Consider the following 57,671-nt stretch of genomic DNA (forward strand, 5'->3'; position numbering starts at 1 on the left):
CGCGGAGCTGTACGAGCGGCCGCTCGTACTCGTCCGCCCGGACGGCCACGTCGGCTGGCGGGGCCGTCAAGCGCCCGAGGATCCCGTCGCCGTGCTCGACATGCTGCGCGGGGCAACGGTTGCGCTTCCGGAGGCGAAAGCGCCCGGTGAGGCGCGGGCGGTATCAGCGGGAGTCGGGAGCCACCTCATCTGAGATACCGCTCTCAGCGCTCCCGCCCCTTGGCCCCCGAACTCGCGGCCAGGACGGAATCCATCAGAAGCCGGATCATCTCGTGCGCCGGCCTGTTCCGGTCGTTGGGCACATTCGCCCCTTCGAACACGGCGACCGCGGCATCGCGGACGAGCGCGGCATCGACGCCGGGGGCGTGATCGAGGCCGCGCTCGGCCATGAGCTCGTCGACCAGTCCCACGATCCAGTTCAGGAAGGTGTCGTGGGCCTCGCGGACTGCCTCCGAATGAGGAAGCCGGTCGTGCATGGCCTGGTGCAGAGGCCGGGAATAGCGCATGTCGGACAGCCCGCGCACCAGGCGGCTCAGCGGGTCGGCACCGGCCTGCTCCTCGTTGAGGATGCGGATCTCGCGACTGAGCATGCGGTTCATGACGGCGGCGAAGATGTGGTCCTTGGAATCGAAGTACCAATAGACGTTGCCCCGGGCCACGCCGGCGGCGGCACTGATGTCCGCCATCGTGGTCTTGGCGTAGCCCTTCGAGAGAAAGAGCTCGGTGGCCGCGGCTAGCAGATCACCCGTGCGCTCCTCCCGGGGGATCTGTTGGCGGTTCCGCGGCATCCCGACTCCTCCCATGAGTTCACCACATCTCACGTGAGTGTAGACACCCGGCAGGCCCCGCCCTGCTCAGGAGGAAGGAGTGCTGTGACCACCGGCTTCCGGCGAGGAGTCCTAGGAGATCTCCTGCCGGGGAAGAAGCGGCGCGTTCAGCGCGAGGAGCGTGCGCCTCGACCTCAGTGTGACGTCCGGTACCCGGATCCAAGACGGTGCGACGTCTCGAACCCGGGTGCAGGGCCGGTCGATGGCCTGCCTCCTGGAGAGGCGGACGGCGCACCGGGCTCGGTCCGGAACGTCCGTCGGCGCCCGTGAGTCGACTCAGTCCGACGTCTCGCCGCTCTCCGCCAGGATCCTGTTCCGGACGCCGGCGAGGGCCCCCGCCATGGCCCCCTGCGGCCTGCCGAAGGTCGAGGCGGAGAACCGGGCGGGGCCGGTCTTGGCGGTGAAGGAGTGCGCGTAGGCGAACTCCCGCAGTCCCTCCTCCCCCTGCTTGCGCCCGTAACCGCTGTCGCCGCGGCCGCCGAAAGGCACCGCAGGATTCATGGAGAACACCAGTGCGTCGTTGATACTGGTCATTCCCACGCGAAGGCGTCGGGCAATGGCTTCGCCGTGGTCGCGGCTGAAGACGGCGCTGCCCAGTCCGTAGCGGCCGGCGTTGATGTGGGCGACGGCCTCATCGGCGTCGGCGACCTCGATGACCGCCAGCGTCGGCCCGAACGTCTCCTCCGTCGCCGCGAGGGCGTCGGGGGCCACTCCGACCAGGATGGTGGGCGCGACATAGCGGTCACCCACCGCGTCGGGGCCGCCGACGGTGGCTGTCGCGCCGCGCTCCAGAGCATCCTGGATGTGTTCCCGGATGATCGAGGTCTGGCTCGGCAGCGGGACCGGCCCGATCTCCGCATCCTCGTCGCTGCCGACGCGTACCTGCCCGGCAAGCTCGCTGATCTTCTGGACGAATGCCTCGTGCACCGACTCGACGACGTAGGCCACTTCGAGACTGATGCAACCGTGCCCGGTGTTCTGCATGGCGCCCCACACGATGTGAGCGGCTGCTTCGTCCAGGTCGGCGTCCTCGGCGACGATGACGCCGTCCTTGCCGCCGAGTTCCAGCAGAACGGGGGTCAAGGTCTGAGCACATTGGCCGGCCACCATCCTGCCCGTGGCGACGCTGCCCGTGAACGCGAGCTTGTCGAGGCCGGCGTCGATGAGTGCCTGCCCCGTGGCCCCGTAGCCGTTCAGGTTCTGCAGAACCGTCGGCAGGTCCGGAACGGCACGCTGCCAGGTTCGGATCAGCCATTCAGCGACGCCGGGCGTGATCTGGCTGGGCTTGAGGACGACGGCGTTCCCGGCCGCGAGGGCGTCGGCGAGGATGGCCGCAGGGGTGAGCAGGGGAAAGTTCCACGGCCCTATGACGCCGACCACGCCGTAGGGCTGGTACTCGACCCACGCACGCTGGTTGGGCGTGGTGGGGCTGGCCGGAACGTCCCGGCGCCCCAGGACGCGCGCGGCGTTGTCAGCGGCGTACTGCAGGTGCTCGAGAGTCCCGAGCACCTCCACGCGGGCGTCGTCGAGGGGCTTGCCGTTCTCGGCGTGAATGAGTGCGGCGCCCTCCTCACCGCTCGAAGCTATCTGCCGCCGCCACGCGCGCAGCCGCTCCGCGCGGCCCTCGAAGCCGAGGTCCCACCAGGCCCCGGTGACCGAGCGGGCGGCGGAGACGGCCGCGGCCGCCTCTTCCTTGCCGGCCACGGGGTAGCGCGCGAACTCGGTTCCGGTGGCCTGGTCGATGGTGACGATCTCGGTCGCGTCGTATCCGGTGACGCCGTCACGTGTGATCGTCGGAATGTTGTCGGTCATAGGTCTTCCCCTGACTTTCTTACGCCCGCCGGCATGAGCCGCGCCCGTGGGTGAGGGCAGATGGCGGACGTGGTCTTCGGCACGAGCGGCCGTTGGACTGCAGTCGTCGCGGGCGGACACGAAGGACTGCGCGGACGAGATCATGGAGAACGCGTGCCGTGCCGAATATTCGGCAGTGGGGCACTGGTTGCCGCATATCCGGAAGCTCCCTCGGCGGACGGACGTGGCGCACCGTCGGAAGGCGGCCGGGGCCGCGGCCGGGGCGGGAACGGCGCCGAGGAGGCGTCCGCGGCTACGCCTGCGGGCCGCGGTAGCGAGCCGCCGGGGTGGGCTGGTTCCCGCCGGTGACCAGAGCGGATTCCGCGGCCAGCAAGGCGTCGAGGGCTGCGGCTTGGTCCTCCAAACCAAGGGCGCACACGGTCTCCCCCAGGCGCAGTCCGGCAAGGCTGGCCGAGGCGACGTCCTGCGGGGTCATCGCCCAGGGGATGTCGCGGCCCACGCCTTCGTTCCACTCCGTGGCCACGACGCCGGGCAGCAGCACTTGCGTACGGATGGGCGTGTCGGCGAGTTCACCTGCGAGGGTCCGGGTGAAGGCGACGGTGGCGGCCTTCGCCGCCGCATAGAGAGTGCGTCGGGGTGCGCGAGGATCCTCGAGGCCCCCGCTGAAGGCCAGCAGCGACGCCACCGTGACGATCGTGCCTTCCGCGGCGGCGAGCATTCCGGGAAGCGCGGCACGGGCCAGCTGCACGGGGGCCACGGCGTTGAGAGTGAGCAGTCGGTCGACGTCGGCGGGGTCGACATCGACGAGCGGGGCGTAGCCGCCGGCACCGGCATTGCTGACCAGCAGGCGCACGTCCCCTGCGGCGAGGCGACCGGCGACAGCGGCGATGCCCTCGTGGGTGCCGAGATCAGCGGGCAGCACCTCCACAGCCGCACCCCGGGCACGGAGCTCCCCTGCGTAGCCGCCGAGCCGGTCCGCGCGGCGCGCCACCAGGACGAGGTCGTGGTCCTCCGCCAGCAGACGGGCGTATTCGGCGCCGATGCCGGAGGAAGCGCCGGTGATGAGAGCGATCGTGCGAGTCATACCCCGAGCATGACTCAAGCATTAGCGGTGTGTCAAACGCTTGATGCTCATGAAGTGTCGTACCCTTGGCAGGTGACACGTAATGACGAGGAGCCTGTCGGGTCCGGCGCGCTCGACCGGGTGACCTGGGCACTGCGCCGCGCGGAACTGGCGGTGCAGACACTCAAGGAACAGCGGCTACGCCCGCTGGGCATGGCAGCCGCGCACTACACCCTGCTGATGTCGGTGCACAGCGAACCAGGGCTGGCCGGCGCCGAGTTGGCCCGGCGCCTCAACGTGACCCCCCAGGCCGTCGCCTCGCTGGTGGCACGCCTGGAGGGCCGCGGGCAGCTGGAGAGGCGGGAGCACCCGCGCCACCGGCACGTGCAGGAACTGCACCTCACCGACGCCGGACGGGAAGCACTGCGCGCGGCCGACCAGGTGATCGCCGACATCGAGCACCACATCACCGAGGGCCTCGGACCGGAAGAAAGCGCGCAATTGCGAACGCTGCTCGACCAGGTGAGCAAGGCGGTGCGCAACGCCTGAGCCGGTCGGCTGACAGGCGCCGCCTACGAGGCCGTACGTCCCGAACACTCATGGACTGGGTCTACGGTCCCACGGCGCTGCCCTCGACCAGGAGCCTCACATGTATCCGTCCATTGCCTTGGATTCCGTGGAGATGTGAGCGACCTGACCACACGGCTCGTGCGTCGGCGGCGCAGAACGATCGCGAGGTCGGCCACCCCTGGACAGGGAAGAATTCATCCCGGGAAAATTCCTCCCCCCCCTTCAGAAATCGGCTTGGTGAGGATCCGCCAGTTCTTGAGATGTCACCGGCCCCGGAGAGTGATAGGGAGGGGACATTTTCCTCCCCCTCACAGCGCGCACTTCCGGTGCAAGGCTTGGTCGCGCACCGAGCAAGACATTCGAGGAGCCGCATCACCATGTGCCGTCCGGCTGTCCGCAGTCGCCATCGCACCAGTGGACACAGTTGGTCGCCCCCCCCCGCAAGGAGTACAGCATGTCCGACTCCCCACACCTCGCCCTCATCCGCTGCCTGTACGAATCCGGGATGGCGCCAGAGGTCACCGCGGAGGTCATGGCGCCGAACCTCGTCTGGGACATCACCCCCGGCTTCCCGAACAGCGGCGTGTACCACGGCTGGGACAGCGCGGGGAAGGACTTCTTCGGAAAGATGATGCCGAACTACGAGTCCTTCGGCGCGGTGCCCGAGGAGTTCTACGCGGACGACGAGGGCCACGTCTTCGTGTACGGGCATTACCACGCCGAGACCAAAACCGGGAACAAGGCCGACGTCCGCTTCATCCACCTGTGGACCGTCCGCGACGGCAAGGCCGTGAGCATGCGGCAGGCCGCCGACAGTCACGTCCTCCAGGAAGCCCTCGCGGGCTGAGACCACCACCAGGAGACCTCCGTGACGAAGATCCTCTTCGTGATCACAGCCGCCGACCACTGGACACTGGCCGACGGCACCCGCCAGCCCACTGGCTTCTGGGCCGAGGAAGCCCTCGGCCCCTACCAGATCTTCAAGGAGGCCGGATATCAGATCGCCGCCGCCACACCCGGCGGTGTACCGCCGACAGTCGACGTTCTCAGCCTCAGCCCCGACTTCAACAACGGCGAGGAAGGCGCGGAGCGCATGCGGACCGCGCTGCGCGAGGCGACCGAACTGGCACACCCGATGCGCATCGAGGACGTCACCATCGACGACTACGAAGCCGTCTTCTACCCCGGTGGCTGGGGCCCGATGGAGGACCTGCCCGGCGACGCCGCATCCGGCAAGCTGCTCACCGACTGGATCACCTCGGGCAAGCCGGTGTCCCTGGTGTGTCACGGCCCCGCCGCGCTGCTGGCCACCATCGGTCCGGACGGCACCTCCCCGTACGCCGGCTACCGGCTGACCGGCCTCTCCAACGCCGAGGAGCAGCAGAACGGACTGGCGGACCGCGCGAAGTGGCTGCTCCAGGACCGCCTCGTCAGCGAGCTCGGAGCGGACTACCGTGAGGCCGACCCGTTCACCCCGCACGTCGAAGTGGACCGCACCCTGTACACCGGCCAGAACCCGGTCTCGGCGGTTCCGCTGGCTCAGGAGCTGGTCAAGGCACTGCGCTGACGGGCTGACGCAACAGCTGTCCTCTTTATCGGCAGTCGAGTACGCACCGTGGTGCGTACCCGGCATCCGAGTTCTGTGGAAAGCGTGATTCTCATCCGCAGGCCAAGCGGAAGTGGGCGATGATTTTTTTCTCGCCTCTCACAGCGGCTGGATTCTGTGCGAGGCTGAGTACGTGACCCGCGATCCTCATTTGAACGAGCTGGGTGAGTTCCTCAAAGCGCGTCGTGCCGAGCTCAGCCCTTCCGACGTGGGACTCCGTGGCGGAGAGAGACGGCGTGTGCGCGGTCTGCGTCGTGAGGAGGTGGCTCTTCTCGCTGCGATCAGCACCGAGTACTACACGCGGATAGAGCAGGGCCGTCTCCAGGCATCTGCTCCCCTCCTGGACGAGATCTCCCAGGTGCTCCGTCTGAACGAAGCCCAGCGAATCTACCTTGCCGAGCTCGCGGCCAAGCAGACGGTGCGCCCGTCGGCCTCGGGCGACCGACAGCAGGTGGATACGCAGTTGCAGCGCATGCTGGACGATCTCACCGCCACTCCGGCCTTCGTCATCGGCCGGCGGACCGACATCCTGGGCTGGAACCAGCTCGCCGCCGCGGTGTGGACCGACTTCGGGCGCTATCCGGAGCAGGAGCGTGTGTTCCTCCGGCTGCTGTTCACCGAACCATGGATGCGCGAGCTCTACGCGGACTGGGAGGAGGTCACCCGGCTGGCCATCGCTCACTTGCGCATGGAGAGCGCGCGCTATCCCGGCGAACCGCGCCTAGCCGCTCTGGTCGAGGAACTCTCCGCGCGCGACGCGCAGTTCCGTCAGTGGTGGACGGAACATGACGTCGCGATGCGGGACAAGGGTACGAAGAAGCTTCGTCACCCGGTGGTGGGCGAGCTGACGCTCGACTGGAACACGCTGACGTGCGGCACGGACCCCGAGCAGCACATCATCGTCTGGAACGCCGAACCCGGTTCCCCGTCCCACGACGCGCTGCGGCTGCTGGCCTCATGGGCCCCCGACCAGAAGTCAGCCGCGTCCGACACCGTCAGGTGAGTACTCCCGTCAGACAATTCTCCCAGCTCATTCAGATGTGAGTAGCTGGTCACGATTGCGCGTCTCGCGCCGGCCGGTCCTGACGAGGGGGGGTACGGATTTGTCCCTGGATAAGTCGTGCCCAGGATGGAACTCTCCCCTTTGCGGGCTCGCGCGACGGCGGCAGGGTCGATGACGTGGTCGGCGACCAGGACGGCATCGCGACGAGCATTCACCCGCACAAGCGGGGCCGCCACCTTTGAGGCACATGCTAGGAGCACTACCCATGCCCGAACGGAAGAAGTTCGCTCCGCCGGCGATCCAGGAATTCGCCCCCAAGCTCGCGGAAGTGACCGACACCGTCCTGTTCGGGGACATCTGGGAGCGACCGGGTCTGTCCCCGCACGACCGCAGCCTGGTCTGATCGTGGACAGCTCTGCCCAGTCGAGCTGAGCTTTCTCCTGGTCGCCCCTACTCCACATCGCGGGCTTCCCCCCCCACCTCATGAACCGCCGCCCGGCGACGTCATCCACACATCCCGGATGAGCAGCACTGGCACGGTGGCGCGTCACCACCCGTTCCCGCCCCTGACGCGTCGACAGATCCGAAAGCCGGAGAGAGCATCATGCGAGCAACCATCATTCACGCGCCCGGTGACGTACGAGTGGAGATCTCCCCTGAGCCAAAGATCGTGGCGCCCACGGACGCGGTCATCCGCACCGTCGCCACCTGCGTGTGCGGCTCGGACCTGTGGAACTACCGGGGCATCAACCCGGTCACCGAGCCGCAGCCGATCGGCCACGAGTACGTAGGCATCGTCGAGGAGGTCGGCAGCGACGTATCGACGGTGAAGCCCGGAGAGTTCGTCATCGGCTCCTTCATCGCCTCCGACAACACCTGCCCGATCTGCCGGGCCGGCTATCACACCTCCTGTCTGCACCGGGACTTCCCCAACGGCTGCCAGGCCGAGTACGTCCGCGTCCCCCTCGCCGACGGCACCCTGGTCGCCACCCCGGGGCAGCCGGCCGAGGAACTGATCCCCAGCCTGCTGACCCTGTCCGACGTCATGGGCACCGGCTGGTACGCCGCCGAGGCGGCCGAGGTCAGGCCCGGTTCGACGGCCGTGGTCGTCGGCGACGGCGCGGTGGGCCTGTGTGGGGTCATCGCCGCGAAGGAACTGGGCGCCGAGCGCATCATCGCCATGAGCCGGCACGAGTCCCGGCAGAAGCTGGCGCTGGAGTTCGGCGCGACCGACATCGTCACTGAGCGCGGCGAGGAAGGCGTCGCCCGCGTCAAGGAACTGACGAACGGCATCGGCGCCGAGTCCGTCCTCGAGTGCGTCGGCACCCAGGAGTCTCTTCATCAGGCCCTGCAGTCCACCCGCCCCGGCGGCAACGTCGGCTTCGTCGGGATGCCGCACGACGTGCAGATCGACGGTCAGGAGCTCTTCTTTTCCCACGTCGGTCTACGTGGTGGTCCCGCCCCCGTGCGCGCTTACCTTCCCGACCTCATCGACCGCGTCGTCGGCGGCCGTATCAACCCCGGCAAGGTCTTCGACCTCACCCTGCCCCTGGACGAGGTGGCCGAAGGTTACAAGGCCATGGACGAGCGCCGCGCCATCAAGGCACTGCTCCGTCCCTGACATGAAACGCGGTGGTGGTGCGTGCGGATCAGCGGCGCCCACCTCGGTGAACCCCTCTCCGCCGCGCCCGCGTAGCCCCGGCCCGCCACGGTGCTCGGCGCAGTGCCGGCGGGCCACGGCGGCATCCGTACAGCCCGCACGAAAGCCTGCCCGTTGACGACCTCCGTCAACGCCGCGACGAACTTCTTGCTGCGACCGAGGACCGTGCGAACTTCCTCCCGCTCTCGCAGGATCAAGGTAAGGGGAGAAACACCGATGACGACATGGACGAGCGACGAGCTCGACCACATCGCGGGAGCCGACGAGTTGCAGATGGCGCCGCTCAGGCGCAATGGGATTCTGCGCAGGCCGGTGCCGATCTGGGTCGTCCGCGACGGTGACGACCTGTACGTCCGCTCCTTCCGTGGTACGGACGGCGGCTGGTGGCGCGCGGCTCGCGCGAGCCACATGGGGCACATCCGTTCCGGCGGCGTCGCCAGGGACGTCACCTTCGTCGAGGTGCCGGACACCGAGATCAACGACCGCATCGACACCGCGTACCACACCAAATACGGCCGCTTCGGTGGCTCGTACGTCAACCCCATGGTGGCGGCACGCACGACCACACTGAAGCTGGTGCCCAGATGAGCCAGACATTCCAGATGAGCGAGGCATTCCCGGTTCACGCCGCTGAACTCCCGTCGGCAGTTCGACCGACGCAGGAGTAGGTGCCGTGCTCGGTCTTGAACTCGTCGTACTCCTGGGCGCAGCGGTGCTTGCGGGCCAGGTCGTCGCACAGCGCTTGAGTGTCGCACCGCCTGTCGTGCTGCTGGTCGTGGGTGCCCTTCTGGGGCTGGTCCCAGCCGTCCGCCAGACGCAACTTCCCCCGGAAGTGGTGCTGCTGCTCTTCCTGCCGGTGCTGCTGTACTGGGAGAGCCTCACCACCTCCATGCGGGAGATCCGTACGAACCTGCGCGGCATCGTCCTGCTCAGTACGGTCCTGGTGATCCTGACCGCATGGGCCGTGGCGGTGGCCGGGCACGCGCTCGGACTGCCGTGGGGTCCGGCGTGGGCGCTGGGCGCGGCCGTGGCTCCCACCGACGCGACAGCGGTGGGTGTCCTGGCTCGCTCCCTGCCGCGTCGTCAGGTCACCGTGCTGCGTGCCGAAAGCCTCGTCAATGACGGCACCGCCCTGGTCATCTTCGGCCTGGCGGTGGGTCTCACCGTCGGCGAGGAAGACCTCACCCTTCCGCACGTCGGCGCACTGTTCCTCCTGGCCTACGGCGGTGGAGCCGCGGTCGGCGTGGCGGTCGCCTGGATCAACATGAACCTGCGACGGCGCCTGGACGATCCCCTGCAGGGCAATCTCGTGATGATTCTGGCGCCGTTCACGGCCTATCTGCTCGCCGAGTTCATCCACGCCTCCGGAGTCCTCGCGGTCGTCGTGAGCGGGCTGATCATGGCCCAGGTGGCGCCGAGCCTCATCCGCGCCGAGCACCGTCGGCAGGCGCTGGCCTTCTGGCCGCTTGCCACTTTCCTCATCAACAGTGCGCTGTTCGTCCTGGTCGGAGTGGAACTCCAGTACGCGCTACGTCACTTGAGCCGGGCCGACCTGCAGGACGCCCTGATCGCGATCGGAGTGGTCAGCGTGGTGCTGGTCGTGGTCCGGTTCGCGTTCCTGTTCTCCTCCGCCTACCTGATCCGCGCCATCGACCGGCGTGCCCGGCAGAGGGAGCTGAGAATCAGTCACCGGGCCCGTGCGGTCAGCGGGTTCGCGGGCTTTCGGGGCGCGGTGTCGCTCGCCGTGGCGCTCTCCGTACCGGAAGCCCTCGACTCCGGCGCGCCCTTCCCCGACCGCGACTTCATCGTCTTCGTCACCTCCGGCGTCATCGTGGTCACTCTCGTCGTACAGAGCCTGCTGCTGCCGGGCGTGGTCCGCTGGGCACGACTGCCGCGCGACACCTCCATCGACGAGGAAGAGATCCTCGCCGAGACCACGGCGACCGAGGAGGCCGTCGAGGCACTACCGCGGCTTGCGGACGAACTGGGCACCACCCCGAAGGTCACGGAGTGGCTGCGCCAGGAGTACGGGGCCCACCTGGCAACCGTACGAGCGAGAGGCGCGGGCACCGACGAGGATCCGGCCCTGCTCCACAACCGCCACTACACCGACCTCCGTCTCGCTCTCATCGCCCACAAACGCGCGACGGTCGTCCGCCTGCGCGACGAACGGCAGATCGACGACACCGTGCTGCGCCGGCTCCAGGCCGCCCTGGACAACGAAGAGGTGCGGTTGGCCGGACGCGAACAGGTGGAGTGAGCCGAGTCCGACACCCGGCCTGCGCCAAGCCCATAGGAAGGGATCCGTCCTGCCATGTCCCCCGGCCTCATCGACGTCCACGCCCATCTGCTGCCCGACTTCTACGTCCGGCAGGCGACAGCGGCTGGCCACGCCCACCCCGACGGCATGGGTGACTGGCCGGAGTGGTCCGTGGAAGCCCACCTGGATCTGATGGACCGCAACGGCATCGAGACCGCGATGCTGTCCATGTCGTCTCCGGGCGTGCACTTCGGCGACGACAAGGCGGCCCGCCTCCTCGCCCGGCGCGTCAACGAGTACACCGCCGAGTTGCCCCGCAGCCATCCCGGCCGCTTCGGCACCTTCGCGTCGCTCCCCCTGCCGGACGTGGACGGAGCGCTGGAGGAGATCGGATTCGCCTTCGACGAACTCGACGCCGACGGTGTGGCCCTGCTGACACACACGCAGGGTGTGTACCTGGGCGACCAGCATCTCGACCCGGTCTTCTCGGAACTCGACCGCCGACGGGCCGTGGTCTTCCTTCACCCCACCTCACCGGTGTGCTGGGAACGGTCCGCACTCGGCAGGCCACGGCCGATGGTCGAGTACATCTTCGACACGGCCCGCACGGTCACGGACCTGGTGGTGGCGGGGGTCCTGACCCGTCACCCGAACCTGCGGGTGATCGTTCCGCATTGCGGTGGCGCGGTTCCCGTCCTGGCCGACCGCATCAACGAGTTCATGAGGCTGTTCCTGCCGACACAGGAGCAGCTCACGCCGGATGCGGTGCAGCAACTACAGGGCCTCTATTACGACATGGCGGGCACAGCCTTTCCGCGCCAGGTCCCCGCGCTTCTGAACCTCGTCGATCCGGACCGTGTGCTGTTCGGCAGCGACTACTGCTGGACGCCTCCCTCGCTCGCGGACGCCCACATTGCCTCGATGGACACGGCCGGGCCGCCGGTGGAAGGGGCCACGTGGCGTTCCCTGACGACGGTCAACGCGAGACGCCTGTTCCCGGAACTCGGGCCTGCGCGCTGAATGATCCGTACGAAGGAACGGTGAAGCCGTGATCGGACCGGTGTCGCCGCGGCGGGTGACCGGCGCCGGCCCGCGACCGGGTCGCGTCCCCCGGGTGGTGCAGGCGGTCAGCATTCGCGGGCTCGCAGGTCGCAGGTCGCAGCGTTGGTCAGCCTGGCACCCGGGCGCCGAGCGGCCGCCCCAACCACCCGACGATCAGGCGATGCCGCCTTGGCAGATCCGCGCGCGGAATCCGGGGCCAGCCGGGCAGGTCGGCGGCGCCGCCGTCCTCAGGTTTGTCCTTTGTCCGGTCATCGTCGCGACCGGTGACGCCGCGAGGCTCGGCCACACGCTCGACCCGGAATCGGGCACCGAGAACCACACCGGACGCTCCAACTGCCGTCTGTCGGCGGGCACTTGGCCGCCAGTGGCATCCAACAAGGAGGAAAAATGCACACACGAACGCTCGGGCGCGACCTTCGGGTCTCCGCCATCGGCCTCGGCGCCATGGGCATGTCCCAGAGCTACGGCCCGAACCCCGGTGATCGCTCAGACATGATCGCCGTGCTGCGTGGGGCCGTCGACCGCGGGGTCACGTTTTTCGACACCGCGGAGGTGTACGGCCCCTACGTCAACGAGAAGCTTGTCGGAGAGGCTCTCGCTCCGGTGCGTGACCAGGTGGTGATCGCCACCAAGTTCGGCTTCCGCATCGAGGACGGCGCACCCGCCGGTCTCAACAGCCGCCCGGAGCAGATCCGTGCCGTGGCCCACGCCTCCCTCGATCGGCTCGGGGTCGAGAGGCTCGACCTCTTCTACCAGCATCGCGTAGATCCTGAAGTACCGATCGAAGACGTCGCCGGCACGGTCGGCGATCTCGTGCGGGAGGGCAAGGTCCGCTGCTTCGGGCTTTCGGAACCCAGTGCGGAGACCATCCGCAGCGCTCACTCGGTCCACCCGGTGACGGCAGTACAGAGCGAGTACTCGTTGTGGACCCGGGATCCCGAGCCGGACGTTTTGCCGACGTGCGCGGCACTCGGCATCGGATTCGTGCCGTTCAGCCCGCTCGGCAAGGGGTTCCTGACCGGGACGGTGGATGCGTCGACGCCCTTCACGGACGGCGACGTCCGCACGACCATTCCTCGGTTCACCGCGGTGAACCGGGTGGCGAACCAGGCTCTCGTGGACCACGTCGCCACCCTCGCCCAGAGCAAGGGCGCCACGCCCGGGCAGGTCGCCCTCGCCTGGCTCCTCGCCCAGCACCCGTCGATCGTGCCGATCCCCGGCACACGGCGCCTTTCCCGCATCGAGGAGAACACCGGCGCCACCCGACTGCCGCTGTCCGCAGACGAACTGACCGATCTCAATGAACTCGCCAGCCGTATCGGTGTGACGGGAAACCGCTACAACGAGCACCACATGTCACTGCTCGACAAGTAGCTGACGAACGAAGCGCATGTGCACCTGTAGCGAGACGCACACCGATGAAGGTCGTGATCGGGCCCATCGCGGAGGAGGTGGTTTCCACCTCGCGGGCGCCGGCCGTTTCGGACGGCTCTGCGTCCCGTGGGGAGCCCACGCGGTGAGATGTGCCCATCAACACCCCTACTGGCGGTGGTGCTGGATCTCGTCCCCACGCGGGCTGGACGTCGGCACGTCAGTCGAGCCGTGCGATTTTGTGTCGCCAGGCCGTACGCCGAGGTCGTACCTGGCGCGACACGCTCGCCGCGATCTCCTCCCCGCGCTCCTTCGTATCTGCCAATGCCAGGAGCGCGGCTGCGCTGGCCCATTCGGCTCGTGCTCGCACGCGAGCAAGGCGGACGGCTGTGGCTCCTCGCAGACGCGTGCACAGCCTGCGCCGCCGCCACGTCCCAAGCGGCCGTCGTTCCCGACACATCTATCAACGTAGCGACAGCGCCGCCGGCACACGCGGATGAGAGGCCTCCTGGGCATCGGGTGCAGACACCGAGGAACGGGTCGTGCGCCTGCGCCGCGAGCATCGCAACGGACCGGTGCCTCTGGCCGCCCGATGCGGCAGTGCCGCCTCCACCGCTGACGGCATCCTGCGGCCGTCACCACGTGCCCGCTCTGGCCGCACCGATCGGGCCACCGGCGAGCCCGTACGCCGCTTAGAACCCCTAACGAAATGATCTTCGAGGAGGTTGGATCACTCCGGGACTGATGAACCGGGGGTGTGGGGGTGGCGCGGCCGAAGCCGTGGGAAGTCGACGACGCGCTATGGGCGGTGATCGAGCCGGTGCTGCCCAAGGTCGAGCGTCGGACCCGGCACCCGGGACGCAAGCGGCATCCAGACCGGCTGGTCTTCCAGGGAATCTTGTTTGTCCTGCATACCGGGATCTCCTGGGAGCATCTGCCGCAGGAACTTGGCTTCGGCTCGGGCATGACCTGCTGGCGCCGCCTGGCCGAGTGGTCCGAGGCCGAGGTGTGGCCCCGGCTGCACGAGTTCCTCCTCGCCAAGCTCCGCAGCGCGAACGCCCTGGACTTCTCCCGAGCGGCCGTCGACGGCTCCCACATCCGGGCGTTGAAGGGGGGGCCAAGACGGGCCGAAGCCCAGTTGACCGTGGCAGAACCGGCAGCAAGCACCACCTGATCACCGACGCCACCGGAATCCCGCTCGCCGCCACCCTGACCGGTGGCACCCGAACGATGTCACCCAGCTCATCCCGTTGCTCGAAGCGGTGCCGCCGGTGCGGAGCAAGTAAGGCCGGCCTCGGCGCAGGCCGGACGTGGTGTTGGGCGACCGCGGCTACGATCACGACAAGTACCGCCGCATGGTCAGGGATCTCGGTGTGAAGCCGCTGATCGCCCGCCGCGGCACCGAGCACGGCTCCGGTCTGGGCACTCAACGTTGGCTCGTGGAACGCGCGTTCGCCCACCTGCACTGGTTCCGCCGCCTGCGGATCCGCTGGGAGATCCGCGACGACATCCACGAAGCATTTCTCACCCTGGGGTGTGCACTCATCTGCTGGCGACGTCTGCGCTCACGCTGTTGACCCCTCTAACAAGTTGAACGAGCGGACTGCGGGTCGGGAGCGCATGCTGCTTCCTGGGCGGCCATAACCTCATCGCCGTACTCGAAGGCCCATGCGCCGACGGCGTCGATGGGCGCCAACAAGGTCCGTCCCAGAGCGGTGAGCTGGTACTCGACCCGTGATGATGCGTCGGGGTGTGCCTGCCGATCGACCAGTCCGTTGAACTGCAGCCGCCGCAGAGTCTCGGTGAGGACCTTGGAGCTGATGCCCCCGATCCGCTCCCGCAGTTCGACCGGGCGCCTGGGGCCGTCACGCAGCGCCCAGAGCACCACGGCGTTCCAGGTGTTGGAGAGCAGGTCGAAGGCGAGGCGGGCGCGGCAGTCGGCGAGGAAGGCGTCGGTCGTCACGTACCAAATGGTGCCCGAACCGCCTTCTAGCGTCGGTACGAACCGTCAAAGCAGGCACGGAGGGGGAACGCGTGATGAGAATCGGCGTACTGGGAACGGGCAACATGGCCGACGCGCTCGCCACCCACTGGGTGCGGGCCGGGCACCAGGTGACCATCGGAGGGCGGGACGCACACAAGGCGGAGCGGCTCGCGACGCGCATCGGAGGCAGCGTAGAGCCTGCCAGTCTGCGCGCGGCGGCCGAGTCCGGTCAGGTGGTACTGGCCGCGCTGCCCTTCCGTGCGGGAGCAGACGTGGCACGAGAACTGCACGCAGCCCTGGATGGAAGGGTGCTGCTCGACTGCTCCAACCCGGTCGGCCCGGGCTTCCGGCTGCTGACGGAAGGAGGCCCCTCAGCCGCGCAGCAACTTGCCGCGGCGGCACCGGGAGCCCACGTGGTCAAGGCTTTCAACCTCTGCCACGAGGACGTGTGGCGCATGTGGCCGCCCGTCTTCGACGGGCGACCGCTGGCCGTGCCCATCTGCGGGGACGACGAGACGGCCGTCGCGCGTGTACGCGAGTTGGTGCAGGACGTGGGCTGCAAACCCGTTGCTGGAGGCGGTCTCGAACGGGCAGGACTCCTGGAAGCAACCGCCGCGCTGTTCATCGCCCTGTGGGTCGGCGAAGGGGCGGATGCGCAAGCAATCGCACCTCCGCTGGCATACGCGGCCGGACCGAGCCACCAGGAAACGGAAGGCGGCACGAGGGCTTTCCGTTAGGGGTTCTTAGAGCGCTTCCGGCCCGGCGAACTGCTCCACATCGACGTGACCAAGCTCGGCCGTATCCCCGACGGCGGCGGCCTACCTGCACACCGCCCTGGACGACCACTCTCGCCTGGCCTGCACCGAAGACCCGCCCGACGAGAGGGCCGCCACCTGCGCGGCCTTCCTACGACGAGCAACGGCCTGGTTCGCCGCACACGGCATCACCGTCGAGCGGGTCCTGACCGACAACGCCCGGGCCCACACCAAGAACACCTGGCGCGGCACCTGCCGGGAGCTGTCGATCAGCGCACCAGCCCGGCGAGGCCGAAGAAGTCTGGCGCCGAGGCGAAGAACGAGAAACTGCGCCGCCAAGTGGAGCGTCTGGAGAGGGAACCGGCCCGGAACAAGGCCGCGTTGGAGGGCATGGGAAAGCTTCCGCGCTCTTGGAGAGATCTCCGAGAGCGCGGACTGACGCACGCCGCCGAACCTGTCACCGACGATGCCTTTGCCGGTGTCGAGGACTCACTGGACATCACCGCCGCGTGCCGGCTGACCGGACGGGCGCGGGCCACCCCCTACCGCAGGCTGCGGCCCTCACCGGCACCAAGGCCCAGGAAACCGCAGGTGCAGCATTGGGGTCCTCTGACGGCCGAAGCTCGCTGAGGCATGCGCCCGCCACCCCGAACACTTCGGCAGCCGCCCCCAACCACCCCATATACCTCAGACCGCCTGGATCAACGACCCGGCCAAGTGCCGCGAACCCGCACCACAACCTCATGGGGTCACGACCGTCTCACTGGACTTGAAATCTTCCGGCTCAACAACTGGCACCGACCGCGCTCCGCTGGGTGAACAGGGGACGGCCGCTCCCGACGTTGCCATTCATTGCCTTAGTTGGCAACATATGTGCCTGCTCTGTCATGGTGGGAGATCGAGCTGGGATGCCCGCACCGCCGGCCGCGGCGATGCGGCGGCCGCGTCTGCGACCTGGGCGACCGGAACGTTTCAGACACTTGGGCGGCCGGGAATCCCAGCTGATCCGGTCTGCTTTGGCGTTACGAATGCGACTAGTGGAAGGCCTGCGAGAATGACCATGCACGATGACCAGGTGGACGTGACCACCGAAATCGTTGCGACCTTGATCCAAGAGCAATTCCCTCAGTGGAGCGGCAAGGCGATCCAACTCATGGCATCGACCGGGACGGTCCACGCCATCTTCCGCATCGGGAACGACCTCTCCGCGCGTTTTCCACTGCGTCTGGTCGATGCCGCCGGGGCGCTGGCGGTTCTGGAGCAGGAAGCCCAGGCGAGCGCGGAGCTGGCACAGGTGTCTCGGTTCCCCGTCCCGGAACCCGTCGCCTTGGGAAAGCCTGGAGCCGGTTACCCCATGCCGTGGTCGGTCCAGACATGGCTGCCGGGAACGGTCGCCTTTGATGCCGACCCCAGTGGGTCGGACCCTTTTGCCGAGGACCTCGCGGCCTTCATCGCAGCCCTGCGAGGCGCCGAGACGCGAGGGCGGCTCTTCAGCGGCGAAAATCGTGGCGGCGTTCTCACCGACCACGACGATTGGATGGCAAAGTGCTTCGAGGAGAGTGAGGGGCTGCTCGACGTGCCCCGGCTGCGCGAGTTGTGGAGCCACTTTCGGGGGTTGCCACGTACGGGTGCCGACGTGATGAGCCATGGTGACTTGATTCCCGGCAATGTACTGGTCGCGGGAGACCGGCTCAGCGGCGTACTCGACACCGGCGGCTTCGGCCCGGCCGACCCCGCGCTGGATCTGGTCAGTGCCTGGCACCTGTTGGAGTCAGGCCCGCGGGAAGTGCTCCGGCGGACACTGGCCTGTGACGATTTGGAGTGGGAGCGCGGCAAGGCATGGGCGTTCGAACAGGCGATGGGTGTTGTCTGGTACTACGTCGAGAGCAATCCGACGATGAGCAGCATGGGGCTCCGGACCCTCAATCGCATTCTGGAGTCGATGGAGTGATGCGCCAACGGAAACAGCTCGGCTGCATGGCCCAGCCGGAAGCGGCACAGCCATACACCCCGGTATGAAGCCCCCACGCCTCGCTCGACGAAGGACGTAGAGGCACCCCCCGCTGACCCGGATGAGGAGTTCGGCCGCGCGGCGCCGAGCGTGCACGTAATCAGCGGGGACGAGTCCTCTTGTTCAGCTCGTTGCGGTTTCGACGAGCCTCTTAACCCACTTGCGGCGATAAACGCGATAGCCGCTGATGACGGCCTTCACTATTTCCTCGCTGTTGATGGCGACAAAGACAAGCGGGAACGGGAGATCCCATACGAGCGCAGCCATGAATGTCAGCGGAATGGCGATCAGCCACTGGCAGCCCAGATCCGCCCTCAAAATGTAGACCGTGTCTCCCCCGGCCCTCAGGAGACCGTTCTGAAGAGTCATGCATGTCATCCGGAAAATGAACACGAATGCCAAGACCGCGGCGGTGTCCCGCGCGACGCCGATCGTCTCGCCGTCGATTTCCCCGTAGATCTTCCCCACCCAGAAGCTGGTCAACAGCAGGAGCAGACTGCATACGGCCGCGACAGCCGTGCTCCAGATCAACAGGGCCTTGCTCATGCACCATGTGCGCTCTTCGTCGGCGCCTTCCCCGATTCTGTTCCCGATGAGCACCGCCGCCGCCGTGGCCACACCGTTCGCGAAGCACACGGCGGTGTCCTCGATCGGATTGATCATCGACAGAACCGCCAGCTCCTGTGTGCCGGCCCGACCGACGATGGCGCTGTAGCAGAAGATTCCGATCGCCCACGACATCGAACCCAGGGACACCGGAAGGCCGACACGCCAGATCTTCTGCAGGATTCCGTTGCCGACACCCTCGCGGAGGTCCCGGATGCGGAAGGCCATGGGATGGCGCCTTCCGTACAGATACACGATGAACAGAAGGAATTCCGCGTAGGTGCTGATGACGGTTGCCCAGGCCGCCCCGGCCAGTCGCAGTTCGGGCATTCCCCAGTTTCCGAAGACAAGACCGTATGCCAGAGCCACATGGAGGAACAGGCCGATCAAGGCGAGATTCATAGCCGTCTTCGCCTGCCCCAGGCTTCGCAGACTCGCGGCCAGCACCGATATCACGGCGAAGGGAATGATCATCGGAATCACAGTTCTGATGTATTCGGTACCCAGCGATATCACGCGGGAATTCTCCGTGCCCACCGCCATGATCTCCGTCGCCCAGACGAAGCAGGCGGTGCAGACGACCACAGCGATCGCGCCGGCGATCACAACGGTCAACGTCGTGGCCTGGCGGGCTTTCCGCGCACTGCCGCTGCCCCAGAACTGTGCGACGATGACCGCGCCGCCATTGGCCGTTCCCAGCATGGCCATGAGGACGATGAAGATGACGCGGGTGGAATAGCCGATGGCGGCTATCTCATCGGTACCCAGGTGCGATACGAAAAGCGCGTCAACGATTGTCCTGGACGAAGACATGAGGGACTGCAGCGTCACAGGAACCGCCGTGGCGCACACCAACGCTATGAACCTGCGGTCGAGCGCCAACCTGAAACTGCTGTGTACCGCCTCTCCCGCGCCGTCCACCGTCTGCGTCACGGTCATGCCGCCTCATCTTCCCGAGTGCGTTGTTGGAGTTCACGACTGTCAGCCCGCGCGGGCGGGCCGGGGATGACAGTCTCGTGCCCTCCCCGGCCTGCGACGGTCCGGCGCGGTCGCCGGTGGAGCGGTCTCAGCGCAGCGCTTCGGCTTCCGGAGCCACGACCTTCACAGCGACACGCTCGGCTTCCTGAAGGACGGTGTCGCGGAACTGCGTGCTCAGCTCGAGGACAGGGGCCAGAACGCGGCACTCGTCGATGCTCTGGTCGGTGTAGGGCAGGGCGAGCCCGGCCAGCGGGAGAACCTCGCGAGAGGTGTGCTCGTCGAACATCGTGCTGATCCAGGGGGCGGGAGTGTGCGACTCGGTGTCGATGGCGGCGCCCACCACGAGGACACTGCGGCCGTTGATCGTGCCACGCACGACACCCATCTGCTGCCCGTCTGCGGGCACGGCGGCGGCCACTTCACGCGCGGCGTCCGGATAGAGCCGGTCCGCATCGAGCTGGTCGTACGCGATGGCCATCTCCACGTCCAGGACCGGCCACTTGGAGAGGTAGAACCGCCAGTTGATGATCTCCGTCTCGGACTGGTCCACCTGGTTGCGTGGGTGCGGCAGGTGCACGCCGTAGACGCCTTCACCCAGCACGATGGGCGTGCCCGTGAGTGAGACCCGGCGAGCCCACTCCTGGTCCTCGGGCCCCCAGCCGCGGAAGCCCTCCTCGTAGGTGAGGCCGTGCTCCTTGACGATCGCCGCGGGGACGGCGACGAGGGCACCACAGGCGTAGACCCAGGGGAAACGAGCGAAAGCCGACGCGTACTCGGGAGTCCAGCGGTAGTCAAGCTGGACGTTGCCCTCCGTTTCCAGCTCCGCGAGCACCTCTCGGTAGTCGCTGAACGGGCGGACCTCGACGGCCTCCACGTCACGCCTGACGACGTCGTTGTAGCCGATCATCTGCCCCACCACGCAGATCTTCTGCCCGTGCTGGAAGTACCGGGTGTACAGGTTCTCCAGGAATCGCGAAGGCACGACCATGTCCGCGTCCAGAACGACGAGGACCTGCCCGGACACCTGCCGCAGCGCCAGGTTCCTGGCGTGGCAGAGATTCCAGTCGACGCCCGACATCACCGTGACGATGTTGAGCCGGTCCGAGAACTCCTCGCACACGGAGGCGAATTCCGGCGAGTTCTCCAGCGCACCGATGATGACTTCGAACTCCGAACGGTCCATGGTCTGTTCGGCGAGGGCGGCGAAGGCGAGCTTGATGTTGTCCAGGCGCTGCTTGTACGGAATCACGATGCTGAACTTCGGGGCACCCATACTTGCTCCTCCTGCGAAGTCGTCTGGCTTCCCGGTGCTCCGTCGAGGGGACCGGGAACCTTCAGACAAGAGTTTGGCGCAAGGTTGCCAATCTTGGCAAGAGCTTGGAAACTCGCTCGCGGCAGGAGGAAAGGAGCTCCCCGTGCACGGATGTCACCGCGCACGGGGAGCTCTGTCGTAGGGGAGTTGGACGAGGGCAATGGACAGGGCCGCCCCGACACCACACCCTCCGGGCGTCGGCGGGTGGCGGGCGGAGTGGTGCCGTCGAGCCGACGGATGACCGACCAGCCCCAGATCTCGGGCAGTCACGGAGCCCGGACGCGTCTGGTCGAGGATGATGTCGGCGTCGGCCCGGGCAGCCGGCATCGACCAGCCGTCCGGCACCACGTCCCACAGCCCGGTCGGCTCCGCCGTCTCGGCCGCCGCGCCCGCGATCCATGCCTCAAGCTCCGACTCACGGCCCGGGTCCAGGTGCTGCGTGAACGCTCCGGACCGGCCAGCAGATGCGAATCCGCCCGGTGGACGGCTGGGCCCGCGGCCATCGGCGTCGACGACGTGACGCCTCACCGGACAGCTGGTCGGTGTGCAAAATGCGTGCCGGCGTCGACGCTGTCCAAGTAGTGCAGCGGGTGGATCACCGCGTGGGCGCGATCGGCCTGTGGCCCGTTACCCCGTAGTCATGGCGCCAGGGCTTGCCCGGGGTGCCCGGCGAGGCGATCGACTGCGCGCAGCCCTTCGGCTAACCAGCGGTCGGCCTCGCCGGGCACCCCGACACCGGGTCGGTGGGAAGGAAGCACGGCAGGATCAGGTATCCGAGCCGGTCGAGCTACTCGGGGCTCGGACGCAGGGCCGGCTCGGTGGTGAGCGGTGCGAAGTCATGGCGAAGCGTCCATTCTCGCTCGGGTAGGGGGTGGGGTGAGGGGAGCCGGTGGACGGCGTCCGGGCGTGCCCCAGCGGAACGGGTGCGGAAGGGGGCACGAGGACCAGGTCGCTCGGCAGTACATGAGAAGCCGGCCGTCACGGGAACGGGACACCGAGGCAGCCGCAGGAGATGCGCAGAGGGCGCGGAAAGGACGGCCAAGCAAGGGCAAGGAGTGCCGAGCGGCCAATCAACTACTTGATTGTGCGCCAACCAGGGCTACGTGCCGCCCGGCGCCCTACGTGCCCGGTGAGGCAAAAGAGACGCCGCGGCCCACGTGCCGTGCCCACGGGCGAGGCGGCACGACCGCTCCAGCCCGTGCTACGGCCAGTCAATCCCGCCATCGGAAGCTAAGGCAACGATCGACGTCTGCTGCTTGGGCCAATCTATGCCCTGGTGCCAAGAGGCGATCGAGGTGCTCAGAGCCAGGACGGAGAGAGCTGCTGCGGATGCCGCACGAAAACGCCTGAACATGTTCGAATCCATTCAAGAAGCTGCAGGTGGGGGGGTCTTTCAAGGATCCAGCCCAGCGGGGCGACACCAACGTAGCCCGCCCAGGTCGCGCCTGGCAATACATTGCCATACTTTGGCAAGTAAGCGATTGCCATCGGCGAGGTAGCTAAAATTGGTTGACAATTGAAGCTGGCAAGTTACTTGCCTGATCAGTTGACGTTTCCCTACACTGAGACCAAGTAGCACCTTCAGCACATTGGCCGCTCACCGAGCGTCGCGGGGGAGGCTGAGCGGTGTACTGTGCCGCATCCGTGCATCTGAATAGTGAGACTTATATGCTTGATCAGCCAGCTTTCGGACGACGCCTCAAGGAACTGCGCCTCGAGCGCGATCTTTCGCAGGCCGCGCTGGCCGGCAAGGAGATTTCCACCGGGTACCTGTCCCGTCTTGAGTCGGGCGGGAGGCAACCCACGGAACGCGTGGTCAACTACCTCGTCCAGGTACTCGGGGTCGAGCGCTCGGCTTTTGACACACCGCCAAGTGGAGGCTCTCTGGCCCAGGCGCTCTCCCTCGCCATCTCCACGGAGAGCGACGAGAGCAGCGAGAACCTCATCGCCGTACTCGCCCAAGTGCGGGAGGAGAACCTGTTCCTGCGCTGGCAAGCCCTGTGGCACATCTCGCGATACCGGCAGCGTCGCGGCGAGCGGGCCGAGGAGCTGACGTGCCTGGAGGAACTGGTGCAAGTGGCCGACAAACTCGCCCTGCCCGAACTCCAGTGCAGAGCCCGCTTCCACCTCGCCCGTTCCCTGAGGTCGACGGGTGAGGTGTCGCGGGCGCTGGACCTCGCACTCCACGCCTACCAACTGGCCAAGGGTGCCGCACTCGCCGTCCCGGACACCGGGGGCGCGCTGCTGACGCTCGTCTCCGTGGAGGCCGAGGCGGGTCGGCTGCCCGATGCCCGGGCGCACGTCGACGAACTGGTCGACCTGGTGGCGGGACGGTTGGACACGCTGGCCACCGAGGCACTGTGGTCGGCCGCCACCGTGCGGTTCCGGCAGGGCGACCACGAGGGCGCCCGGAACTGCCTCGAGCGGGCCATGAAGGAACTGGACAGCGGCGTCGACCTGACGTTGTGGGCGCGGCTGCGGCTGGCCGCCGCGTCCCTGCACCTGCAGAGCACGCCGCCGCGGACCGAGCGCGGCCGGGAGTGTCTCCAGGAGGCGGCCGACGCCCTCGCACTCATCGGCACGGACGTGCTCCGCCAGGAGTTGCTCACCCTCCAGACCCACCTCGCCTTCCACGAGGGCCGGTACACGGACGCACGGCAGCTGTACGACGAGCTCAACCGTGACGAGCTGCTGGTGACCTACCGGGACCAGGTGCGGCTGCGCATCCTCGACAGCCGGCTGATGATCCTGGAGGGCCGCGAGCAAGAGGGCATCCGCCACCTGAAGGAACTCGGTGAGCAGGCCCAGCAGCAGTCCAACATCGACCTGGCCGCCGAGATCTGGCGGATCCTCGCCGAATGCCTGGAGGACGTGAGCCAGGTGCGCAGGACGGAGGCGTAAGGCGACAACAGCACACGCCTTGACGACCCGCCAGAAATTCGACGGGCCGTTTTGTTGTGGTTACCGGGATTGCCGGAACCGGGTCGGCGACCGGCCGTGGCCAGTCCGGCGCGGCCCAGTTCGCCGGCCTCGACGGGCCGCTCGGCGCGCTGACCCCAGCCGGGCGTGCGAGCGCCGCTCGATGTCGATGCCGGAGGGCAGTGGGTTCCCCCGCCGACCGGCAGCGAATGAGGTGGAAGCCGGAGTCAGCGGGTGTTCCGTCCCTGCGTCGTTGCCAGTATGCGTCGTAGCCAGGACACCCGGGCCCCGTGTGCCGCGCGGGAGATCGCGGCCTTCGGGACCCACTCGTCGAAGCTGTGGAAGGCACCGGACCAGACGTGAAGTTCGGCCTGTCCGCCCGCCCGCCAGATGCGGTCGGCGTATGCGACGCCCTCGTCCCGCAGCGCCTCCACCGAGCCGACCTCGATGAACGCCGGCGGCAGCCCGGACAGGGCCCGGGCCCGCGCCGGGGCCGCGTAGTACGAGACGTCCTCGGTGCCGCGCCGTGCGCCGAGCAGCGCGGTCCAGCCCACCCGGTTGGACGCGCCGTCCCAGAGCCCGACGTGTTCCATCTGTGTGTGCGAGAACGTCTCGCACCGGTCGTCCAGCATCGGGAACTGGAGCAACTGACCCCGCGGCCGGGGGCCTCGGCGGTCCCGGGCGAGCAGCGCGAGCCCTGCCGCGAGCGCGCCGCCGGCGCTGTTTCCGCTCAGGACGATCCGGTCCGGGTCCAGCCCGAGGTCCGTGGCGTTACGGGCGAGCCAGGTGAGGCCGGCGTAGCAGTCCTCCACCGGGTGGGGGTCGGGGTGTTCCGGGGCGAGCCGGTAGTCGACGGATACCACGGCCAGGTCCAGCTCCTGGGCCCGGTCCAGCTCACCGGCCAGCTCCGTACTGCGGTGGCTGCCGGCGACCATGCCGCCGCCGTGGGTGTGGTAGATCACCGGGTGCGGCCCCGGCGCGGCCGTCGGACGGCAGATGATCAGGGGCAGGTCGGGCGCGCCGGGCGGCCCGGGGACCGTACGCTCCTCGATCTCGAACCGTCCGCCGCGCCGGATGTCGGCATCGGTCAGTCGGCCGGCGGCCGACCTGCGCCGCCGGTCGGCGACGAGTTCGGGCGTCAACGGCATCGGCAGGTCGTCGAGGACGGCACGCAGAGGTGTCGCCAGCTCGGGATCGAAGGGCGGCGGACCGCCCACTCCTCCCTCTGCCACATCTGGGCGTGGATGTTCGGGAGTGATGGTCATGGTGCTCCTGAGGTACGCGGTGGAAGAGCGCTGAGGGGAGGGGGAACCGTCAGTCGGCCGTGTCCGCGCCGGCCAGCGCCAGGGCGTCGACTTCGAGCAGCAGGTCAGGGCGGTAGAGCGCCACCACCTGGACCACGGTGCTCGCAGGTGGCCGCGTGGTGTCGATGAACTCGTCGCGCGCGGCGAGGAAGGCCGGTACGTGGGCGATGTCCGTCACGTAGCAGGTGAGCTTGATGATGTCGTCGAAGGTGAGTCCGGCGGCGGCCAGACAGCCTCGCATGTTCTCGAAGATCTGCCGGGTCTGCGCGGCCGGGTCGCCCTCGCCGACCAGCTCGCCGTTCTCGTCGAACGGCATCTGGCCGGCCACGGCGGCCACGCGGCCCGGCCCGGTCACCACATGGGTGTAGCCGTCGCTCGGGTGGACGCCCGGCGGGTGTGAGATGTGGGTGAGGGTGGTGCGCCTGGTGGTCATGAGAATCCTCCGTCTCCCGGCGTCGTTCTTGGAGTCAGGCGTACGGGCAGTGCCGCGGGTCCGTTGACGGCGTTCGACCGCACGCGAGTGACGGGACCCGCCTGTTCGATCACGCCCGTCGAGTCGAGGAGTGCCGTGAACAGAGCTCGCATCTCGGCACGGGCCAGTGTGCTGCCGATGCAGAAGTGCTCACCGGAGGCCAGGGCGATGTGCCGGTTGGGGCGGCGGGCGATGTCGAAGCGGTACGGATCCTCGAAGATGTCCTCGTCCCGGTTGGCCGAGGGCAGCCACAGCACGACCCGGTCACCGGCCTCGATCCGCTCGCCCCGGATGACGCGGGGCCGGGTGGCGGTCCGCATGCTGTGCGTCGCGCTGGAGGTCCAGCGCACGATCTCCTCCACCGCGTCGGGCAGCAGCGCGCGGTCCCGGCGCAGCCGGTGCCACTGGTCGGGGTGCTGGAGGAAGGCGAGCATGCCGCCGATCAGGGCGAGCCGGCCGTTCTCCGTGGCGCCGATGATGTTTTCGCAGTTGAGCAGCGCCTCGTGCTCGCTCAGCAGCTCGCCGTGGACGGTCCCGTTGACCAGGGCGCTCACCAGGTCGTCGGCGGGTTCGGCCATGCGGTCGTAGAGCAGCTCCATGAAGTACTCCATGAGCTGCGGGTGCGCGGCCAGCGAGGTGTGCGCGGAGAACGCCTCCTCGCACCACCGGTAGACGTCCTCGTGGTCCCGCTCGGGGATGCCGATGATCCCGCAGATGACGGAGTGCGAGAACCGTCCGGCGAGGTGGACGAAGTCGCAGCCGCCCTCGTCGAGGGCGCGCGCGACGGCCGTACGCGCCGCTGTCCGGATGGAGTCCTCCAGCATGCGCACGGCACGGGTGCTGAACCAGTCCGCCATGAGGGACCGCAACTCCTTGTGGCGCGGCGGGTCGGACAGGGCGAGGGTCAGTCCGCCTCCGGGGTCGTCGCCGAGCCGGGCCGGGCGCAGCAGCACCCCACGGGCCGAGCTGAAGTCGCCCGGGTCGCGGTAGACGGACCGGATGTCCTCATACTTGGTGAGCGACCAGAAGGCGGGCAGTTCCCCGGCCTCGTGCCGGTGCACAGGGGAGAACTCCCGCATCCAGCGCCACAGCGCGTGCGGGTCGCCGCTGACGTGCAGTTCGGGGTCGGCGATACGGGAGAGGGGGTGTTCGGGCGATACGGCGGTCGCCGTCATGACGGTGCCCTTCCGGAGTTGAGCCGGTCCGTTCGGTCCAGCCGGTCCAGCTGGTCGGAGAAGTGTTCGGTGATCTCGCGGGCCACGGCGGGCGGTACGGCCTCCGGGCGGAACGTCGTCTCCACGCGCAGCCCGCCCGTGCCGTCCGGCCAGCACTCGGTGTGCAGTTCGAGGGGCAGATCCGGGTAGGGCTGGCGCAGGAACGCGCTGCGCAGACCGGGGAGTTCGAGGTCCGGGGTGGGGTTGTCCTGGAGCGCGAAGAGGGCCTGGTACAGCGGGGGCCGGCCGGTGCGGGGCGGGTCGACGAGAGTGAGGACCTCCCCCAAGGGAACCTCCTGCGCGGCGAAGGCGCGGGTGACGATCCCGCCGGTCTCGCGTACGGCGGCCGCGCCGCCGTCGAGGGCTGTACCGCGCAGTCGCAGGCACAGCATGGTGATGTGGCACCCGACGACGTCCTCCAGCCCCGCCGCGTCGCGCTGCGCGACCGGGACACCGACCGCGAAGTCCTGCTGTCCGGTTACCTCCGCGACGCTTCGCGCCCACAGGGCGAGCAACACGACGAACCGGCTCACCCCGCACTCGGCGGCCAGCGCGTCGACCGCACCGAGTCCGGGCACCGGGACCCGGGCCACCATCAGCGCGGGCCCGCTGTCGGTCGTGGTCTCGGGCGGGCCCGGTGGCCAGCGCAGTTCCGGCACGGCGGTCAGTTCGTCCACCAGGTATGCGCGGTGGGCGTCGGGGTCGGCGAGGGCCCGGCGCAGGGTGCGTTCCGTGTGCAGCTGACGCAGCGACGGGGGAACGGGGCGCGGGCCGGCGGCGGACAGCATGGCGGCCCGCGCTCCCGCACCGGGCAGCGCGGCGGTGTAGGCCGTGCTCAGGTCGCGGGCGAGCACCGACTCCGACCAGCCGTCGAAGGCGATGTGGTGCACCACGCAGCCGAACACCGCCGTGCTGGACCCGGCCACCGGTACCAGCGCCGTGCGCCACACCTCTCCCGCGGCCAAGTCGAGTTCGTCGGTCAGCTCGGCGCGCAGCGCCTGGACCGCGGCGTCGACGGACGGCTCCTCGTCCAGCTCCTCGACGTCGGGAGGCGCGATGTCCACGAGCACGGCCGACGGGCCCGGATCCGCGAGATAGGCGGCGCGCAGCGCCTCGTGCCGGCCGTGCACCTCGTCGACGGCGGCGCCCAGAGCCGCCCGGTCCAGCTCGCCCTCGACGGTCCAGGTGAGCAGACAGTGCGCGGTCAGATCGGTGGGGGCGACGAGCCGGCGGGTGAGGTACACGATCTGCATGGGCGTGAGCGCAGTGGAGCCGTCCGGGGCAGGCGGCTCGGGAGCCACCTGCACGTCGGCCGTGTCCCGCAGCCACCGCGCGAGCGCCGTGACGGTCGTACGGCCGTAGAACCGCGCGACCGGAACGGGGCGGCCGAACCGGGCCGCGAGCCGGGCGCACACCCGCCCCGCCCCGAGCGAGGTCCCGCCGAGCTCGGCGAACGGCACGTCGAGCGGTACGGAGTCCCGGCCGAGCACGGCCGCGAAGGTCTCCGCGACGGCCCGTACGACGGGGTCGGGCACGGTCTCGGTCCGGTCCGGGCCGGACGTGGACGGCGGCTGGGCCGGCTCCGGTGCCAGCGCGAGCAGGGCCCGCTCGTCGAGTTTTCCCCGGTCGGTGGTCGGGAAGCCGTCGACGACGACCAGCAGCGCGGGACGCTGGTAGGGGACGAGCGCCGCGTGGAGCGTGGCGAGGGCGTCGGGCAGCGGGTCGTCCGGCCGGAGCGGCACGCAGAACGCGATCAGTTCCAGGCTCGTGCCGGAGGCGTCCGGGCGGGGCAGCACCCGGCAGGACCGTACGCCCGGCAGCAACTCCTCCGCCTGCCGCTCGACCTCGGCGGGTTCCACGCGATGGCCCCGGATCTTCACCTGCCGGTCGGCCCGGCCCCGGTAGTGCAGCAGTCCGTCCGGGTCCCACGCGACCAGGTCGCCGGTGCGGTAGACCCGTACATCCTCGCCGGCACCGTCGACGTCGCCCGGATCGAGCAGGATCCGGGTGAACTTCCGCTCGGTCAGGACGGGATCGCCGAGGTAGCCCAGCGCCAGCCCGTCCCCCGCGACACACAGTTCGCCCGTCTCGCCCACCGCGCACGGGCGGGTGCCGTCCGGCTCCAGGACGTACACCCGGGTACCGGGGACCGGACGACCGAGGGGGATGCCGCCGGGGCGGTCGCAGTCGGCCTCGGTGATGCGGTGCGTGGTGGTGAACACGGTGGACTCGACCGGGCCGTACCCGTTGATCAGGGCGATGCCGGGATGTCGGCGCAGAAAGCGGCGCACATGGGGAACGGAGAGCCGCTCACCGCCGATGAGCACCTGGCGCAGGCCGTGGAACGCGTCCGGGTCCTCGTCCACGACCATGTTGAACAGGCTGCTGGTGAGCCACACGGTGTTCATGCCGTGCCGCGGTACACCGGCGCGCAGCGCGGTGGGTGACAGATAGGGCTCCTCGACGATCACAGAGGTGCCGCCGTTGAGGAGCACCGACCACAGCTCCAGGGAGAACGCGTCCCAGGACACGGCCGCCGCCAGCGGCATCACGGTGTCGGCGGCGAACGACGCGAAGCCGTCCGGGGGGAAGAGCCTTGCCGTCGCCCGGTGCGGGGTCACGGCCCCCTTGGAGCGGCCGGTCGTGCCCGAGGTGAAGAAGACGCAGGCCGGGGCGGAGCCGTCGACGCGGGCGGGCCGGAAGCCCGGTGGTGCCAGTTCGGGAACGAGGCCTTGAGGCGGTGACCAGATCCGCAACGACGGTCCACCCAGGGGGAGTTCGGTGCCGTATTCGGCCACCGCGAGGGGTGGGTCGAGTTGCGCGTGGATGTCGCTCAGTCGCCGCTCGGGCCAGGCGGGGTCCAGCAGCGCGTACGCGGCGCCGGTCTTGAGGATCGCGAGCAGGGCGACGACCAGACGGGCGCCGCGCGGCAGCAGGACCGGGACCAGGTCGCCGGGGCCGGAGCCGGCGGCGGCGAGCCGGGCGGCCCAGGCGTCGGCGGTTCGGTCCAACTCCGCGTAGGTGATGGCGCGTTCGTCGCCGACGAGGGCCACTGCGTCCGGCCGGGCGCGGGCTTGGCGGGCGAACGTCTCGTGCAGGCCCTCTTCGGGCGCGGCGCATGGGCGTCCCACACTCCAGGCGGCGTTCGGTCGCAAGCGCACCCTCTCCCCCTCGACTGCTCCGTGCGGGCACGAATCAAATGATTGCCAGGATTGGCAAGAGATTGCCATAGTGTTGCCATTGCTGGCAACCTATCCAGATGCCCCGATGCGGAAGGTGGTTTCGATGACTCGCGACCGATCCCTGGACATAGCCGTCACCGGCATCTCCGCAAGGTTCCCCGGCGCCGCCGACCTCGACGCGTGGTGGACGGCCCTGACCGAGGGCCGGGTCCTGACCAGTCGCTACGAGAAGTCCGACCTGCTCGCCGCGGGCGTGCCCAAGGACCTGCTGGACGACCCCGACTACGTACCCGTCCACGGTCATCTCCCGGACGCCGACCGCTTCGAGAACGTGCTGTTCGGGGTCAGCCCGCGCGAGGCCGAGATGATGGACCCACAGCACCGGCTGATGCTGGAGGCCGCGTGGGCGGCCCTGGAGGACGCGGGCGTCCCCCCGCGCGGCCGGGGCGCGGAGCGGGAGGCGGGGACGCAGAGAACGGCCGTGTTCGCCTCCGCCAGCGGCAGCGGCTATCTGCGCGCCATGGTCGCGAGCGGGAAGCTGGACGCGCTGACCATCGAGGACGCGATCCACGGCACCGAGCCCGACTTCATGGCCAGCCTCCTGTCGTACAAGCTGGACCTGAACGGGCCCGCGGTGGCCGTCCAGACCGCCTGCTCCTCCTCCCTGGTCGCCCTGCACATGGCCGTCCAGTCGCTGCTGAACGGCGACTGCGACCAGGCCCTCGTCGTCGCCGCCGGGATCCCCTACCCGCAGGCCGGACACCTCGCCGTGGCGGGGGGCATCCACTCGGCCTCGGGGGAGTGCCGACCCTTCGACGAGAAGGCCGACGGTGTCGTCGCCGGGGCGGGGGTGGCGTGCGTGGTGCTGCGTCGGCTCGCCGACGCGGAGGCGGACGGTGGCGACCCCTACGGTGTCGTGCTCGGCACGGCGATCAACAACGACGGTGCGGGGAAAGCGGGTTACTACGCCCCGTCCGTCGGGGGCCAGGAGGCCGTCATCCGTGCCGCCCTGTCCACGGCGGACGTCGGCGGCGACACCATCGGCTACCTGGAGACGCACGGCACCGGCACCCGTGTGGGCGACCCCATCGAGTGGTCGGCGGCCTCGGCCGCGCTGAGCGGGGCGGGCGCCCCCGAGGGCTCGATCGCGGTGGGGGCGGTCAAGGCCAACGTCGGCCATCTCGACAACGCCGCAGGGCTGGCCGCCCTGATCAAGGCACTGCTGGTGGTGAAGACGGGCGTGGTGCCCCCGGTGGCCGGGTTCACCGGCCTCAACCCGCTGCTGGAGACGGACGGTTCACCGCTGTACGTCCCCACCGAGTGCGGTCCGTGGACGGGGCCCGAGCCGCGTCGGGCAGGGGTCAGCTCCTTCGGCATCGGCGGCACCAACGTGCACGTGGTCGTCGAGCAGCCGCCCGTCGCACCGGCCGGGCCCGACTCCGACGATCGTGCGCGGCTGGTGCTGCTGTCCGCCGCCGACGCGGAGGCACTGGATCGCTCGGCCGCCCGGCTGGGCGCCCGGCTGGCCGACGGCGCGGACCTGACGGACGTCGCCGCCACCCTCGCCACGGGACGGGCCGAACTGCCCGAGCGGCTCGCCGTGACCGGGCGTACCACCGCCGAGGTGGCGCGGCGGCTGACGCGGAGCACGGCCGCCGTACGCGGCAGCCGTCCCGCGGGCGGGCCCGCGCCCGTCGTGTTCGCCTTCCCCGGGCAGGGCACCCAGTACCCGGGCATGGCACTGCCGGCCGCCGAGGCCCTGCCGGGCTTCCCGGCCGCGCTGGAGCAGTGCCTCGCCGCCTTCGAGCCGGCGCTCGCCGAACGGATGCGCCGCGCGCTCCACGACCCCGGCTCCCCCGCCCCGGACCTGGCGGCGACCGAGCTGGCCCAGCCCGTCCTGTTCGCCTTCGAGTACGCGGCCGCCACCGCCCTCGTCGCGCTCGGCGTCGCCCCCGCCGCGGTGGCCGGGCACAGCCTCGGCGAGATCACCGCGGCCTGTGTCGCCGGGGTCTTCGACCTCGCCGACGCCGCCCGTTTGGTGACCGTTCGCGGGCAGGCCATGCAGGAGTGCCCTCAGGGCGCCATGCTCGCGCTCGGCTGCGAGGAGGAACGCGTCCGCGAACTCATCGCCGTCTCAGGCCTGCCCGGTCTGGAGCCGGTCGCGGTGAATTCCCCCGACAGCTGTGTGGTGGCCGGTCCCGTCGCGGCCGTCACCGAGTTCGAGGCACGCCTCGCGGGCCGGATCCCCGTACGCCGTCTCGCCGCGGACCGCGCCTTCCACAGCGCGCTCGTCGAACCCGCGCTGCCCCGGCTGACCGACACGCTTGCCACCCTCACCGTCCACAGGCCCTCCGTTCCCTTCGCGGCCAATGTCACCGGGCGCCTGTTCCCGGCGGACAGCGACATCCGGCCGCAGCTCTTCGTCGAACAGGCGCGGCGCACCGTGCGGTTCGGGGACGCCCTGGCGTCGATCGCCGACCACCTTCCCGACGCGCTGGTGGTGGAGGTGGGGCCCGGCCGGGTGCTGTCCGCCCTCGCGGAGGCGGCCGGCCTGTCCTCCGTCCCGCTCTCGCCGTCCCGTACGGCCCACCCCGCCGACGAGGTCCTCACCGCCCTCGGCACCCTGTGGACCCGGGGCCAGCCGCTCTCCCCGCGCGCCCTGTGCGCCTCCGGTCGGCGCCGGGTCCATCTGCCGACCTACCCGTTCGCGGGCCCGCGCTGGATCGCCCCGGAGGCGGCGCCGTCGACGGACGCATCACGGTTGGTCAAGGCCGGCGAAGTCGTCGAGGAGGCCGTCCCGGTCCAGGAGCCCGTGCTGACGCGGGCGGCGAAGCCCGCGCCCGCCCCGCCGGAGGACCCCACCACCCTCCTCACCCGCCTGTGGACGGAACTCCTCGGCCACTGCGACCTCGCCGCCCACTCCGACTTCTTCGACCTGGGCGGCGACTCCTTGCTGGCCACCCGCCTCGCCCGCCGGGCCACCCGCGAACTCGGCGTCCGGGTCCCCGTCCGCGATCTGATGACCGCACGCTCCCTGAGCGGCCAGGCGGAACTCCTGACCGCCCTCATGACGGCCCGCTGACCGACAGTCCAGGACAGTCGGGCCGCGGCACACCGACCTCACCTTCGTCGACCGTCCGCCGGCATCGCTTCCTCCACGACGGATCGGGCCCGAGCACGTCTCCACCCTGTTCGAGACCGAGCACCCGGCGGTGCACGCTGCGCATCCGGCAGGAGCACGGGGCCACCCCGGAGCACACCGTCCGCCGGCGCTGGCGCAACCCCGCTGAGGAAGAACGCGACCGCCACCACCGCGATCAGCGCGGCGACAGCGAAAGCGTGTCATGACGGCGCCGGCGTCGCGCCCGCGTCACCGGGGCGGCAGTACCGCGTCCAGCAGCCGGTCCGCCCCATACCGCAGCACATCGGTCGCCGGCAGCCCGGTCTCCTGCTCCAGGCGGTCGATCGCGTCGCGCGCCTCGTCGTCCGGCAGGCCGCGTGACATCACCGAGATCCCGGCCACCCGGCAGGCGTCGTCGGGCCAGACCCATCGCGCCGCCTGCTCGTTGATCTCGATGACCCGGCGCACCGAGGGAAGACTGTGCCCCGGCAGCAGACCGACGCTCTCGCGCCGCAGGTCGTGACAGAGGACCAGGGAGTCCGGCCTCGCCCCGTGCAGCAGCCCGAGAGTGACGGCCGAGTAGCGCGGATGGTTCAGGGCCCCCTGGCCTTCGACCAGGACGAGATCGTGCTCCTGCGCGGCGTCGAACACAACCTGCTCCACCACGCTGTTGACGAAGTCGGACATGACACCGTCGACGGCCACGCCGCCCCCGGAGATCATCATGCCGACCTGGCCGGTGGCCACGAATCCGGGCGCGAGTCCGCGGCCGAGTGCAGCCCGCCGCAGCTCCAGCATCGTCGTCATCTTGCCGCTGCTGCAGTCGGTGCCCACTGCGAGCACCGTGTGCGACCCCGCCCGGTGCTCGCGGTAGTGGACCACCGGCCGACCGTCCGCCGCGAAGTCCGTGAAGTACAGCTCATGGGGCGGCCTGCGAACGTCCTGGATGCGTGCCCCCGTACGGGCGGCGGCGGCGACGGCTTCGGCGTCGTCGGCGAACTGGTAGTGCAGACCGCTGACCACGTCGAGTCCCGACTCCAGCGCGGTGAGCACCTGTTCACGCCAGTACGGATCGACGGCCGACCCCACGGGTTCGTCCGCCAGGAGCAGTGCGTCGGGCTCGTGCTCCAGGGCCGCCGCGAGATCGGCGACGACAGGGATGGGAGTCGCGCCTTCGAGGCCGAGGACCTCGGCCGCGTCCTGGCCCGCGTAGCCGCTCTCGATGACCGTCACCACGTCGTGGGCGCGGTAGCGCAGTACTCCCGTCAGGGTCTTCGACGGCCGGGGCCCCCACTCCCCCTCGACCAGGACCGCGATGCGCTTGTGCTGTTTCATGTCAGCCTTTCGAAACCAGGGCGGCCGCCTCGGCCGCACCGCCTGCCCGCGCCGCCTTGCCGACGACGGCGCGGGTGCTGAAGCCGAGCAGAGCGAAGCCCGCTGCGACGAGCAGCCAGCCCCGGCCCCCGGACGCCACGGCGGCCGTGGTGGCGACCACCGGGCCCACCACCATGCCGACCCCCGAGGCCATGCCGAAGACACCCTGGTAGTCGCCGAGCGACCGGGGGTCGGCGAGTTCGTAGCTGAGCGTCCAGCTCCCCGCCGACGTCCACATCTCGCCGAAGGTGAACCAGGTCACCGCGCACAGCAGGACGAGGAGGGACCAGGGCCCCGACACCAGCACCGCGGCCGCGATCAGCAGGCAGCCCGCGGCCAGCGCCAGAGCGCCCCGGCGGACCGTGCCGACGGCACCGCGCACCGTGTCCGCGCCGCGTGCCGCCCGGACCTGGCAGAGGATCACGAGCGTGGTGTTCAGGAAGAGCAGCACGGAGATGGTGGGCCGGGGGGTGTGCAACTGGGCGACCCACAGCGGCAGCGCCATCGTGAGGATGCTGTCGCGCACCTCGATCAGGCCGCACAGCAGCCCGACCGCGACGTACCGCGGGTCGCGCAGCGCGGCCCTGCGGCGAACCTTCGGCCCCGGCCCCGCGGCCGGCTTCCCCACGGGCAGGGAGCGCAGCAGCAGGGAACCCGCCGCCAGCGCAACGGCGTTGCAGACGATCACGGTGAGATAGGCCGCGCGGGTGTCCAGGTAGAGAGGGAGCGCTGCCGCAAGAGTCCCCAGCGCCATACCGGCGTTGAGCACCGTTCTCTGATACGCGCGCAGCCTCGTCGAGTCGGCGCCGAGCTGCCCCACGACGGTGTACTCGCTGACCCGCTTGCCCGCCCGCAGAAAGCCGACCAGCAGATGCACCAGGACGAACCCGGTGAGGTCGGCGACCCCTGCGTACGAGGCGACCGCGGCCGCGGCGAGCAGCCCCCACCACACCGCCACGTTCCGCGTGCCCCGGCGGTCGACCACCCGTCCCGCAACCACCGCGGCACCCATGGACACCACCGCGGCGACACTGTTGGTGACCCCGACCTGGGCGGGCGCGAGTCCGACGACGGTGACGAAGAAGACGGTGTTGCAGGCCATGGCGGCGCCCTGCCCGACCGCCTGCACCAAGGTAGCGGCCAGCAGCCGCCCGCTGCCGCCGGCCAGGACCGCACGTACCGCGCGCACCGCACGGGCTCGCCGCCCGAGCTGCCCGTCCGCCGCGGCCCGGTCGGGTCCGCCGGGCAGCGGGTCCGTCACCGCGGTGACTCCGCGTCGGCCCGCGCCGGGCCGCGGCCGGCCCTCGCCGCCGCGCCCCCGGCGTCCACGACGAATGCGTACAGCTCGGCCGTGCCCCTGGCCACGCGGGCGGCGACCGTCGAGCCGTGGTGGCCGCCGGCCCCCAGCTCCGTCCGGAGCAGGATGCGGTTGCCGTGCGTGTCGACCCGCCGCAGCGCCGCCGTCCAGCGGGCCGGACGGTCGACCATCACTCGGGGGTCGTTGAAGAAGGCGGTCATGTACAGCGGCGGCCTGGGGCGGTCACTGACCGTCTCGTACGCGACGTACTCGCGCATCAGACGGTACGTCCGGGGGTCACGGGGGTCGCCCCACTCCTCCCACTCGTTGACGGTCAGTGGCGCCACGGCGTCGAGCATCACGTTGAGGATGTCCGCGGCAGGGGTCTCGGCGACCACACCGGCCCACAGCTCGGGCTGCTGCGTGTACGCCTCGCAGACCACGATGCCGCCCGCGCAACTGCCCTGGCACACCATGCGGTCGGGGGCCGCCCAGCCGAGTTCGACGAGCCGCGACCTGGCCGTCACCAGGTCCCGGTGGGAGTTCCGCTTCGCGTCCATGCTGCCGTCGAACCAGCCGCGGCGGCCCAGTTCGCCACCGCCGCGCACATGCGCGACCGCGTAGACGAAGCCGCGGTCGAGGAGGCTGATCACCGGCGCGGAGAACACCGGTTCCCAGGGTCGCTCGTAGGCCCCGTACGCGTAGAGCAGACAGGCGGCCGTGGAGTCGGGCTCGACGTCGTCGCGGTGGGCGATCGTCACCGGGACCTCGACGCCGTCCGGGCCTTTCGCGACGAGCCGCTGTGTGCGGTAGCGCCGCCGGTCGTACGCGTCCACCGTGTCCTGGCCGAGGACCGTGCACCGTCCGGTGCCCAGATCGAGGCGCAGGTGCCGGGGCGGGTCGACCAGGGAGTGCTCGGTCAGCACGATGAACTCGCTGTCGTACGCCACCCTGTGGTCGAGCTGCACCCGCGTCGGGTCCCGCCGCCCCTCGAAGACCAGACAGCCGGCCGGGGTCGTCGGCGCGATCTCACGCACCTCGCCCCCCGCGGTGACGAGCTGGAACACCATGGTGCCCCGGCGGTGGCCGCTCAGCAGCAGTCCGGCGGCGAAGACGTCGAGCCGCGACCAGGCCACCTCGGGGTCGGACACCAGGAGCTGCTCCCACCGCTGCTCGGCCAGGGCGGCGGCCGGTGCGGCGAGCACCCTGCGCTCCTCGCGGCCCGAGGCCGTGAGCAGCAGGAACCGGTCACCCGACGGCGTGCTCTGGTGCTCGGTGAAGTAGACGCGGCCGTGCTCGCGCGGGCGCACCACGCGGGGCGCGGCCCCGGTCCGGTCGGCTGGGACCAGCAACTCCTCGGTCGTGGTGCGGCTCTGGTGGCTGAGCACGATCCAGGCCCGGTCACGCGTGGTGCGCACGGTCGTGTTGAAGTGCTCGTCGTCCTCGCGCGACACCTCGCGGTCCGCAGTATCCGGCCGTGCGTCGAGCCGGTGGGCCAGGACCCGGTACGGGCGCATGGCGTGGTCGTGCGCGACGTACAGGAACGTCGCCGAGTCCGCGCTCCAGGCGCCGGTGTAGTAGGTCCCGGCACGGCGTTGCGGCAGGTCCTGCCCGGTGCGCAGGTCCCTGAAGCGCAGCTCGTACGACTCGTGGCCCTCGTGGTCGACGGAGTACGCGAGGACCGTGCCGTCCGGGCTGGGCTCGAACACCCCGATCCGCGTGAAGTCCCGCCCCGCGCCCAGCACGTCCAGGTCAAGCACGATTTCTTCCAGGCCCGTGCGCGTGTCCCGCCGCAGGTAGCGGGGGTGCCGACTGCCGTCGGGCACGGCGATGGAGTACTCGTGGGCGCCGACCCGCCAGGTGAAGGTGTGGGCCCCGGTCACGCGCCGGGCGGCCGACTCCGCCGTCAGCTGGTCGATCAGCGGTTCCAGGGCGCGCGCGTGCCGGTCGTAGTAGGCGCGCTCCTCGACCAGGTACGCCTCAAGGCGCGGATCGGCGCGGTCGCGCATCCACGCGTAGTCGTCGACGACGCTCTCGCCGTGCAGGGTCCGTACGGTCCGCTGCCGCGCGGCGACCGGCGGCACGGCATCCCGGGTGTGCGGGGTGTCCATGGAAGTCCTCCCTTAGGGCTGGTGCACGGGGAGCCGGGGCGCGGGGCGGGGTTGCCACCACGACGTGCGGGCCAGGGCGCCCTGCCTGCTGAAAGAGAAGTGCAGATGGTCGACGTGCGGGTTCGGGCCGCCGTAGGGACGCCAGCCCTCGTCGGCCGCGTAGGAACCCCAGATGCGCGAGTCCCAGATGACGTACATGACCCCGAGCCGCCGGGCGGCCGCGTGCGCGTACCCCAACGCGTCGGGCGCCAGCAGCCAGTCGAGCAGCTCGGCGGCCAGATCGCCCTGACACGCGCGGCACACGCGCCAGTCCCAGGCCCGCCCCTCCTTGTGCTCGCTGCGCCCCGGCGCGTCGAAGGGACGCGTGATGCCGAGGCTCCCCGTTGTCGGGAAGGCGTCCAGGACGAGGTCGCGGAAGGCCGTGACGCCCGGCTGCGGCAGCGGATGGTGGCCCGTCTGCGGTTCGTAGGCGGCGAGGTCGTCGATGCGGGCGGCGTTCGGCCCGGTGAACTCTGTGGCCAGAAAGAGCGCGAGCTCCGCTACGGATCCGGTATCCGGGGTGGAGCGGACCAAAGAACAGCCTGGCGCGTGGCACACGGGCATTCCTCCTGGCGCGACGGCACTGGTGATTGACAGAGCATCGGATCCTTTCGAAGTGGCCGCCCATGACCGGAGTGTGGGGTGCGTCGCCGCGTCGAGCAGAACCGTGCCGATAGCGGGGGTTACATGTAGTCGCGTGCTCCGACTGTGAGATCGGGATGTCGGGACCGGCCATACTGCCGTCGTCGACCACGACGACCTCGAAGGAGCGATGGCTCTGTGCAGCCAGACTGTCGAGCGCCTGGGAAGTCGTGGACGCGATCGCCACGATGCGGAGCAACCCGCGTCGCGTGGTTGACGCACGGCCCGGCGGCCGAGATCCCCATGAGCCTGAGCTCCGCTGCTCACCCTTTTGCTCTACGAGACAATATGCCAAATGTTGCCCATGCAGGCAAGGTGTTGCCTAGGCTATCACGCCGCCCTTACCACAGCATGCCGAGGTGGTGACCTTGACCGAGGCCGCAACGCATTCGGCGGGGTGGATCGCCGCATGCCGAGGCGCTCTGCTCCGCGGCCGACACCTTCGCCCATGTCGTCGTCCGCGGCTACTACGTGCTCTTCGCTTCGGCGCGGTCCTCTTCGCGCTCGACGGCGCCCGCTTCCCGCAACTGCTCACCTACACCAGCGAGATCACCTCGTCATGCCGGGGCACCGGCCAGCTCGCCTCGCTCACGCCGACAGCTCCCGGCGCGGCACCCCGGGCGGCTCGAAACCGAACACCTGGCCGTATACGGACAGTTCGGCATGCAGACAGGCCACGACGGTCTCCGCCCTGCGGAACCCATGCTGCTCACCCTCGAAGGTGAGGTAGGCGTGCGGGACCGCGCCACCCAGCCGCTCCAGGAACCGCTCCGCCTGCACGGGCGGGGTGACCGTGTCGTCGAGGCCCTGCATGATGACGAACGGCGCCCGCACCCGGTCGGCCCGCCGCAGCGGCGACACCCGCGCGTAGCGCTCGGCGGCCTGCGGCCAAGGGCCCAGCAGGTTCTCCAGATACCTCGACTCGAAGTCGTGCGTGCCGCGGTCGCGCCACTCCTCCGGGTCGAGCAGCGGGTAGTAGATGCCGGCGACGCGGTACAGGGACGGCTCGGCCGCCAGCGAGGCCGCCGCCGTCCACCCGCCCGCGCTACCGCCCCGGATGCCGATCCGTTCGGGGTCGGCGAGGCCCCGCGCCACCAGACCCCGGGCCACGGCGGCGCAGTCCTGCACGTCGACCACGCCCCAGTTGCCGCGCAGCCGCTCCCGGTAGGGCCTGCCGAAGCCGGTCGAGCCGCCGTACTGCACGTCGACCACGCCGATGCCCCGGCTGGTGAAGTAGGCGACCTCCCGGTTCACGACCAGATGACTGCGGGTGGTGGGGCCGCCGTGCGCCTGCACCAGGAACGGCGGCAACTCGCCCTCGGGAGCGGTGAATCCGGGGTTGTGCGGGAGGTGGACGAACGCGTGGACGTCCTCGCCGCCCTCGTTTCGGAAGACCTCGTGGCTGCCGTACGGCAGCCAGTCGGCGTTGCGGGAGGCCTCATGCCCCGGGCCGGCGCCTCGCAGCTTCTCCAGGCGGGGCCCCTCGGAGGCGTAGGAGTCCTCGAGGGAGCCGAAGTCGACCAGGACGACGGAGGACTGCAGCTGTGGCCCCGCCGCCGTGCCCGCGACCCGGCGGCCGTCGGTCGCCAGCTGTGCCCACTCGGTGTACGGCGACGGCACGTCGACCAGTGAGCCGTCGGGGTGCAGCACGGCCAGTCGGCGCTCGCTCGTCCCGTGCACCACGAACAGCCGCCCGTCGTCCGCCGGCAGGAACCAGCGTGCGCCGATCCGCCACAGCGGCTCGCCGAACTCCTCCGCGCGCGGGCACAGACTGCGGCTGTCCCCCTCCGGACCGATCTCGTGGAGGTTCCACCAGCCGTCCGGATCGCTCAGCGCGTAGAGCACCCCGGGCCGGTCCGGCGCCCACTCCACCTGGCCGACCGAGACGCCCGGCCCGCCCGCGATCCGCCGGGCGGGCCCCAGCGTGCCGTCGGGGCGCACCGGGGCGCACATCAGGTCCGTGGTCTCCCACGGCATGTCCGGGTGGTTCCAGCCGATCCAGGCCACCTGCCGGCCGTCCGGCGAGACCTTGGGACCGGTCATCAGGTGATGGCCGGCGCCGAGCACCCGCACCGCGCCCGGGTCGCCGGCCGCGCGGCCGTCCAGCGGCAGCGCCACCAGCGCCCGGCGGACCTCCGTGCCCGCCGGGTCGAGCAGGGTCTCGCGCAGGCACCACACCTCTTCGCCGACCCGCGCGAAGTCGGCGTAACGGAACCCGGCGGGCAGCTCGGGCTCCGGGCTGAGCGGCACCGGGTCGGCGCCCGGCACGCAGCGGTAGACGCGCTGGTCGCCGCCGTGCGTGAAGACGAACCCGGCGGAGGCGTCCGTGCCGAGGGCGAGCCAGGGGCGTCCGCCGTACTCGATGACCCGGGAGCGCACGCTCCAGCCGGCGCCGAGCAGATCGGCGACGGTGCCGTCCGGGGCCCGGCCGACCAGTGCCGAGCGGCCGCCCTCCTGAGGCCTGAGCTCGGTCCACCACACGTGCTCGCCGACGAAACCGACCCACTCGACGCGGGTACCGGCGGCCGCAACCTCGGCGGCGGTGATCGGCGAGGTCCAGGTGCCGTACGGGGCCGTCCGTACCGTTGCCGCAGCCACCCCTGCTATTGCCATTAGTTACCTCTCTGCGTTGACCCTGTTTCACGTAAGGTTGCCCATACATGCCAAGTCTGGCAACATATTGCCTGGAGTCGGGGTGGAGGAATGAAGAGGGGGCTTGATCCGCCACGTCATCCTGGTCAGCGTCCTCGCGCGTTCGTGTGCGCCCTGCGCTCGTTCCTCGTGGCGGAACCGGCGATCTGGATCGTGTCGGCGGCGCCAACCCGCTCTTCGGCGTCTCCATGAGGCCCCTCGGCCTACGCCGGACTGCCACCGCCGCATCGCAGCCGCCGCATCGCAGCCGACGCCTCGCAGCCGACGACCGTGACGGCGCGACGCGCCCCCGACACCGCACCACCACTCCACACCCACCAGAGGAGTCCCGATGACCAGGTCGCTCCAGAGCGACGTGCTGCCCGGCCGACCGGTGTCCGAGGGGTTCCGGGGCGATGAACCGGAAGCGCTCGGCCACGGTCTGCCCCTGCCCCGGGCCGAGCCCACACCGGTGCACGAACTCGTGGCGCGGTTCGCCCGGGTGACCCCCACCGCCACAGCCGTCAGCAGCGGTGACAGCGCCATCGGCTTCCGGGCGCTGGACACCTGGGCCGACCGGATCGCGTCCCGGCTGGCGCGGGCGGGGGTACGCCGGGGCGACCGCGTCGGCGTCCTGGTGGAGCCGTCCACCGCGATGGTGGCGACGGTGCTCGGCGTCCTGCGCGCCAAGGCGGCGTACGTACCCGTGGATCTCGCCCACCCTGACCGCCGCATCGCCGACGTACTGGCCGACGCCCGTGTCGGTGCCGTCGTGGTCACCCGGACCGCCGCGGACCGAGTGTCCGGCCTGGGTCTGCCGCTGGTGCCGGTGGAGGAGACGGACGGGACAGAGCTCGACGCCGCCGCGGCGAAGGCGGGCACCGCCGACGAGGACGACCCGGGAGCTGACCTGGAGGCCGACCCACTCACCGGCGACGACCCCGCCTACCTCATCTACACATCCGGCAGCACCGGCGAGCCCAAGGGCGTCGAGGTCGGGCACCGGGAGCTGGCCGCCTCGACCCTGGCCCGGCGCATGGTCTACGCCGGCAAGCCCGTCTTCCTGCTCGTCTCGCCGCTCGCCTTCGACTCCTCCGTCGCCGGTCTGTGGGGCACGCTCACGGCCGGCGGACAACTGGTCGTGGCCGGAGCCGAGGAGGCACGCGACCCCGAGCGGTTGTCCCGTCTCGTCGAACGCCACGGGGTGACCCAACTGCTCTGCGTGCCCTCCCTCTACAGCGTGCTGCTCGACGCCGCCGAACGGTACGGGATGGAGCGACTGCGCACCCTGGAGATCGTGACCACGGCCGGCGAACCACTTCCCGCTGAACTGATGGACCGTCACTTCGCCCTGCATGAACGCCCGGTGGCCTTGGTCAACGAGTACGGCCCCACCGAGGCGACGGTCTGGGCGAGCTACCGCCGCTACGACGCCCCGGGGCCGGTCTCCATCGGAGGGCCCGCCCCCGGTGTCCGGCTGTACGTGCTCGACGAGCGGCTGCGCCCGGTGCCGCGTGGCACCGATGGCGAGCTGTACATCGGCGGCGCCGGGGTGAGCCGCGGTTACTTCGGGCGTCCGGACGCCACCGCCCGTGTCTTCCTCGACGACCCCTTCGCCCCCGTGCCCGGCGCGCGGATGTACCGCACCGGTGACCTCGTCCGCTGGACCGCTGAGGGCACCCTCGACTTCCTGGGCCGTCGCGACCACCAGGTCAAGATCCGTGGTCACCGGATCGAACTCGGCGCTGTGGAGGCCGCGTTGGGCGCCCTGCCCGGAGTACGCGAGGCGGTCGTCGTGCCGGACCCGGCGGGGACCTCCCTCACCGGGTTCGCGCTGGCGCCCTCACTGCCTGGCGCTCCGGACCTGCGGGAGCGGCTCGCCCGCGTGTTGCCGGCCGCGATGGTGCCCGCCCGGATCGAGGTGCTCGACTCCTTCCCCCGCACGGTCAACGGCAAGGCCGACCGCGCCCGCCTGCGCGACCGGGCCCGGCAGCCGCACCCCGAGCCCGAGTCCGCCGCCGCGGGCCCAGCCGACCCGACCGTGCACCCCGCCCCACCGCAGCCCGGCGGTGCCGGTGCCGACGCCGACCCGACCGAAGCGGTCCGGGCGGCCTGGGCCGAGGTCCTGCAGGCGCGGGCGGTACCCGTCGACGTCAACTTCTTCGACCTGGGCGGCCATTCGCTCGCGATGTTCCAGCTCCAGGACGCGCTGGAGCGCCACACCGGCAGGCGCCCGCCGATCGTCGCCCTCTTCCGCCATACGACGGTCATGGCCCAGGCCGAGCTGATCAAGGGCGGCGGCGCTCAGGCACACGACGCCGAGGCCGAGGCCCGCCGCTCGGCAGCCCGCCGCGCCCGCGCCCTGCGCGCCCGCCGCCACACGAACCAGGAGCAGCCGAAGTGACCCCCGCGACGGCCGCCCCCACCCCTGTATCGCTTCCACCGCACACTCCCCGGGCCCGCTGGCTGCACTGCCCCGTCCCGCTGCCCGACCCGGAACGGCGGCTGGTCTGCTTCCCTCACGCAGGGGGATCCGCCGCGTTCTTCCGGGACTGGGGAGGCCGACTGCCCGGCACCGAGGTGCACACCGTGTGCTACCCGGGGCGTGCCGAGCGCATCGACGAACCGCCGGCCAGGGACCTGCGCGTCCTCGCCCACGCCGTCGCGAGCGCCGTGGAGCCTCTGGCCGACCGGCCCCTGCTGCTGTTCGGGCACAGCATGGGCGCCGCGGTAGCCCTGGAGACGGCCCGCGCGCTGGAGCGGCGCGGCATCCGCCCCGCCCACCTCGTCGCGTCCGGCTCCCGGGACGCCCCCTGCCCCGGCCCCGAGGACTCCGCCGCCGCGCAGGACGAGGACGACGAAACCGTCGTCGCCCGCCTGCTCGCACTCGGCGGCACCGACCCGGAACTCGCGGCCGACCCCGAGTTCCGGTCCCTGGTCCTGCCCTACGTCCGCGACGACGGCCGCATGTTCCACGCCTACCTGCCCCGCCCCGACGACCCGCCCCTGGGCTGCCCCGTGACCACGATCGTCGGGGACGCCGACCCCGACGCCGACCTCCGCCCCTGGTCCACGCTGACCACCGCCTCCCACCGCGAGCACGTGGTCGAAGGAGACCACTTCTACCTGGTGCCGAAGCCCCCCTTCGCCCTCATCCAAGCCCTCTGATCGACAGGCCGACCGACACCCGGCCACCGCGATCCACGACCGCACAGCGCATGCCGACAACTCCGCACCGCAGGAGGGGTTCCCATCGCTAACGACCAGCCGAGCGCAGCACCCCCGCGCTCGTTTCTCATCAGCGTCGTCCTGCCCTGTTACAACGAGGACCAGGTACTGCGGCGCACCCATGACCGCCTCGCCCGTGCCCTGCACGACCTCCCGCACGAGATCGTCTACGTCGACGACGGCAGCACCGACGGCACGTGGCCGCTCATCCAGCAGTTCGCCGACGCCCCCGGCCGCATGGTGCGCGGAGTGCGCTTCAGCCGCAACTTCGGGCACCAGGCGGCCGCTCTGGCCGGCCTCGCCGAGGCCACCGGGGACGCCGTCGTCCTGATGGACGCCGACCTCCAAGACCCTCCCGAGTTCATCCCGAGCATGACGGAGCAGTGGTTCAAAGGCTGGTCGATCGTCTCCGCGCGCCGCGCCACCCGCCACGGCGAGACCCAGCTCAAGAAGTCCACCGCGTATCTCTACTACCGCCTCCTGGCCCGGCTCAGCGACCATCCCGTCGCCCTCGACACCGGCGACTTCCGGCTCCTCGACCGCAAGGTCGTCGACTTCGTGACCTCGCTCGGGGAGAAGGACCTGTTCTTGCGCGGCGCGATCAGCTGGACAGGTTTCCCCGAGACGAGCATCACCTACGAGCGGGACGCCCGCGGCGCCGGCACCACCAAGTACACCCTGCGCAAGATGCTGGCGCTCTCGCGCACCGGCATCCTCGCCGGAGCGGCCACCCTGCCGCTGCGTATCCCCACCTATCTCGGCGCCGCCTCGCTGCTCGGCGCGGGCGCCGCGCTGGCCCGCGGCAGCGTCCGGCAGGCCGCCCCGCTCGGCGCGTTCGGGGCGCAGTCGCTGGCCTGCGGGGTGCTGGGTGAGTACCTGCTCGGCGTCTTCCGCCAGGTCCAGGGCCGCCCGCCCTACCTCGTCATGGAACGGACCGATTCGAGCCGCGGCACCACGGCGAAGACCTCCGCGGCCCGCGTGAAGGAGTTGACATGAGCATGAACCCCGGAAACACGAACCCCCGCGACACGAGCACACCGGAAACGGACGACCTGCGGGACGCCGTCGTCGTCGGCGGCGGGTTCACCGGCCTCACCGCCGCCCTGGAACTCGCCGAGCGCGGACACCGCGTGACGGTCGTGGAGCGCGAGCCCGAACTCGGCGGCCTGGCCGGAAGCTTCGACGTCGGCGACGGCCGGCGCATCGAGCGCTTCTACCACCACTGGTTCTCCTCCGACCGCGAGATGTTCGACCTGTGCGAGCGGCTCGGTGTCCCGGACGCGATCGAGCCCCACCTCACCCGCACCGGCATGTACTACGCCAACTCCGTCTACCGCCTCTCCCGCCCCCTGGACCTGCTGCGCTTCGCCCCGCTCCCGCTCCTGGACCGCCTGCGGCTCGGCGTCCTCGCCGTGCGCGGCCGGCGCGTCACCGACTGGCGCACCCTGGAGCACCGTACGGCCGAGGAGTGGCTGGTCTCGCTCGGCGGACGCCGGGTCTACGACGTCGTGTGGCGGCCCCTGCTGGAGGGGAAGTTCGGCCAGTACGCGGACCAGGTCGGGGCCACCTGGATGTGGACGAAGCTCGCGCTGCGCGGGGGCAGCCGCACCAAGTCGGGCAACGAGATCCTCTACTACCTGCGCGGCGGCAGCGAGACCCTGGTCAACGCCATGCACAAGCGGCTGACCGAACTCGGCGTGGAGGTGCTCACCCGCACCGCGGCCTGTGCGGTGACCACCGACGGCGCCGGCGTCACCGGCGTCCGCACCGAGGACGGAACGTTCCTGCCTGCCCGGCAGGTCCTGCTCACCGTCGCCCCGGAACTCGCCGCGAACCTGCTCTCCGCCGCCGGGCACGACGCTCCGGCCCACCCCGCGGTGCCCGCCGTCGCGCGGCGACTGCTCGACATCCGCTACCTGGCGAACGTCTGCCTGGTCCTGGAGAACAACCGCAGGCTCTCCGACACGTACTGGCTCAACGTCAACGATCCGTCGTTCCCCTACGTCGGCGTCATCGAGCACACCAACATGGACTCCCCCAGCCGGTACGGCAACCGGCACGTCGTCTACCTCTCCAAGTACCTGCCGGCCGATGCCGAGCTGTACCGGATGAGCGACGAGGAGGTCTTCACGTACAGTCTTCCGTACCTGCGCCGGATGTTCCCCGGCTTCGACCAGAGCTGGGTCGAGGACTACCACGTCTGGCGCGCCGAGTACGCCCAGCCCGTGATCACCCCCAACTACAGCCGTGACATGCCCCCGACGCGGACCGGCGTGCACGGCCTGTACCTGGCGAGCATGGCGCAGGTGTTCCCGGAGGACCGCGGCACGAATCACGCCGCGCGTGAGGGCCGCAGGACCGGACAGCTGATGGCCGACCGACTGCGCACCGCCGGCAAGCCGGCCGCTCCGCGAGCGGAGGAGGCCTCCCGTGCCTGAGCTGCTCACCCTCGATGATGCCGAGAACCTCGGCATCGACCAGGTCCATGACCTGTACGGAAAGTACATCAGCCGCAGCGAGGCCTCGCTCCTCGGCACCTTCGGCTTCGGCCGCGACCTCGTCGACAGCGCCGAGGGCGCGTGGATCCAGCTGCGGGACGGGCGTCGCCTCCTCGACTTCACCGGCGGGGTCGGCGTCCTCAGCCACGGACACAACCACCCCCGGATCCTCGCGGCCCGCGACCGGTTCCGACAGCGGCGGCGCATGGAGGTGCACAAGATCTACCTGTCGCCCTACGTCGCCGCGCTCGGCCACAACCTCGCCGCCCTGCTCCCGGGCGACCTGAACATCTCGTACTTCCCGAACTCGGGCGCCGAGGCCGTCGAGGGCGCCGTCAAACTGGCGTACAAGTACCACGGCGGCCGGCGCGGCACGATCCTGCACACCGACATCTCCTTCCACGGCAAGCTGCTCGGCGCCGGCAGCCTCACCGCGTCCTCCGAGATCCACTTCGAGTATCCGCGGCTGCCGGGCACGGACTCCTTCGCCTACGGTGACCTGGAGTCCTTCCGGCTCGCTCTGGAACGCCACACCGACGAGCGCGGCCGCAGCGACGTGTACGCGGTGGTGCTGGAGCCGTTCAGCGCCTCCAGCCTGCGCGAGTGCTCCGCGGAGTTCCTGTACGAGGCTCGCCGGTTGTGCACCGAGCAGGACATCCTGCTGATCTTCGACGAGGTGTACACGGGCTGGGGCAAGACGGGCCGTCTCTTCCACTTCATGCACCACCCCGGCCTGGTCCCCGACGTGGTGACGACGTCGAAGTCGTTCGGGGGCGGCAAGTCCTCGATCTCCGGCTATATCGCCCGCGAGCCGGTCTTCCGCGAGGCCTACGACAACCCGCGCGACGTCACCCTGCACAGCACCACGTACCACGGCTTCGGCGAGGAGACCGCGACGGCGCTGGAGGCGGTCGCGGTCGCCGTCGAGGAGGACTTCCCGGCGCGGGCCCGCGCTCTCGAGGCAATCCTCGTGCCCGGCCTCGCCGACATCGCCGCCCGCCACCCCAAACTCGTGGCGGGCATCGCCGGCCGGGGTGCCCTGCACGGTGTCCGGCTGCGTCCCAGAGCCCAGCTGCCTACCGCCGTACGCGACCTGATTCCCGTCCAACTGGCCAAGGATCCACAGGCGTTCGCCAAGCTGATCACCGGTGCCGTGATCGCGGCGCTCTACCGGGACCACGACATCCTCTCCTTCTTCGGCTCTACCCAGGACATCGCGCTGATCGTGTCGCCGCCGCTGGTGGCCGGCGAGAAGGAGGTCCGGCTCTTCCTGGACGCACTCGACGCCGTGCTCGACCGGGGCGCGCCCCGGCTGCTGGCGGACTTTGTGAAGGAGACTGCGACGGCGGCCAGGAGGACACGATGACGCGCGGCAGCGGGCCGATGCACGCGGCCCTGCGCGCGAGCGGCCTGCGATCGTACTGGCGGCGCCAGTACCCCGTTCTACGCGAGGCGCCCGCGATGGCAGCCGCCGAGGCGCACCTGCTGAACACCCTGCGGACGCTGCCGCTGGCCCAGCGCGCCGGATACGCGGCCGTGCTGCGAACGCTGCCCCTGGCGTACCGGCTCACGACCGGCGGACGCTCCCTGCACCGCGCGGCCGACGGTGACGCGAACGGCGCCGGGGGCGGGCGGCCGGGCCTGGGGGCGCTGGCCGTGCTGCCGGGCTTCCGTGAGGTCGTCCGGTCGAGCACCGCGCTTGCCCTCCTCGGCGCCCTGGACGGCCGTACCGGAAGGGAGGGGGCACGGTGAGGCGGGCATTCGGACGGCAGCGGAGTGTCGACACGGACGTCCTCGTGATCGGCTCGGGCGCGGGCGGCTCGGTGGCGGCGCTCGAACTGGCGGCGGCGGGGCGTCAGGTGACGGTCCTGGAGGAGGGCCCCAGGGCCGACACCGCGGCCCTCGCCGCGGCGAGCCCGGCCGAGAACATGCGCAACCTGTACCGCAACGGCGGGCTCACGCCCGTCCTGGGCACCCCCACCATCGTCTATGGCGAGGGGCGCGCCGTGGGCGGCACGACCCTGGTCAACGGCGGGCTGCTGTGGGAGCCGCCGCCCGCGCTGCTCGCGCGCTGGGCGGCGGTGTCGGGCATCGACGGCTATCGCGCGGCGGACCTCGCGCCCCATCTGAAGACGGTCTCGGCCCGGCTCGGCCCCATCGTGCAGCAGCACGGCGACGGCGGCGCCAACCGTGACTCGCGGCTCCTGGCGGTTGGCGCCGACCGCCTCGGCTGGCGCTGGCAGCACGCCCGCCGCGTCGTGCAGGGCTGTCTGCACCGCAACCGCTGCACCACCGGCTGCCCCAGCGGAGCCAAGCAGAGCATGGCCGTCAGCTACCTCCCCCGGGCCGAGGCTCTGGGCGCGCACATCCGCCCCGACACCCGCGTCCTGCGCCTCCTGCACGACGGCCGTACCGTGCACGGGGCCCTCGCCACCGGACCCGACGGCGCCCGCACCGAGTACCGGGCCCGCTCGGTGTTTCTAGCAGCCGGCCCGCTCGGCACCCCCGGCCTGCTCCAGCGCAGCCGCATCCAGCAGCGCCGCGCGGGACGGGATCTGGCGCTCCATGTCAACCTGCGGACCGTCGCGCGCTTTCCCGAGCGGGTGGCCGCGCACGACGGCACCATTTTCACCGCGCAGCTGAAGGAGTTCGGCGACCGCGGCATCCTGGTGATGCCGTCCAACGTCTCGCGCGGAGCGCTCGCCGCCGCCCTGGCAGGCCGCGACCCCGCCGAGGTCACCCAGTATCTCGACGACTACGACAGGCTGGGGGTCTACACCACGCAGGTGCGGCTGCACGGCACGGCCACCGTGCGGGCCCTGCCCGGCGGCGGGCTGCTGCTGCTGCGGCACAACATGACGGCCGTGGACCACGGCGCCCTTGTCGAGGCCTTCCGTATCGGCTCCCGCCTGCTCCTCGCCGCCGGCGCCGACCAGCTGACGCCCCCGGTGTCCTCGGCACCGCCCCTGAGCACCATGGCCGAGGTCGAGGAGTTCTGCCGCCGGGTCCGGCCGGGCGACTGGGAACTGGTGTCGGTGCACGGCATGGCGTCCGCGCGGATGGCGCAGGCGGAGCGCGGCGGGGTGTGCGACGAGCGGGGCCGGCCGTACGGCTTCGAGGGCCTGCGCGTGTGCGACGCCAGCGTTCTCCCGGGCGTCACGGGCATCAGCCCCCAGGGCACGATCATGGCATTCGCCCACGAGATCACCGCCCGATTCATCGAGGACGGGGAGCCGACGGCATGACGGACACGACGCAGGAGCGGCACCAGCGGCCGACTCTGCAAGTGCCCGCCCCGCAAACCGTGACTCTCGCCCACTGGGAGGCACGGTATACAGCACGGAGGAGGTCATCGCCCTCTACTCACTCGGACCACCGCGGTCCATGCTCACCGGGCTACTGAAACGCCCTCACCGGCGCGAGTCGACGGGCCGCGCAGACGAGGTCGAGAAACCGAAACCCGATCCGGCGGGAATCCGCAGGGCCTGTTCCCTCATTCCTGTCGACATCGACCGGTCCATGCGTGTCGGGGACACCTGTACGACGCCACCGCACCAGCGGACCTGTTGCTGCGCAGCCCCGTCCGACTGCTCGTCCACGTGTCGGCAGCAGAAGTGGCGACTGCGCCAGATCACTCGGACCAAGAAGGGCCTATGTCCAAGACCATTCGCAGGGCAGTCATCCCCGCCGCGGGGCTGGGATCCCGCCTTCTTCCCTTGACGAAGGCAACACCTAAGGAAATGCTGCCGGTTGGGGACAAGCCGGTCATCGAGCACACGGTGCGGGAGCTCGTGGCGTCAGGCATTACCGACATCACCATTGTCGTTTCAGGCGGCAAGGGCTTGATTCAGGAGCATTTCCGCCCCAATCCGGCACTGGTCTCGCAACTGCGGGAGGAGGGCAAGACCGTCTACGCTGACGCCGTGGAGGAAGTCGGCGAGCTCTCCAGGAGAGGGCACATCACCTACCTTCACCAGCAGGGCCCGTATGGAAACGGCACCCCGGTCCTCAACGCGGCGCGGAACTTTGGCGACGAACCGATACTGGTCCTGTGGCCCGACGACGTGTTCGTCGCACAAGTGCCTCGCGCACAGCAGCTGATCAGAGCCTACGAGGCGACGAGTTGTCCTGTGCTGGCCGTGATGCCGATGGCGGCGGACGACTCCCAGCGCTACGGCGTGCCCGTGGTCAAAGAGGACTTCGGGGACGGTCTTCTTCGTGTCACTGGCCTTGTGGAGAAGCCGAAGCCGCAGGACGCGCCGTCGGCGTACGCGGCCATCGGAGGTTATGTCGTCACCCCAGGCATCATCGACGAGCTTCGCGAGGAGACCAAGCGCTGGTACGAGCACCGTACCAGCGAGATCTACCTGACCGACGCCATCAACGCCTACGCCACCGCCCATGCCGTATACGGGCAGGTCATTCAGGGGAAGTGGTACGACACCGGTAATCCGTTAGCCTATCTCACCGCCCAATTCGCCGCAGCCCTTGCCGACCCGGAATACGGCCCCCACCTGCGTAAGCTGGCCGATGAACTCGACGGGCCCACGACGCCTGCCTGACCTCGATCTTTCGTGACGGTCCGTCGGATTCTCCGGCGGGCCGTTTCGGTCGTCCGAGCTGATCACGGCAGCGCTTCTGTGCCGGAGTTCGAGCGGAGATGCTTGACAATCTGGCGAATTGAGAGCGGGGCATTCTGATGCATCAAGGGCTAATTTCTCCCTGTGAGGGGAAAATCCCTGGAAGGTAATCTTGGAAGGGTCGGTTGAATGGCGATCAGAATGGTCTGCATGGTGGGCGGGGATACTTCACTGCTCGGCCCAGCCATTGAGCACTACCGGCACCTTGGCGTTGACCAATTCCATCTGGTGCGCCACACGGACAGTCTGGACGATCCAGCTGTCGCAGCGTCGGAGGAGGTCATGCGGCGGGCCGGACTGGCGTTCTCCCGGGTCGTGGTCGGGCCCTGGCACGAGCACCTGAACCCGGCGGTCATCCGGGAGACGATGAGCGAACACCCCGACGATTGGTGGGTGGTGGCCGATCTCGACGAGTTCCACCTCTACCCCGACGGACTCACCGCCGTTATCGCCTACTGCGAGCGGAACGGCTACGACTTCGTGCGGGGCGCCTTCCTCGACCGGGTCGCGTCTGACGGCACCCTACCGGAGCCCGACAAGTCGGCACCGGAGGCGCTGTGGCGCCAGTACGGGCTGGCCGGGCTTCTCACTCTGCGACTGCTCCGCGCCCGGCCCACCAAGGTCACGCTGGCCCGAGGGCGGACCGAGCTGTCCTACGGGCAGCACAACAGCTGGTCCGGCCGGGGTGTGCCGCCCGGCGACATCTACGCCCAGGTGCACCACTTCAAGTGGACCGGTTCGGCCTGTGCGCGACTGGCCCGCCGGGCGGAGTCCTATGCCTCCGGCGCCTGGGAGATCAACAATCCGGTGATCATCGAGGAGTCGCGGGCTTTCCTCAAGCACGTCGAAGTCCACGGGGGCCGGATCGATGTCAGCGAACCCTCCTTTGGGTTCCTGCCTTGCGGCGAGGCCTACACGGACTACGTGAACTGGCCCGAGGTGGCAGCCGAACTCGCCGACACATACACAGAGTTCGACGCCGGACGGGCCCGTAGGCGGCAGGCCGACCCGACGCTGCGCCTCTGACGGGGCCTGCGGTGCCGGCCGTGCCGCGGTGGGCACCGCAACGCTCCTCACGGAGCCGGCGGACAGCCGCGCCGCGGGTCCGGACGCCCCGGCCCCGGCCCCCGCGCTGCTGCCACCGAACAGCCCGTTCGTCCACCACGCCCCAGTCGGCTCCGAGTTGCCAGGTGCCGCGGCCAACGGCCGAGACCTCCCTGCCGATCCGTTCGAGCATGCGCTGTTCCACGGAACCGTCCTCGCGTCGTCGCCCCGGCCTGGCGTCACTACCGGCAGCCCCTTTGTTGCCAAATGTTGTCACGCACTTGTCGCCCTATGGCAACATGCTTCGGAGGGTGGCGCGAACGGTGCACCGCACCGTGGACGCAAGACCCGCCCACCCCCTACGGAAAGGGCTCGGATGGCGGCCAGCAGGCAGTTCGGGGACCCGGGGCTCTTCGGTGAAGCCTGGGCAGACGACTACGACGAGAAGACCCCGCTCGACCCCCGCCCGGCGGCCGACTTCCTCGCCGGACTCGCCGGCGAGGGACGTGCCCTCGAACTCGCCATCGGCACCGGGCGGGTGGCTCTGCCCCTGGCCGCGCGCGGCGTCCGAGTCGAGGGTGTCGACGGCTCCGACCGGATGATCCGGAAAATGCGCGCCAAGCCGGGAGGCGACCGCATCCCCAGCGTCGTCGGCGACATGGCGGATGTGCCTGTCGAGGGCCCGTTCACCCTCGTCTACCTCATCTTCAACACGCTGTTCAACCTCCTGGAGGCCGACCGTCAGCAGGACTGCTTCCGCAACGTCGCCAAGGTCCTCGAACCCGGCGGTGCCTTCGTCGTCGAGGCCTACGTACCGGACCCGTCGTTCTTCGACCGCGGTCAGCGCGTCGAGACGCTTGACGTCACGGAGGACTCCGCCACCATCGAGGTCTACCGTTTCGACCTCGCAGCCCAGCGCTTCCACAGCCAAAAGATCACCTTCGACGTCGATGGCGTCCACCTGCGCCCCCACGCCGAGCGCTACTGCTGGCCCTCCGAACTCGACCTGATGGCCGCCCACGCCGGGCTACGTCTCGACCGGAGGTTCGAGGACTGGTCTGGCCGCCCCTTCGGACCGGGCAGCACCGGGCACGTCTCGGTGTACCGGACAGCCTTGTGAAGCCCGGGACCATCGTCCTGGTCACCGGGGCCAACAAGGGCATCGGTCTGGAGACCGCCCGACAGCTCGCCCTGCTCGGGGCCTTCGTCGCCCTCGGCAGCCGAGACGCCGACCGCGGCGCCGAGGCCGCAGCTGTCCTCGCCCGCGACGGCATCCGGGTCCACCCCGTCACGCTTGACGTCACCGACGACGAAAGCGTGGCCGCCGCGGCCCGGCAGCTGGAACGGACCTGCGGGCGCCTCGACGTGCTGGTCAACAATGCCGGGGTGTTCATCGGGGCGAGCGCCGCCGGCACCACCGCCCCGATCATCCGCAAGACCTTCGAGGCCAACGTGGCGGGCCCGGTGGCCATGATCCACGCGACGCTGCCCTTGTTGCGCCGGTCAGCCACCCCCCGCATCGTCAACGTCTCCAGCGCCACGGCCTCTCTCGCCCTGACCAGTTCGGGCGCCGACCTGCCCGGAGACGCCTCGGTGCGGCTCGCGTACACCAGCTCCAAGGCCGCTCTCAACATGCTCACCGTGCAGTACGCCGCGGCCTTCCGGGCGGACCCCGGGCTCGCCCATATCAAGATCAACTCTGTTTCTCCGGGCTGGACGGCCACCGGCATGAACGGCTTCCGCGCGCCGCGCAGCGTGGAGCAGGGGGCCCGCGCCGTCATCACCCTGGCGGACCTGCCCGATGACGGCCCGTCAGGTGGGTTCTACGACGAGCACGGAACGCTCGCCTGGTAGGCGGTCAGCCACTCCCCCTCCACCGCACGACAGGAGCACGGAGACACTCCCGATCCGCATGTGCCCCGCTGACCGGCGCGGAGCCGCCTTCTTGTGCCCCACCCCCGCCCGTCCGCGGTAGGCCCGCGGGCCCGAACAGCCAGAGGAGAGCGCCATGGCAGCACCGTATGCCCGCGTAGGCGAGCCCCGAACGCCCCGTCCCCTCCCCGACGCCGAGACGCTGCGGGTCCGCGACCGGCGGCACGTCTGGCACACCTGGACACCATTGGACGCCGACCGCTCGGCACTGACCCTCTCGCACGGCTCAGGCCACCATGTGTGGGACATCGAAGGCCGCGCCTACCTCGACGCGTCCGCCCTCAACTCCACGTGCGGCTACGCCCATCCGGATATCGTGCGGGCGATCGCCGAGCAGGCGGCCCGGCTGCATCACGCCGACCTTTCGGTAGCCTCGCACGAGCCCGTCGGAGTGCTCGCAGAACGCCTCGCCGGCCACGCGCCGCCCGGCCTGGACAAGACGCTTTTCGTCAACAGCGGGTCCGAGGGCTTCGACGCCGCCGTCATGATGGCCGTCTCCCATTGGGCCCATCTCGGCCGCCCACGCCCACGGATCGTCACCTTCGCCCGCGGCTACCAAGGCGCGACGCTGCTCAGCCGCAGCCTGTCCACCCTCCCCCGAAACCGGCACCTGCTGGACACCCCGCTGCCGGTGACCCGCGTCGAGCTCCCCGACGAGCCCCGGGCGCTTCGCCACCCCGGGGCCCTGTCCGCTCTGCTGTCCGCCTTCGAAGAGGCCGTCGGGCACGACCCGGACGATCTCCCGGCCGCTGTCGTCGTCGAGCCGTTCCTCAACGTCGGCGGGGCCGTCGTCCTTCCGCCCGGATTCCTCCGCGGGCTGCGGGCCCTGTGCGACGCCACCGGGGCCCTGCTCGTGCTCGACGAGGTCTTCACTGCTTATGGCAGGTCCGGCCGCATGTTCGCATGCCAACGTGAGGATGTCGTCCCGGACATCATCGTCTCCAGCAAGGGCCTCACGGGCGGATACGTGCCACTGGCCGCGGTCACGGTCCACAACCGCGTGTACGACACCTTCGCCGCCGACCCGGTCATTGGCGGCCTGCGGTACGGCCACACCACCTCCGGGCACGCCGTGGCCTGTGCCGCCGCGCTCGCCACCCTCGACATGCTGGAGAAGCTGCGCCTGCCCGAGCGGGCCGAGGAACTCGGCGCCTGCCTCCTGCGCCGTCTCGCATCACTGGCAGGTGCACCCGGAGTGACGGACGTACGCGGCCTCGGACTCATTGCCGTCGTCGAGACGGACAGCGAAGGGCGGGCGGACAGGATCCTCGCCCGGGCCCGCGACTGCGGGCTGCTGCTCCGCCGGATCGGCTCCGCGGTCGTCGCGGTGCCGCCGCTGGTGATCGACGACGAAGGCGTGGCGGCCGTGGCCGACGGCCTGGCGGAAGCGGTCGCGTACACCGCGGACTGAACCGTGACAGGGCGGTGGGGGGACGGGGCGGCCCGTCCCCCCACCGCCCTGTCCGCCGGCGTCAGGCGACGCCGGCGTTGTATGCCGTCATGTCCCCTGCGAGGACCGTGCTCGGCCTGCCGTCGACACCCACAGGGACGGAACCGGCGACCGTGCAGCGTTCGGCCCGGCGGTCCTGTGCCCCGTAGTCGTGCACCGCGTAGTGCTGGGTCGCCCGGTTGTCCCAGATCGCAAGGTCACCGGCCCGCCAGCGCCACCGCACGGTGTTCTCCGGCCGGGTGACGTACTCCTGCAGGATCCGCAGCAGATCGCGCGAGGCCTGCGGGCTGAAGCCGACCGCACGGCGAGCGAACCCGCCGCCCAGCAGAGCCCGTTCCCCGGTTTCGGGATGCACGTGCACGGCGGGGTGCTCGGTCTCGAACAGCCTGGAGATGTACGCCTCGCGAGCAGCCACCGTGGCGTCGGTGTAGTCGGAGTCGTTGCTGTGCACGATGCGCAGCTGGTCGGCGAGCGCCCGCAGCGGCTCTGGCAGTGACTCGTACGCCCCCACCGTATTGGCCCACATGGTGTCCCCGCCGACCGGCGGGGCGATCTTGTTGTGCAGGAAGGCGAGCGCCGGCGGGCGGTCCACGAAGGTGAGGTCGGTGTGCCAGTGGTTCGCGCGGGTGCCTTCGCGGGAGTCGATCTCACGCACCTCAGGGCGGTTCTCCGGTGCCTGGTAGATCGGGTGACCGAGGGTCAGGCCTCCGAAGCGGCGGGCGAACGCCGCCTGGCTCGCGTAGTCCAGCCGCTGGTCGCGGAGGAAGACAACCTTGTGGCGCAGCAGCGCGCAGCGCACCTGCTCGACGGTCTCCGAGCCAAGCGGGGCGGCGGTGTCCACGCCGCCGATCTCCGCGCCGAGGCCGCCGGCGAGCGGGGTGACGACTAAGTCGGCCGACTGCAGGGGGGCGATCGTCACGGCATGTTCCTCTCTGTTGGGCTGTCCGGTGGTACGGGCCGCCGCGGGCGCCGGCCAACGGTCGCAGCGGATGGGCCCGACCGCCCCACCATGCCTCATGCTTGCCAATTATGGCAACGCATTACCTCTCAAATAGCCAGGCACTTCAGCGTCTTGAGGTCTGCTACCGCATTCCAAAGTCACCTCGCGACATCCCTTCTATTGCCAAAAGTTGCCAACTCCTCCTAGGTTGAGGGTTGAGCCACACGTCGGCCGCACGCCCGGACGGCGGCGCCCAGCCCGGATCACGAACCCGAGGAGCGAGGATGGGACAGCAGGACATCCATGTGGTGTTCGCGGTAGACGACAACTACGCCACAGCCGCGACGGTCGTCGCCAGGTCGATCCGCGACGGACTGCGCGACCGAACGCGCGGACTCGTCTTCCACGTCATCGACTCCGGACTCGGCGAGGGCAGCACCCGGATGCTCGGCGACGCGGGCGACGTCCGGATCCACGAGGTGCCCGACCGTCTGGAGATGGCGGTGCCGCGCAAGCACTGGACGGCAGCGACACTGCACCGCCTGCACATCGGCGAGATCGTTCCCGAGGACGTGCACCGGGTGATCTACCTCGACGTCGACACGATCGTCCTGGACGACCTCGCGGAGCTGTATGACACCGACCTCGGCGGCGCGCCGATCGGCGCGGTCATCAATGAGGTGGCCCCGGCCCGTCTGCTGACACTCGGCACGACACGGGCGAGCCTCAGTCAGACCGGCGCCAAGGCACCGG

43 protein-coding genes and 3 pseudogenes (2 of these 46 cut by a window edge) are annotated in these 57,671 nt (G+C 70.2%); 30 read left to right on the forward strand and 16 right to left on the reverse strand.

What is annotated here, in order from left to right; translation table 11 throughout:
* On the forward strand, positions 1-193 hold the 3' end of the coding sequence (locus OHU35_RS02145; protein ID WP_405504360.1) for an FAD-dependent monooxygenase. 1,508 nt of this gene lie to the left of the window's left edge; 193 of the gene's 1,701 nt are visible here — the last part of the coding sequence; the start codon falls outside the window, past its left edge; it ends in the stop codon at positions 191-193.
* A gap of 10 nt (positions 194-203) precedes the next feature.
* Here the strand turns inward: OHU35_RS02145 and OHU35_RS02150 are convergent, their stop codons facing one another.
* The 3 genes from OHU35_RS02150 to OHU35_RS02160 all read right to left on the reverse strand — a co-directional run bounded on the left by OHU35_RS02150 (position 204) and on the right by OHU35_RS02160 (position 3,723).
* On the reverse strand, positions 204-788 hold the full coding sequence (locus OHU35_RS02150; protein WP_189725292.1) for a TetR/AcrR family transcriptional regulator: 585 nt from the start codon (positions 786-788) through the stop codon (positions 204-206).
* Positions 789-1,103: 315 nt separating this feature from the next.
* Positions 1,104-2,639, reverse strand: a complete 1,536-nt coding sequence (locus OHU35_RS02155) for an aldehyde dehydrogenase family protein (protein WP_189725291.1) — start codon at positions 2,637-2,639, stop codon at positions 1,104-1,106.
* A 292-nt stretch (positions 2,640-2,931) separates the two neighbouring features.
* The gene (locus OHU35_RS02160; RefSeq protein WP_405504361.1) at positions 2,932-3,723 is read right to left on the reverse strand and encodes an SDR family NAD(P)-dependent oxidoreductase; all 792 of its coding nucleotides are present in this window, start codon (positions 3,721-3,723) and stop codon (positions 2,932-2,934) included.
* Positions 3,724-3,795: 72 nt separating this feature from the next.
* Here OHU35_RS02160 and OHU35_RS02165 point away from each other — a divergent pair, with 72 nt between their 5' ends.
* The 11 genes and pseudogenes from OHU35_RS02165 to OHU35_RS02215 all read left to right on the forward strand — a co-directional run bounded on the left by OHU35_RS02165 (position 3,796) and on the right by OHU35_RS02215 (position 14,811).
* On the forward strand, positions 3,796-4,251 hold the full coding sequence (locus OHU35_RS02165) for a MarR family winged helix-turn-helix transcriptional regulator (RefSeq protein ID WP_405504363.1): 456 nt from the start codon (positions 3,796-3,798) through the stop codon (positions 4,249-4,251).
* 475 nt (positions 4,252-4,726) lie between these two features.
* Positions 4,727-5,119 (forward strand): nuclear transport factor 2 family protein, encoded by a 393-nt coding sequence (locus tag OHU35_RS02170; protein WP_189725288.1) that lies wholly within the window; start codon positions 4,727-4,729, stop codon positions 5,117-5,119.
* A 21-nt stretch (positions 5,120-5,140) separates the two neighbouring features.
* Entirely contained in the window at positions 5,141-5,839 is a 699-nt protein-coding gene (locus OHU35_RS02175; protein ID WP_359894595.1) for a type 1 glutamine amidotransferase domain-containing protein, read from the forward strand.
* A gap of 172 nt (positions 5,840-6,011) precedes the next feature.
* Positions 6,012-6,881 (forward strand): helix-turn-helix domain-containing protein, encoded by an 870-nt coding sequence (locus tag OHU35_RS02180; RefSeq protein ID WP_189725287.1) that lies wholly within the window; start codon positions 6,012-6,014, stop codon positions 6,879-6,881.
* Positions 6,882-7,146: 265 nt separating this feature from the next.
* Positions 7,147-7,281 (forward strand): annotated as a pseudogene (locus tag OHU35_RS02185) (carboxymuconolactone decarboxylase family protein); the annotation flags it as partial.
* A 204-nt stretch (positions 7,282-7,485) separates the two neighbouring features.
* Positions 7,486-8,502 carry a zinc-dependent alcohol dehydrogenase family protein gene (locus OHU35_RS02190; protein ID WP_189725286.1) on the forward strand — a complete coding sequence of 339 codons (1,017 nt, stop codon included), beginning with the start codon at positions 7,486-7,488 and terminating at the stop codon, positions 8,500-8,502.
* A 255-nt stretch (positions 8,503-8,757) separates the two neighbouring features.
* Positions 8,758-9,129: a DUF2255 family protein gene (locus OHU35_RS02195; protein ID WP_405504365.1), complete on the forward strand. Its 372-nt coding sequence runs from the start codon at positions 8,758-8,760 to the stop codon at positions 9,127-9,129.
* 85 nt (positions 9,130-9,214) lie between these two features.
* The gene (locus OHU35_RS02200; protein WP_405504367.1) at positions 9,215-10,801 is read left to right on the forward strand and encodes a Na+/H+ antiporter; all 1,587 of its coding nucleotides are present in this window, start codon (positions 9,215-9,217) and stop codon (positions 10,799-10,801) included.
* Between the two features lie 54 nt (positions 10,802-10,855).
* Positions 10,856-11,821 carry an amidohydrolase family protein gene (locus OHU35_RS02205; RefSeq protein WP_189725283.1) on the forward strand — a complete coding sequence of 322 codons (966 nt, stop codon included), beginning with the start codon at positions 10,856-10,858 and terminating at the stop codon, positions 11,819-11,821.
* Positions 11,822-12,250: 429 nt separating this feature from the next.
* Positions 12,251-13,237 (forward strand): aldo/keto reductase, encoded by a 987-nt coding sequence (locus OHU35_RS02210; protein WP_405504369.1) that lies wholly within the window; start codon positions 12,251-12,253, stop codon positions 13,235-13,237.
* Between the two features lie 760 nt (positions 13,238-13,997).
* A pseudogene (locus OHU35_RS02215) lies at positions 13,998-14,811 on the forward strand (IS5 family transposase).
* 5 nt (positions 14,812-14,816) lie between these two features.
* Here the strand turns inward: OHU35_RS02215 and OHU35_RS02220 are convergent.
* Entirely contained in the window at positions 14,817-15,197 is a 381-nt protein-coding gene (locus OHU35_RS02220; RefSeq protein WP_359894605.1) for a helix-turn-helix domain-containing protein, read from the reverse strand.
* Positions 15,198-15,271: 74 nt separating this feature from the next.
* On the opposite strand from OHU35_RS02220, the gene OHU35_RS02225 reads away from it, so the two are divergent.
* The 3 genes and pseudogenes from OHU35_RS02225 (at position 15,272) to OHU35_RS02235 (ending at position 17,924) form a co-directional block, all read left to right on the forward strand.
* Entirely contained in the window at positions 15,272-15,955 is a 684-nt protein-coding gene (locus OHU35_RS02225; protein WP_359894606.1) for an NAD(P)-binding domain-containing protein, read from the forward strand.
* 9 nt (positions 15,956-15,964) lie between these two features.
* Positions 15,965-16,202, forward strand: a pseudogene (locus OHU35_RS02230) (DDE-type integrase/transposase/recombinase); the annotation flags it as partial.
* 825 nt (positions 16,203-17,027) lie between these two features.
* Positions 17,028-17,924 carry an aminoglycoside phosphotransferase family protein gene (locus OHU35_RS02235; protein WP_405504371.1) on the forward strand — a complete coding sequence of 299 codons (897 nt, stop codon included), beginning with the start codon at positions 17,028-17,030 and terminating at the stop codon, positions 17,922-17,924.
* A 183-nt stretch (positions 17,925-18,107) separates the two neighbouring features.
* Here OHU35_RS02235 and OHU35_RS02240 read toward each other — a convergent pair whose 3' ends face one another.
* Together OHU35_RS02240 and OHU35_RS02245 are read right to left on the reverse strand one after the other, a co-directional pair.
* Positions 18,108-19,529 carry an MATE family efflux transporter gene (locus OHU35_RS02240; RefSeq protein ID WP_189725278.1) on the reverse strand — a complete coding sequence of 474 codons (1,422 nt, stop codon included), beginning with the start codon at positions 19,527-19,529 and terminating at the stop codon, positions 18,108-18,110.
* Between the two features lie 127 nt (positions 19,530-19,656).
* A complete protein-coding gene (locus OHU35_RS02245; protein WP_189725277.1) occupies positions 19,657-20,841 on the reverse strand; it encodes a glycosyltransferase family 2 protein in 1,185 nt (394 codons plus the stop codon).
* Between the two features lie 1,707 nt (positions 20,842-22,548).
* On the opposite strand from OHU35_RS02245, the gene OHU35_RS02250 reads away from it, so the two are divergent.
* Positions 22,549-23,781: a helix-turn-helix domain-containing protein gene (locus OHU35_RS02250; RefSeq protein ID WP_405504374.1), complete on the forward strand. Its 1,233-nt coding sequence runs from the start codon at positions 22,549-22,551 to the stop codon at positions 23,779-23,781.
* A 245-nt stretch (positions 23,782-24,026) separates the two neighbouring features.
* Here OHU35_RS02250 and OHU35_RS02255 read toward each other — a convergent pair whose 3' ends face one another.
* Genes OHU35_RS02255 through OHU35_RS02270 form a run of 4 tightly spaced genes read right to left on the reverse strand, consistent with a single transcriptional unit; the run spans position 24,027 to position 29,944 of the window.
* Positions 24,027-25,064, reverse strand: a complete 1,038-nt coding sequence (locus tag OHU35_RS02255; protein ID WP_189725275.1) for an alpha/beta hydrolase — start codon at positions 25,062-25,064, stop codon at positions 24,027-24,029.
* Between the two features lie 49 nt (positions 25,065-25,113).
* The gene (locus OHU35_RS02260) at positions 25,114-25,536 is read right to left on the reverse strand and encodes a RidA family protein (protein ID WP_189725274.1); all 423 of its coding nucleotides are present in this window, start codon (positions 25,534-25,536) and stop codon (positions 25,114-25,116) included.
* Positions 25,533-26,750, reverse strand: coding sequence for a cytochrome P450 (locus tag OHU35_RS02265; protein ID WP_405504377.1), 1,218 nt, complete (start codon positions 26,748-26,750; stop codon positions 25,533-25,535). Before OHU35_RS02265 ends, OHU35_RS02260 begins: the two co-directional genes overlap by 4 nt.
* A complete protein-coding gene (locus OHU35_RS02270) occupies positions 26,747-29,944 on the reverse strand; it encodes an amino acid adenylation domain-containing protein (RefSeq protein WP_405504378.1) in 3,198 nt (1,065 codons plus the stop codon). The genes OHU35_RS02265 and OHU35_RS02270 overlap by 4 nt, the downstream gene beginning before the upstream one ends.
* A 130-nt stretch (positions 29,945-30,074) precedes the next feature.
* On the opposite strand from OHU35_RS02270, the gene OHU35_RS02275 reads away from it, so the two are divergent.
* On the forward strand, positions 30,075-33,053 hold the full coding sequence (locus OHU35_RS02275) for a type I polyketide synthase (protein WP_405504380.1): 2,979 nt from the start codon (positions 30,075-30,077) through the stop codon (positions 33,051-33,053).
* A gap of 288 nt (positions 33,054-33,341) precedes the next feature.
* Here OHU35_RS02275 and OHU35_RS02280 read toward each other — a convergent pair whose 3' ends face one another.
* The 5 genes from OHU35_RS02280 to OHU35_RS02300 form a co-directional block, all read right to left on the reverse strand.
* On the reverse strand, positions 33,342-34,427 hold the full coding sequence (locus OHU35_RS02280) for a DUF1611 domain-containing protein (RefSeq protein ID WP_405504381.1): 1,086 nt from the start codon (positions 34,425-34,427) through the stop codon (positions 33,342-33,344).
* A 1-nt stretch (position 34,428) separates the two neighbouring features.
* Positions 34,429-35,727, reverse strand: a complete 1,299-nt coding sequence (locus OHU35_RS02285) for an MFS transporter (RefSeq protein ID WP_359894624.1) — start codon at positions 35,725-35,727, stop codon at positions 34,429-34,431.
* A complete protein-coding gene (locus tag OHU35_RS02290; protein WP_405504382.1) occupies positions 35,724-37,874 on the reverse strand; it encodes a prolyl oligopeptidase family serine peptidase in 2,151 nt (716 codons plus the stop codon). The genes OHU35_RS02285 and OHU35_RS02290 overlap by 4 nt, the downstream gene beginning before the upstream one ends.
* 12 nt (positions 37,875-37,886) lie before the next feature.
* Positions 37,887-38,471 (reverse strand): hypothetical protein, encoded by a 585-nt coding sequence (locus OHU35_RS02295; protein WP_189725267.1) that lies wholly within the window; start codon positions 38,469-38,471, stop codon positions 37,887-37,889.
* A gap of 672 nt (positions 38,472-39,143) precedes the next feature.
* A complete protein-coding gene (locus OHU35_RS02300) occupies positions 39,144-41,153 on the reverse strand; it encodes an alpha/beta hydrolase family protein (RefSeq protein WP_405504384.1) in 2,010 nt (669 codons plus the stop codon).
* 385 nt (positions 41,154-41,538) lie between these two features.
* Between OHU35_RS02300 and OHU35_RS02305 the strand changes: the two genes are divergently transcribed.
* The 12 genes from OHU35_RS02305 (at position 41,539) to OHU35_RS02360 (ending at position 55,939) form a co-directional block, all read left to right on the forward strand.
* Positions 41,539-43,590 (forward strand): non-ribosomal peptide synthetase, encoded by a 2,052-nt coding sequence (locus tag OHU35_RS02305; RefSeq protein WP_189725265.1) that lies wholly within the window; start codon positions 41,539-41,541, stop codon positions 43,588-43,590.
* The gene (locus OHU35_RS02310; RefSeq protein WP_229873026.1) at positions 43,587-44,354 is read left to right on the forward strand and encodes a thioesterase II family protein; all 768 of its coding nucleotides are present in this window, start codon (positions 43,587-43,589) and stop codon (positions 44,352-44,354) included. Before OHU35_RS02305 ends, OHU35_RS02310 begins: the two co-directional genes overlap by 4 nt.
* A 141-nt stretch (positions 44,355-44,495) precedes the next feature.
* Positions 44,496-45,410, forward strand: coding sequence for a glycosyltransferase family 2 protein (locus OHU35_RS02315; protein ID WP_267943615.1), 915 nt, complete (start codon positions 44,496-44,498; stop codon positions 45,408-45,410).
* Positions 45,407-46,852 carry an NAD(P)/FAD-dependent oxidoreductase gene (locus OHU35_RS02320; protein ID WP_308400959.1) on the forward strand — a complete coding sequence of 482 codons (1,446 nt, stop codon included), beginning with the start codon at positions 45,407-45,409 and terminating at the stop codon, positions 46,850-46,852. Before OHU35_RS02315 ends, OHU35_RS02320 begins: the two co-directional genes overlap by 4 nt.
* Positions 46,845-48,278, forward strand: a complete 1,434-nt coding sequence (locus tag OHU35_RS02325; protein WP_189725264.1) for an aspartate aminotransferase family protein — start codon at positions 46,845-46,847, stop codon at positions 48,276-48,278. Before OHU35_RS02320 ends, OHU35_RS02325 begins: the two co-directional genes overlap by 8 nt.
* Complete coding sequence (locus OHU35_RS02330; RefSeq protein ID WP_405504387.1) at positions 48,275-48,664, forward strand: hypothetical protein; 390 nt, start codon at positions 48,275-48,277, stop codon at positions 48,662-48,664. Before OHU35_RS02325 ends, OHU35_RS02330 begins: the two co-directional genes overlap by 4 nt.
* The gene (locus OHU35_RS02335) at positions 48,661-50,157 is read left to right on the forward strand and encodes a GMC family oxidoreductase N-terminal domain-containing protein (RefSeq protein WP_405504389.1); all 1,497 of its coding nucleotides are present in this window, start codon (positions 48,661-48,663) and stop codon (positions 50,155-50,157) included. Before OHU35_RS02330 ends, OHU35_RS02335 begins: the two co-directional genes overlap by 4 nt.
* A gap of 408 nt (positions 50,158-50,565) precedes the next feature.
* Positions 50,566-51,474 (forward strand): UTP--glucose-1-phosphate uridylyltransferase, encoded by a 909-nt coding sequence (locus OHU35_RS02340; RefSeq protein WP_405504391.1) that lies wholly within the window; start codon positions 50,566-50,568, stop codon positions 51,472-51,474.
* 360 nt (positions 51,475-51,834) lie between these two features.
* Positions 51,835-52,578, forward strand: coding sequence for a hypothetical protein (locus OHU35_RS02345; RefSeq protein WP_372498777.1), 744 nt, complete (start codon positions 51,835-51,837; stop codon positions 52,576-52,578).
* A 394-nt stretch (positions 52,579-52,972) separates the two neighbouring features.
* Positions 52,973-53,716 (forward strand): class I SAM-dependent methyltransferase, encoded by a 744-nt coding sequence (locus OHU35_RS02350; RefSeq protein ID WP_189725259.1) that lies wholly within the window; start codon positions 52,973-52,975, stop codon positions 53,714-53,716.
* Positions 53,713-54,450, forward strand: a complete 738-nt coding sequence (locus tag OHU35_RS02355) for an SDR family NAD(P)-dependent oxidoreductase (RefSeq protein WP_189725258.1) — start codon at positions 53,713-53,715, stop codon at positions 54,448-54,450. Before OHU35_RS02350 ends, OHU35_RS02355 begins: the two co-directional genes overlap by 4 nt.
* A gap of 154 nt (positions 54,451-54,604) precedes the next feature.
* Positions 54,605-55,939, forward strand: a complete 1,335-nt coding sequence (locus OHU35_RS02360; protein WP_405504393.1) for an aspartate aminotransferase family protein — start codon at positions 54,605-54,607, stop codon at positions 55,937-55,939.
* Between the two features lie 61 nt (positions 55,940-56,000).
* Here the strand turns inward: OHU35_RS02360 and OHU35_RS02365 are convergent, their stop codons facing one another.
* Positions 56,001-56,897: a TauD/TfdA family dioxygenase gene (locus OHU35_RS02365; protein ID WP_229873025.1), complete on the reverse strand. Its 897-nt coding sequence runs from the start codon at positions 56,895-56,897 to the stop codon at positions 56,001-56,003.
* A 305-nt stretch (positions 56,898-57,202) separates the two neighbouring features.
* On the opposite strand from OHU35_RS02365, the gene OHU35_RS02370 reads away from it, so the two are divergent.
* Positions 57,203-57,671 carry the 5' portion of a glycosyltransferase family 8 protein gene (locus OHU35_RS02370; protein ID WP_189725255.1) on the forward strand. It continues 347 nt past the right edge of the window, so the window shows 469 of its 816 coding nt (coding positions 1-469); the start codon lies at positions 57,203-57,205; the stop codon falls past the right edge of the window.

Origin of the sequence: Streptomyces purpurascens (genome assembly GCF_045040895.1) — a bacterium.
Taxonomy (GTDB): Bacteria; Actinomycetota; Actinomycetes; order Streptomycetales; family Streptomycetaceae; genus Streptomyces; species Streptomyces purpurascens.

Bases quoted from the DNA above. Each gene is read 5' to 3' on its own strand.
- OHU35_RS02265 (WP_405504377.1), bottom strand. From the start codon at position 26,750: ATGACGGCGACCGCCGTATCGCCCGAACACCCCCTCTCCCGTATCGCC.
- OHU35_RS02225 (WP_359894606.1), top strand. From the start codon at position 15,272: ATGAGAATCGGCGTACTGGGAACGGGCAACATGGCCGACGCGCTCGCC.
- OHU35_RS02250 (WP_405504374.1), top strand. From the start codon at position 22,549: ATGCTTGATCAGCCAGCTTTCGGACGACGCCTCAAGGAACTGCGCCTC.
- OHU35_RS02320 (WP_308400959.1), top strand. From the start codon at position 45,407: ATGAGCATGAACCCCGGAAACACGAACCCCCGCGACACGAGCACACCG.
- OHU35_RS02255 (WP_189725275.1), bottom strand. From the start codon at position 25,064: ATGACCATCACTCCCGAACATCCACGCCCAGATGTGGCAGAGGGAGGA.
- OHU35_RS02290 (WP_405504382.1), bottom strand. From the start codon at position 37,874: ATGGACACCCCGCACACCCGGGATGCCGTGCCGCCGGTCGCCGCGCGG.
- OHU35_RS02170 (WP_189725288.1), top strand. From the start codon at position 4,727: ATGTCCGACTCCCCACACCTCGCCCTCATCCGCTGCCTGTACGAATCC.
- OHU35_RS02305 (WP_189725265.1), top strand. From the start codon at position 41,539: ATGACCAGGTCGCTCCAGAGCGACGTGCTGCCCGGCCGACCGGTGTCC.
- OHU35_RS02150 (WP_189725292.1), bottom strand. From the start codon at position 788: ATGCCGCGGAACCGCCAACAGATCCCCCGGGAGGAGCGCACGGGTGAT.
- OHU35_RS02350 (WP_189725259.1), top strand. From the start codon at position 52,973: ATGGCGGCCAGCAGGCAGTTCGGGGACCCGGGGCTCTTCGGTGAAGCC.
- OHU35_RS02235 (WP_405504371.1), top strand. From the start codon at position 17,028: ATGACCATGCACGATGACCAGGTGGACGTGACCACCGAAATCGTTGCG.
- OHU35_RS02240 (WP_189725278.1), bottom strand. From the start codon at position 19,529: ATGACCGTGACGCAGACGGTGGACGGCGCGGGAGAGGCGGTACACAGC.
- OHU35_RS02360 (WP_405504393.1), top strand. From the start codon at position 54,605: ATGGCAGCACCGTATGCCCGCGTAGGCGAGCCCCGAACGCCCCGTCCC.
- OHU35_RS02260 (WP_189725274.1), bottom strand. From the start codon at position 25,536: ATGACCACCAGGCGCACCACCCTCACCCACATCTCACACCCGCCGGGC.
- OHU35_RS02330 (WP_405504387.1), top strand. From the start codon at position 48,275: ATGACGCGCGGCAGCGGGCCGATGCACGCGGCCCTGCGCGCGAGCGGC.
- OHU35_RS02340 (WP_405504391.1), top strand. From the start codon at position 50,566: ATGTCCAAGACCATTCGCAGGGCAGTCATCCCCGCCGCGGGGCTGGGA.
- OHU35_RS02275 (WP_405504380.1), top strand. From the start codon at position 30,075: ATGACTCGCGACCGATCCCTGGACATAGCCGTCACCGGCATCTCCGCA.
- OHU35_RS02280 (WP_405504381.1), bottom strand. From the start codon at position 34,427: ATGAAACAGCACAAGCGCATCGCGGTCCTGGTCGAGGGGGAGTGGGGG.
- OHU35_RS02205 (WP_189725283.1), top strand. From the start codon at position 10,856: ATGTCCCCCGGCCTCATCGACGTCCACGCCCATCTGCTGCCCGACTTC.
- OHU35_RS02245 (WP_189725277.1), bottom strand. From the start codon at position 20,841: ATGGGTGCCCCGAAGTTCAGCATCGTGATTCCGTACAAGCAGCGCCTG.
- OHU35_RS02190 (WP_189725286.1), top strand. From the start codon at position 7,486: ATGCGAGCAACCATCATTCACGCGCCCGGTGACGTACGAGTGGAGATC.
- OHU35_RS02345 (WP_372498777.1), top strand. From the start codon at position 51,835: ATGCGGCGGGCCGGACTGGCGTTCTCCCGGGTCGTGGTCGGGCCCTGG.
- OHU35_RS02155 (WP_189725291.1), bottom strand. From the start codon at position 2,639: ATGACCGACAACATTCCGACGATCACACGTGACGGCGTCACCGGATAC.
- OHU35_RS02160 (WP_405504361.1), bottom strand. From the start codon at position 3,723: ATGACTCGCACGATCGCTCTCATCACCGGCGCTTCCTCCGGCATCGGC.
- OHU35_RS02195 (WP_405504365.1), top strand. From the start codon at position 8,758: ATGACGACATGGACGAGCGACGAGCTCGACCACATCGCGGGAGCCGAC.
- OHU35_RS02210 (WP_405504369.1), top strand. From the start codon at position 12,251: ATGCACACACGAACGCTCGGGCGCGACCTTCGGGTCTCCGCCATCGGC.